We start from the raw sequence: 52,260 nt of genomic DNA on the forward strand, positions 1-52,260 counted from the left end.
TGATTACTTGCATCTTAACGGAGGACTTTTTTTGTGTAAATAGGTCAAAAGAAAACCCACAGGAATGCTCCTACGGAACAGAACGCGGTGAAGACTCTGTAGCGGCGGCGCTTTCCCCGCGGAAGAGGCTGAGGCCGTTCTTGTGGGTGCGAGGGCTTCTCCTGTAGCGGATGTATTGCTCTGTTCGTGTTTTTATATCCTTACAACTCTTCTATGTCACTCTTTCTTATCACGTATATTATCCTCATAACCGCACCATACTATTATTAGAAAATTACCAATTTAAACTGAGATACAATTGACAATGATTATCATCCTCTAGTATACTTACGCTAGAATGATACGGCGAAGGAGGAGCTTTCGTGAAAAAAGTAACCGTTCACGCTCTGAAGGATATTCACACAGTACTTACAAACAAGCGAAAAGTCGGTGGTGCTATTGAGGCTAATTCGATTCGTTTGCGTTCTGGAGAAGAATTTCAACACCCGGTATTTACCAGTATTGAACAGACGCGTGGTGTGTATCAATCCGTTGGTTTCATGACAAATGACGGTGAGCGACTTATCGTGAACATTGATGAAATTTCCATGATGAAGAACCTTGAGCATAAGCTAATCTGCCAATTAGAAAATACTCATGCTAAAAAATACTTACTAACAGATACGCTACAATACTTAGAACGACTGTGTGAAGTAAACGAAGGTTGTCTTACGTCTCCGTTTAAACGCGAGGTTGAAGGACTTGCTTGTGATATTGGTGCAAAGCACCTTGAAGAGAATGGCTACTCAGATTTCGTCATCTACGCTGAACCGGACCATAATATTATTTCCATTAATCAAAAAAGCATGCTGGCCTAAGCCGCATGCTTTTTCTTTTTGTTTCGTTATTCTTTTTCTTGGCTTTCTAACGTACAAATCGCAGATGGTCTCTTAATGCGAAGAGCCAATGTCTCATAGACACGGAACGGATGGTTCATTCCTTCTTCGCCAAGATATGCTGTTTCAAAATCCTCAGATACAGCAAGATCGAAGTTATGAGGGCCTGTATTAACAAGAACACCCGTCTTTCCTTTTAAAACAGGAGATTGAAATACGCCATCTGTTGCAATTTCACGTACATGCTCAATCTCAAGTACATTCGTTTCTTTATGAACACGGTGCAGGATCGCATAAAGCTCTGGTGATAGGACAAGTGCATATGGTCCATGATGTCCAAGCTCCATTAGTTTACTTCTAGCTTCAACGATGTCTTGGAACGCATGTCCAGATTCGTACCAGCTTTCGGTAACATGTGATAAGCGACCTTTCACGTTCATTAGACCCGGGATATCAAATTCCTTTGAACCATGGAAAATCATTTGGTCTTCCAAGTAAGCAACTTGGCGGGCTGCGTTGGCTGCACCTGAGAAGTCAATTGGAATGTTTAACGTTTTTGCTTGTTCAACATCTCTCCAATACAAGACAAAATCCTTATAGATAAGAGGAATTGTGTGACTCACACGCTTTGTTGATTCAGCAATCTCCTCATTTAAGCCTTGGTGATCCATAATCGCTTCATGATCATCTAGGTATACATCTGTGTGAATGGTCTGTACGCCTCGTCCAAGCGGACCATGCAAGCTAATAAATTTACGACCAACCAGCTGGCTTTTAGCCATATCTGCAACCACTTGATCTAGGTGATTAAATTCACTTTCGTTTAAAGGTGCATCTGGATATCTTGACGCTTTACTCATTACACTTCACTCTCCTTTTCTCCTCTTACAGCAAACTTCCTACTGAGAAAGTCGGTCTATCTAGATTCGATTGTACTTCTGTAGTTGTTGAAGATTCCACCCATTTGCTCTGGATGTCCTCTAAAATCGTTTGAAGCTTATCTAACCGGCCTTGTACATCTTCTTGCATCTTATCTAATTCGTTCTCTTCTGTTTCATAATCCAATACTCGTGCATCATCCACATGTTGACAAAATGCCTCAAGGGCAAAAACTTCAAGCCGGAGATCTGCATACAACTCAATGAGCTCATGCTGCGTAAGGTCCCTTTTGGTCTCCTCATCAAGCCACTCATTTAGCTTTCGTATCATCTGTTTAATTCGGTTTTTTCTAGCATATTCTATGCCTAGTGCTTTACGCACAAGCATACGTTCATAGTCGTTACTAGGGTTAGTGGTCTTTGGTTCAAGAATGTGAATATACCTTTTAACCTCTTTTTTCATTGCGGTAAAAAGATCATGAAGCACGTTCAGTGTCTTCTCCATGGGTCTCCACCTCGTTTCTTTAACTATTCCCATAGTATCATAATTCTCAATTAAAAAGAAACCCTTTTTATAATCATTATAAAGAAGGTTTCTCAATTACGATTATTTCTTAATCATTGGACAGCCGGCTTCACACCCACCTATCGCTTTATAGATAGAACACCACGAACGTTTTGCATAGCATACAGGTACATCCTGCTCCATGGCTTTTTTCTTTAAAACCGTCGTTAGATTATGATTAATAAAGTCTGTTAATACTAGAATCATATCAATGTCTGCAGGGATTTCACGTTTCACCATTTTTGTCTTTCTTCCGCTTATATGTAGAATGTTCGCAAATCCCATGTCTTCAAGCTTCTTTGGAATGGAACCTAGATGATCAGCTCCTACAATCATTAAAGACGTCATGTCACACCCTCACTTTCATTTGATAATAATTCTCACTATTATCTTAATTGAAATCGATTCTCATTGTCAACTAATTTTATAAGAATATTCTGTTTCAGGTTACATCTATTCATGAAAAGGGAAAGATGATAGGAGATAATATCCGGTTTACTTGCTGCGTTTTTTTCTGTAAAGTAATTAGGATGAGTATGGAGGTGCATAGAAATGATCGCTAACATGACAGAAGACCAACTTCTCGTTTTGGTTATTAAGTATATTCGAGAGGCTAAACGACACTCGTTACAGGAACTATTAGATGAACTACACCCCTATGATGTAGCGATAATCTACCGTTCCCTCCCGACAAAACATCATCATAAATTTTTAACTTTTTTGAATCCAGATCAAATTGCCGACTTAATTGAAGAGCTTGAGACAGAGTACCAAGTTGAAATTCTTCAAAAGCTTGGTGTTGAAGAATCATCTAAAGTAATGGATTTAATGGAAAATGATGAATTAGCCGATTTATTAAACGAGCTTTCTGTGGAACGTATTCAAGAATTTCTTGATGTCATGAAAAAAGAAGATTCCATTAAGATCCGCTCTCTAATGAGCTATCCAGCTGAAACAGCTGGGGGATTAATGACAAATGAATTCATATGGATTCACGCAAATCAAACCGTTAGACAAGCGGTTGACAAACTTAAAGACTACGCAAGCTTTTCGGAAAACATTTATTACTTATATGTCATTAATGAAGCAAAGAAATTAGTAGGTGTTGTCTCCTATCGAGATCTGTTAATTGCAGATATAGATGAAGTGATTGAAGAGATTATGTTTACTCGAACAGTTGCAGTAAAGGTGACCGATGATCAGGAGCAGGTTGCCAATATTATTGAACGCTATGACTTTATTGCGGTTCCAGTTGTAGACGATGAAGACACGTTACTTGGTATTATTACTGTTGATGATGCACTTGATGTTGTCATTCGCGAGGCAAACGAAGACATTGAAAAGCTTTCTGCATCAGGGAATATTGATTTCTCAACTAAAGCATGGACAGCCTCAATCAGACGACTTCCATGGCTGATTCTGCTCTTATTAATTGGACTTGTATCAGGTAGCATTATGAACTATTTTGAAGCCACGCTTGCTCAGGTTGTAGCCCTTGTGTTCTTCATGCCGATGATTGCCGGAATGACCGGAAATACCGGCACGCAATCACTTGCTGTGGTTGTAAGAGGAATTTCCCAAAACACCATCGATAAAAAAGTTGTGACGAATCTTATTCTGAGAGAATTCCGCGTAAGTTTAATTATTGGTGTCACGTGTGGAACCTTGATTACACTCATTGCATTCTTATGGATTGGAGATCCTTCCTTAGGCATGGTCGTCGGTGTTTCCCTTTTCTGTACGTTAATTATTGGAACACTTGCCGGGACAATCATTCCTCTGATTCTTCACCGATTTGGAGTAGACCCAGCCGTGGCTTCAGGCCCATTAATCACTACTCTGAATGATATCTTTTCATTACTGATTTATTTTGGCATTGCAACGGCGTTTTTAACGAATTTAACATAAAAAGTGAGGCTTGAACATCACATTAATCTGGTTATTGAAACACGAACATAGCACAATATCCGCTGCAGGAGAATCCCTCCCTTTCCACGGGAACGGCCTCAGCCCCTTTCGCGGGAAAGCGCCGCTACAGTGTCTTCACCGCGTTCTGTTCCGTAGGAGTGTCGGGTTCTCCTTCCGCTCGTCTCACAAAAATATTAAAGACACGAATGGCGAATGATTCGATCATAGAATCATTCGCCATTTTGTCATTCGTTTTTAGTAATGTCCCTGCTTCATTTTTTATGATCCGACTCATACTGCTTGGACCATCCGCATATAAGTGAAAGAGCTTGTCAATCGGATATCTCAAGTTGGGTGTGATGCGAAAATGATTCGTTATGTACTGACACTTTTGATTGGGTGTTTACTCATTAGTATCGGGATTAATTTCTTTTTTACGATGTATCATCTATTAGATGGTGGGATTATAGGAATTGGCTTAATTGCCCATTATCTTTGGAATACACCTGTTGGACTAACCATCCTGGTTGTAAGTATTCCCATCTACATCTTTGCATGGTTTTACTTCCGTCCATTCTTTTACAACAGCCTAGCAGGTGTGATTGTCTCTTCTTTCTTAATTGACTGGGTCTCTCTTTATTCTCCTGACCTTGCCATCCTAGGTCCCCTACCAAGTGCTATTACTGGTGGTCTTCTGCTCGGCATCGGGGCGGGAATCATGTTCCGGATGGATATTAGTACAGGTGGCTTTGATTTATTAGCTCAAATGATCGCGACAAAGGTTCCTTACAATGTAGGTCTCCTTATCATCTTCTTTGATATGCTAGCCGTTGTGGCGGGTCTTTACATCGTTACTATTGAAGAGATCGTCTTATCAACCATTGCTGTCATATCAACCGGTGTTGCAACAATTGTTGTCACAAGTTGTCCGATGCCTCAATTTCTCTATCCAGCCGACAAATTCCCCGGGAAATGAGCTGGTGAAACTAAGGAATCTGTCATTAGATCGTGGCTTTTCCTGTCACAAACCAGTATGAAATTCCATAGACAAACGCTACTGAAGCTATAATGATAAAAAGGGTTTTATTAGATAGTCGTTTTTTCATGTATTGAAGCCTCCCTTGTTTTTCTTTCTCTTATTATACGACCGTTTTTGGAAATAAACTAGAATAGAAAAAAGAACCTAGGAATATAAGAATTCCTAGGTTCTCTCTATTAGCTCGAAAGTTTTGCTGCAACGTTCGCTACTCTTTCTCCGAGTCTCTTCGCCATCGTTAATTCCCGTTCATCTAGTCCATTACTTCCGTCTGGACCAGCTACGGTTGATACTCCGTATGGACTGCCTCCGATTCCATCGGTAGTCAGCTGTTCTTGATTCTCCCCATAAGGTAGACCTACATAGATCATTCCAAAGTGTAATAATGGGATTAAGGAAGTTAAGATGGTTGTTTCCTGTCCTCCGTGGATAGAGCCCGTGCTTGTAAAAACGGATGTAACACGTCCTTCAAGCGAACCATTTGCCCATAGTCCTCCAGCAGAATCTAAGAATTGTTTTGCCTGTGCTGGCATATTCCCGTACCTAGTCGGGAAGCCCCAAATAATTCCGTCAGCCCACACAAGATCATCGTGTGTTGCTTCCTCTATACGATCTTGAGCTTTTTGTGCCTCTACATAAGCATCCTGAGCAGACATCGCTTCTTTTACTTCCTTAAATTCAGGAATCTTCACTAAACGAACTTCTGCTCCCTCTACTCTGCTTGCACCCTCTTCCACTGCCTTTGCAAGCTTAAAGACATGACCGTAAGATGAGTAATAAGGTATCAGTATTTTTGTCATTTAAACATTCCTCCTATTTTTAAGTAGCTTGTTTTCTATTCCTTCAAAAAGAATTTTCAAACCTCAAATGATAGATTTATAGGCAGTAAACGGATACAATGAAAAGTTAACAGCGTTTTTATCTTGCTTAATGATCCAAGACCGATCATTTTACGTATGCTTAATGAGTGAAGTCTAACAATTACGGTGTTGTATTTGATGCAGGTTACCTATGAAAAGACTTTCTAATACGAGGGAGCAGCGTACAAAGGAGTTATACATGCCACATCTTACCGACGAACAATTATATCAACAAATTGTTCAGCAAGATAAGAAGGCTCTTGAGGAGCTGTATGATCGGTATGAACGAATTCTATTTTCATTCATTTACCGTTTTACAAAAGACGAGGGATTAACTGAAGAAGTGATGCAGGATCTTTTTATGAAGCTTTGGCAAGGCAGAGCCAACTATCAGCTAGATAAAGGGAAGTTCTCCTCTTGGCTTTTGACCATCGCAAGAAACGCAGCCATTGATCAGATTCGAAAGAAAAAAGTAACAGAGGTTGAGTTCATGGACCATGATGCAGAGCCTGACCTAGAAATACCGGAGCAGGTCATTGTTCTTAAAGAAGAAAGTATAACGATCCAAAAAGCACTAGCTCATCTGCCAAAAGAACAACAACATGTGATTAAATTATTTTACTTTGATGGAGAACCACAAAAGAATATAGCAAAAATTTGCAAAATCCCCCTTGGTACTGTTAAAGGCAGGCTACGTTTAGCACTGAACCAACTGCGGAAGACTCTTAGTAGAAAGGGTGAAAGAGGCGATATCTATGAGTGATAACAAATGCATAAACTTACTTGATTATTTTAATGATCACCTTAATCCGAAAGAGAAAGAGGAATTTGAACTTCATGTATTAGAATGTGAAGAATGCCAGGAGCAGCTACAGGAGCTCTATGAATTCAATAGTGAAGTGGCGACTCATTCTAAACAAAGCACACCACCTAATGGCATGAAGCAACGTATACTTGATTCCATCCTTGAAGAAGAGAATCCATCTAAAGAAGAACAAAAAGTAGAGAATCGAGTTGTAACTCCAATTGACACACCGATAAAGAAGAAAAACGGATGGAAGCCTTGGGCTCAACTAATTGCGGCCGGGTTAATCGCTTCAATCGGAATAAACATCTATACGATAAATCAATTAAATGATTCGCAATCAGAACTTGCTAATACAGAACTAGAGCGCGACCTTTTAGCTAGCCAAATAAATGATGCAGAACAACCGCCTTCTTCCGGAACGGCGCAATTTGATCAAGTAATTACATCAACCTCTCTTCTTTCTGAGAGTGAAGAAAATGAGCATGTTGGCCAGGCCTCCATTGTTCAACAAGAAGATGGCTACAAATTAATTGTACAGGTAGAACAAATGCCAGAGCCTGTCGATTCAGAGGTCTATCAAATTTGGTTATTCCAAGATGAGACACCATTACCCTCCGGCTCCTTCACAACTAATGAACAAGGAGAAGGTGCCATCGTATATGACCTTGATTCGGACACAAATATTGAAGACTTATTTGAAGCGATTGCAATCACACTTGAACCTGAGCCAGATAATCTTTTACCAGAAGGACCGATTGTCACTCTTTCAGAGCTCTACTGATAAATAAAATGATATACAGTGAGGGTTAGACAAAACTAGAAATCAATGAAAAGATGGCGAATGATTCTACGATTGAATCATTCGCCATTCGTATCTTTAACAAAACGAGCGGAAGGAGAACCCGAGACTCCTGCGGTAAAATACGTGGTGAAGACACTGTAGCGGTGCTACCCGCAAAAGGGGCTGAGGCCGTATCCGCGGAAAGCGAGGGATTCTCCTGTAGTGGAAATTGTGCTATGTTCGTGTTTTGCTATCCAAATTAATGTTATGTCCCACGCTCATTTGGTTTACTGAAGTTTATATTTTTGAGCGGAAAGGTAAAGACTAGTAACAACTAGTTTAAAGGAGTGTTTTCATGTCCAGTCAAAAAGATATTCAACAAAAACAGGAACAAATGAAAAACAAGCCTGCGCAAACACAGTCTGTTCAACCAGGATTTGAAAGCGAAATGAAACCTGAGCCACTTTACGATGACCCGTCGTATACGGGAAGTTCCAAGTTAAAAGACAAGACGGCATTAATTACTGGCGGTGATAGTGGCATTGGTAGAGCTGTGGCTATCCTTTTTGCAAAAGAGGGCGCAAACGTCAGTATCATCTATTTAAATGAACATGAAGATGCGAATAAAACAAAGCAATTAGTGGAGGAATATGGTGTTTCTTGCCTCTTAGTAAGTGGAGATGTAGGAGAAGAATCGTTTTGCCATGATGCTGTTAAGAAAACGGTAGATGAATTTGGACAGCTCGATATTCTTGTAAATAACGCAGCCGAGCAACATTATCAAGAAAAGATTGAGGACATCTCTGCCTCTCAGCTTCAGCGCACATTCCAGACAAATATCTACTCATACTTTTACTTTATCCAGGCCGCTATGCCACATTTAAAAGAAGGCAGCACAATTATTAATTCTGCATCCATTGTCGCGTATAAAGGGAATCCTGTTCTCATGGATTACGCAGCAACAAAAGGAGCCATTGTCGCGCTTACACGCTCTCTTGCCACAAACTTAGTAGAAAAAGGCATTCGAGTAAACGGAGTGGCTCCAGGACCCATTTGGACACCACTGATCCCTGCTTCCTTCCCAGGAGAGGATGTAGCTCAGTTCGGCGATCAATCTCCAATGAAGCGCGCTGGACAACCAGCAGAGCTCGCACCAGCTTATGTGTACCTTGCTTCAAGTGACTCATCTTATGTTTCAGGACAAATGATTCATGTAAATGGCGGAAGTGTAATTAACGGATAGAGCGATTAGATCACACAAAAAACCACCACGATACTCATATCGTGGTGGTTTATTTTATGCTGCATCTTCTTCGTCTGGTTCTGTTTCGTCATCTTCTTGTGATTCAAAGAATCGGAATAGATCTCCATAAATAATGCGATCGGAATGTTCAAGGTCTTGTATCCCTTTTTCCACATATGGTTCGCATGCTTCAGCTTCAATCTCTTCTCCATCTTTGTTATAGCACGTATTACTTGTGTAGACGATATCGTCAGTAATCACACTTCCATTACGTAGTACAGACATTGATTCATTTTCAGGTGAGAAAAGGTCCGTTCCGAATTGAATGTCGTTTCTTGTACTGTGACCTAACAAATGCATCAGTGTAGGCTTCACATCAATTTGACCACCAACTGTGTCAATGGTTTCGTGCTTATCATGTCCAGGAATATGAACAATCATTGGTACGCGTTGAAGCTGAACCGTATCAAAAGGAGTGATTTCTTCCTTATCAAGATACGTACTCATCGCTTTATTGTGGTTCTCAGAAATACCATAATGGTCACCATATAAGATGAAGATTGTATCATCATAAAGGTCAGCTTCCTTCATTTCTTCAAAGAATCGCTCTACCGCATGGTCCATGTAACGAACAGTCGGAAAGAAGCGGTTCAGTGTTCCACTGTTTGAATCATACTCATCAACCATTTTGTCTTCTTCATCTAGTTCAAAAGGAAAATGATTGGTTAGCGTAATGAACTTCGTATAGAAAGGCTTTGGCTGAGATTGAAGGAGATCAATGGACTGTTCAAAGAAATCAACATCTTTCAGGCCCCATCCTACTGAATTTTCTTCATTTACATCATAACTGTTCACATCAAAGAATTGATCATACCCAAGTGATTGATACATAATGTCGCGATTCCAGAAGCTTTTGTTGTTTGCATGCATAACGGAACTGTACATTCCTTTATCACTTAAAATCTCTGGAAGTGCATGATATTCATTGCCACCGTGTGTGAAGAAAACAGAACCACTGTCTCGGCCAAACATAGAATTCTCTACAATAAACTCCGAATCGGATGTTTTCCCTTGTGCTGTTTGATGATAGAAATTCTCAAAATAATAACTTTCTTCAATTAAATCATTTAAGAATGGCGTAACTTCTTCTCCATTCACTGTGTTATTAATCACAAATGTTTGTAATGACTCAAGTGAAATCATGACAACGTTTTTGCCTTCAGCAATTCCAAAGAGTTCTGGATCCGGCTCTTTATGATTAGCTTGAGCATAATTCTTCACTTCTACAATATCCGAACTGTCAGCGAATACTCGCTGAGCACGAGATTGTGATTGGATATATCCATCATAGACATGATAGTTTAATAGTCCAATATTTTTAACAAGTAGCTCTCGGTCAAACGATCTAGACAACAGCTGTGGGCGTTCCGCTTGTGCAATCGATAAATTGGCTAGAAAAAGCACGACAGCCAAAGACATTAAAATAACCGGTTCACGCTTCAAGCGACGAACAGCTGGTACTCTTTTTGTCACAATAAGCAACGTCAGGATAAGAATATCTGCGACGATTAATAAATCACCTAGGTGCATTAATCCAGCAATACTCGTTCCAAGGTCATTTAGATTACTTGTCTGAAACAAGACCGGTAACGTTAGGAAATCTGTGAAAAATCGGTAGTATAACAAGTTAAAGTATAAAACTAAGCTAGCGATGATACTGAACGCAACGATCATAATGTTGCGAAGTCGGTGCTTAAACATCAGAGCAATTGCAAAAAATAGTACAGCAGAGCTTAAAGGATTAATAATCAGTATAAACTCCTGAAGCATGTTATCTGCTGAGATGTTGAACCCAACTTTATAAAGAATATATGATTTAATTGTTAACATGAATACAGCTAACCAATACAACTTTAATCGGCTTAGCGCAGATTTTACTTTTTCCATAATACTTGGTGCTCCTCTCTTTCATTTCAAGAAATTAGCGCGTTAATCGTTTGCACTTCCTCAGACATACTTGATTCTCTATTCCACCAAAAAAAGAGTTCAAACCACTTCATGTACATCAAAAGATGATTATATCAAATTCAGTGCTTAAACTAAACTACTTTTTTCGTAGAATAAAAGTAGATAACCAATCACCTGTGTAAATACACTGTTAAGAAGTATACGGTATAACCAGCTTAAAAGTTACGAATATGTAAAAATAAATAAGAATACGTTAAAATAAAAAAACCATCTGTTTTTTTCGACAGATGGTTCAGCAAAATCTTTATGTTTACGACAGAACTGGCGGGATAAATCCTATATTCTCTAAACCTTGAGCTAACGTTCCAAACGTTTGTACTTTCATAAAGTTCGTCTGTAATCGATTGATCTTCATAGCGAGATCTGGTCGAATCCCAGTAAAAATCGTTTTCACTCCTATCAGCTTAAGCATATGAGCTAGTCGTAAAAGTTGTTCACTCGTACTTTCATCTAAGCTGACAATTCCAGAAACATCAATAAGTAAATAATGTAGGTCCAATTTATTGCTAAGTGTCATCACCTTATCAACAATAGAGTCCATCCTCACCGTAGTCACGTTTCCGATAACAGGTAATACGCCAATCCCTTTAGCTACAGGTACAAGTGGAGCTGATAAGTCAGAAAGCTGCTGATGAGCATACTCTAGATCGAGAACATACGTTAACAATGATGCCATCGTTCGGAACAGCTCTATATCGTTTTCCGAAAGCCCCACCCTTTGATTATCCAAGCCACAGATGGTGCCATACACTTCCCCACATCCATCATAGATTGGAATTCCAATGAAACTTCCCGTACCTAATTGTTTCACTGGATCTAAGAGACAAGCCTCTTCATGATCACTTAAGCTTGGAATGACTAAAACCCTCTCCCCATAATCCACACTGAGCTTGCAAAGAGTTTGGTTATAATCTAATTCCTCTCCTACACGTAAGAGAACTTTATCTTTATTAATCGCATGCATGATGCGGTTTGTTTTCAGATCGTTTTTAGCTATAAACAGCGTATTAATGTGTATTTGATGACTTAATAAAAGCAATACCTGAGTCGCCACTTCCTCAAAGTCTTGAAAGTTCTTTATATTTAATGTGTTGTTTTGTTTAGAAAGTTGCAGAACCATGAGACTAACCCCCTTTTAAGTCGTTCTTTTTAAAGATAATATATTGAATTTATCTAGTAATCAAGTCCTACTATATTCTATTTTCATTAGGAAGGAAAGCCGGAGCCCATTAAAAATGGTTATCTGATGCGAAGAATGTTAAAGAGTGGTACGATGATGGCATTTCATATAGTAGGAGGAAACGCAGATGACGATTAAACTTGGTGTAATCGGAACGAACTTCATTACAGAACGACTACTTGATGCGATATCGGACCTGGACGAGTATGAGGTTATAGCTGTTTATTCACGAACCGAAGAACGAGCAACAGAATTTGCCCAGAAACACGGTGCACCATATACATATACTTCTCTTGGGGACTTGGCAGCAAGTACGCACATTAATGCTGTGTACGTGGCAAGCCCCACTTCTTTTCATGCTGATCAAGCGGTTCTCATGCTTTCACATGGAAAACATGTGCTGGTTGAAAAGCCGGCAGCTTCGAATTATGAGGAATGGGCCAAAATGACTGAGGCTGCGCGTGAAAACGAAGTGGTATTGATGGAAGCGATGAAAACAACACAGCTGCCAAACTTTCTAACGGCCAAAAAGCAATTAGATGCGCTTGGTACGATTCGATCAGGATTCGCGAATTTCTGTCAGTACTCTTCACGTTATGATGCCTATAAAGATGGAGACGTTCAAAATGCATTTAAGCCAGAGTACTCAAATGGCTCACTCATGGATATTGGTGTGTACGGCATCTATCCAATCATTGCGATGTTTGGCCGCCCGAACGAAGTAAGGGCTCAAGGTCATATGCTTGAATCTGGTGTTGATGGGGCTGGAAGCCTTTTATTAAAATATGATGAGTCTCAAATTATCATTAATCATTCGAAAATCACTCAATCTGTTGTTCCATCTGAAATTCAAGGTGAAAATGGAAGTATCGTTATTAAACATTGGAGTGACTTCCATTCCGTTGTCCATCATAACAGAATTGAAAAAACAGAAACGGTCATTTCAGAGGAACAGCATGAAAACCCTATGTATTATGAAGCTGTTGAATTTGCTAATCTTGTTTCCAGTCAAACAATGGAATCCATTGAAAACAGTCATAAGAATTCGGCGATTACACTTCAAGTAATCGATGAAGCACGTAGACAAATTGGCCTCGTCTTTCCTAGCGATCAATAAACGTGTAAATGTCTGAAATGTGGGTATAGCATGAACAACACACATTTCAGAAAGGAAGCGTGCCTATGTCCACCTTTAAACGTGAGTCTTACTACGTCACAGTAGATATGGCGATCATGTCCATAAATAAAGAGAAGATGCCGGATAACACGATCCAATATCAAATTTATGCGACAGATAAAGAAAAGGAACAGCTTGCAGAGTTACTAGAACGAGTGAAATCTGAGGACTTTGATCAAAATCAAGTGTTTAAAAATCCGTTTGATGAAAAAGCAGCGGATCAAGAGAAAGATCAAACTCAAAATGATCTAAGACAGGTGTACCAAATGGTCTACGATCTTGGCACACTCGAAACGAAGGAAATTGTAGCAGATATAATGCCTTAACATGAAACTAAGCTGGGGAATCTCAAGTATATGAGATTCCCCAGTTTTTCGTTTCTCTCATTTCATCAAAATGATGAACGATAAGCAACGACATAATGTAAGCGTTCACTTAAAGGGATAAACATGGTATAGTGGACATAACATCATAGTAAAAGTCTCATTAACTTACATGACTCAGATTTTTAAAATGCACCTGAAATTAATAGGGGGTTTGATAAATGGATATGCGTGGACCAATGGGCGGTTTACAAAAGATTGCTGAATGGATCACTCGAATGGCTTACCTCAATTTGCTTTGGCTTGGTTTCACTTTAGCAGGCTTAGTTTTGTTTACGATCTTCCCAGCGACCTTTGCGATGTTTGCCGTACTCAGAAAATGGATCATGGGTGAATCAGATCTTCCTGTTTTTAAAACGTTCTTTTCCTATCTTAAACAAGACTTCTTAAGGGCTAACCTCATTGGTTTGGTTTTAGTTGTTATTGGATTTATCTTATATGTAGATCTTCAGTTCCTGTTGACCTTCTCAGGTGAAGGAGTTGTCGCATACTTCTATTACCCTGTTCTGTTCGTAACGTTACTTGTTGCACTTGGAACGTTGTTCGTCTTTCCTGTTTACGTGCATTACGAACTAAACATCTGCCAAGTGTTCAAAACGGCCTTTTTCTTAATGGCTGTGAACCCATTGCTATCTATTGTAATGATTATTGCTCTGGGGACTACTTTCTACGCGATGTTGTCATTCCCAGCGACTGTGATCTTTTTTGGAGTAAGTGTTCCAGCGTATCTCATCATGAGAATCTCCTATGGAATTATTGAATTAGCAAGATTAAAGCAGCAAGCACGGGATGAAAAAGCTGCAGAAAAGAAGGAAACCTCTCATGCTTCTGGCATGTAAGGTTTCTTTTTTTTGTAAGTCCTATTAACTAGTAATTGGTAAATAAAGAATAATCGCTCTACTTTCTTCTTATTCTTTCCTAATTCTGAAACTTTTTCATCTCTTTTAGGGTATATACATACTAGATTGATACAACTTCAAAGGAGGAATTGATGATGAAAGAGATGAACAAAGACATTCAAGACAATAAGCTGGTTTCCATTGTTGCCTACTTGCCGATTTTATTTTTAATTCCAATGTTTGTTGCAAAAGAGTCCCCATTTGCCAGGTTCCATACCAATCAAGGTGTACTTGTAACGATTGTTTGGGCAGCAGGTGTGCTCCTTCTTACCATCCTGCCTGGCCTGCTTAGCAGCCTCTTAACTCCGCTCTTCGGAATCCTTATGCTTGTTCTATTTATTCTCGGAGTCGTGAATGTAGCCAATGGACAAACAAAACCTCTCCCTGTGATTGGTGAGACGCAGATTATTAAGTAATGAGAGATCTGTAAATAAACGAGCTCGAAACACTTTAGTAAACTAGATAATAAAACACGAACATAGCGGTACATCCGTTACAGGAGAACACCCGCTTTCCGCGGGTACGGCCTCAGCTCCTGTAGCGGAAAACCACCGCTCAAATGTCTTCATCACGTACTATTCCGCAGAAGTCTCAGGTTCTCCCTCCTCTTAACTCATTGATTTTCCATTTTTATCTCAGCCTCTCCAACTGAAAAGGTCATTCCAATAAACTATTAAGGGCACAACTCTTGTAATCTGTTTCTACATGTATTAATATCCGATTATACTTATTGGTTTTAAATACAATTCTTTTGGGTATACAACATATCGTCTTATAAATACTTATCCATTATTTTGAACGGAGGTTTTTTAGTATATGGCTCAGTCCTCATCATCAGATATTCCAAGCAATTGGGATCAGCGATCTACAACCGTTAAGGGCCCTCTTCAATCGATTCAAACACCGTATGTTATTCTCGGGGTACTTGGAATCATTGCTTTGTTTACAACAACGGTGCTTGTTGTTGATTGGGTGCAAGGTTTCTTATTTCTCATTGGTCTTGCTTTAGGGATGGCCTTATTGTATGCACGCTTCGGGTTTACTTCTGCCTTTCGTCGATTAGTTTCTGTTGGGAACGTGCAGGGTCTTCAAGCTCATATGTTAATGCTTGCCGTGGCAACAACTCTGTTTGCTCTTATCTTTTCATCCGGTTTTAGCTTTACAGGCGTAGAACCAACAGGCTATGTATCGCCAGTTGGTATCAGTTTATTAGTTGGAGCATTTATGTTTGGAATTGGGATGCAGCTGGGCAGTGGCTGTGCCTCTGGAACGCTTTATTCCGTTGGGGGAGGCTCTTCCTCGATGATCGTCACGCTATTATTCTTTATTGTGGGTTCTGTAATTGGTGCCTATCACATGGCTTATTGGCAAACGACTCCTCAGCTTGAACCGATCTCGCTTGCAGAGACAACAGGTTTTGGTTACTTTGGTGGCTGGGCTCTTCAGATGGCCCTCTTTGCACTCATTTATTTTGGAACGGTGCTGTTTGCTAAGTGGAAGAATCCTCCTAAGATGAAGCCCCTGACAACCACTACAGGCTTTAAGAAGATTCTCCGCGGCGCATGGCCTTTATTTTCTGCAGCGATCGTCCTTGCTGTATTAAACGCACTTGTGCTAGCTGTACGTGGGACCCCTTGGGGTATTACTTCTGCATTCGCACTTTGGGGAGGAAAAGTGTTAGATTTTGTAGGTATAGACGTCGCTTCATGGGATTATTTCACTGGTGCAAACGCAGAGGCATTATCAAGTACAGTCTTAGCGGATTCAACAAGTGTCTTAAACTTTGGTATTATGCTTGGTGCATTTGTTTCGGCGGCCCTACAGGGAACATTTCGCCCCAAACGCGTAAAGCCTGGAGTTGTAGGTGCATCTGTAATCGGTGGACTACTTATGGGCTACGGGGCACGACTCGCTTATGGCTGTAACATTGGTGCTTATTTTGGCGGAATTGCGTCATTTAGCCTGCATGGCTGGATCTGGGCCGTAATGGCTATTCTTGGTACAGGCCTCGCATTATATATTCGTCCAATATTTGGATTATCCAACCCGAAACCAAAGGATTCATTGTGCTAAAATAGATAGAAAAAAGGACTAGCTGGGAGCTAGTCCTTTTCATCTGTTACGCCGAAGCGTGAACGTTTCTTCTACGAGCAAAAAGCAACAAACTAAAACCGAGTGCCGTTATAAACCCACCTGCTAAAACAAACATAGAATTGTTTGTAGCTGTATCTGGTAGTGCGCCACCTTCGATTTCATCAAGCGGTTGTGCGTTGTCGCGTACGTCGGCTGGTACTTCAATTGAATCTACACCGTTAAAGTTATGGACATCCATCTCAATCTTTTGAGTCATGTTGGTTGTCTCGCCTTCAAGCTCCATATCCATATCAAGGTGCATCACTAGATTTGTCATATAGTGTGTATCCTTAGCAATCGTCATTTCATATTTTACGTCGTTATACGTGATGTCCGCCATCAATTCATCCATCATCATGTCTTCATCCTGCCCCATAGACATGTCCATCCATTCCTTCATCGCTTCTTCTAAATCTTGTCCGTCACCCTCATAAGTCAATATGTACGAATCTCCACTATCCTCTACACTCATGTCTTCTCCAAATAGTTCCGCTTGCTCAATTTGATCACTTGCCATGGCCCAATCCATTAACTCATCTAAACCGTCTGATAATTCCATAGGGAGTTTAACCCATTCTCCATCAGCCGTTTCTTGATAAAAACCTTCATCTGTCCAATATGTCTCTAATGTTTCTTCTTCACCTGCCATTGAAGTCGTAACAACTTGGTGCATCGCAAATGGTTCCAAGATCACATCTTCTTTTGAACTCATTTTAATGGTGACTTCTTCCCCCATGCCCATCATCGTCATTTCAATGTGCGTTTCACTTGAGTAGCTCTCAAGCTCTAGCATGGCTTCGTTCGATTTCTTAAGAATGGAAGTAGCACTTTCATCCTCATTCGCAAGGGCTTGATACGGAAGTGCAAGCGTGAATAGGGCAACAAGACAGATCGGTGTAGCTAACTTTTTTTGCATAAAAAAACTCCTTCTCAATTTGGGTTTGAGAGATTCGTATGCTGTATGTAGTTGGGGCAGGTATTTTCTATTTATTTGAATCGTTTACTAGTCCCTCCTGCTCTGTCTACCCTTGTCATATTTTAGTTAAACCGCTTTCTTTTATATGATAAGATAAAGAGAGTAAAGGAGAGGATATGGGTGATTCGACTAGATTCTATTAAAAATAGTAAGAGTCTTTCAGTGTTTCTTTCGCAGTGTCAACAGCACTCATCAAAGCATATTGGCTACATTGGAACAGAAGCAAAAGAAATCCAACAATCTCTTGAAAACGAATTCTCAGATCTAACGTTTGAGGACTCCACTCTGGGAATTTTCTTAGAGGATGAATTGATTGGTTTTCTTGGTTTTGATCTTGATAAAGACGAGCGCTCTGCGGAGGTTTGGGGACCATTCTTTAAAGATCATTGGAATGAGGAACAGGCGTTTCAACTCTGGAAAGGCTTAATCGACCACGTCCCTATGTCAATCGAAGGGTTCTCGTTTTTTATAAATGGTTCGAATAAAGACGCTGTCCATTTTGCTGAAAAGGTTGGTGTTACTTTTCAGGGAAATCACCTTATCCTTACATTAGATCGTTCATTTTACGATCCACAGAAGATCCCCTCTGAAATTGGGCCGTTCGGACATAATCATAAAGATGCCTTTACAGCTCTCCATCAAACTCACTTTCCAGAAGCTTACTTAACAGCCGACGAGATGATTGAATCCATTGATCCAACGCATCGCTTATTGCTCTATAAGCAAAACGAGAGAGTCATTGGCTATATTTATGCTGAGGTTAGTCCGCAATTTGGTGAGTCAGATATCCATTTCTTTGCGGTTGATGCCACTAGTCAAGGAAAAGGAGTTGGTACACAGTTACTACATGCAGTCATTGCATGGATCTTTTCCTTTCCTTCTATACACACTATTACTCTTTGTGTTTCTGTGGATTCAGTCGCAGCCATTCATCTATATAAACAAGCACAATTTAAAGAAACCTATACACTTTCCGCCTATGACTTACATTCATAAATAGAAAAAGCGAGCATCCCTAACAAATAGGTGCTCGCTTCTTCTGTTATTACTCTCCGACTGCAACTGATTCAAATTGCTGTTCAACCATTTCTCTGTACACATCATGCGTTTGAATCAACTCATCATGTGTACCAATTCCGGTGGCCCGTCCTTTTTCAAGTACAATTAACCGGTCCGCATGTCTAACGGTGGATAACCTGTGGGCAATGACTAATGTAGTTCTTCCTTTCATGAGTCCTTGAAGTGCTTCTTGGACCAGGCTTTCTGAAGTACTATCTAGGTGAGCGGTTGCCTCATCAAGAAGTAGGAGTTCCGGATCACGAATGATCGCACGTGCAATGGCAAGGCGTTGGCGCTGACCGCCAGATACCATAATTCCTCTCTCCCCAACCTGCGTATCATATCCATCGGGTAATCCCTCAATGAATTCACCCAAATTTGCTTGCTTAATCGCTACATCAATCTCATCATCGGTCACTCCATCAAGACCGTACGATAGATTATCACGAATGGTTCCCGCCATCATTGGACTTTCCTGTGAAACGTACGCAATCTTGCTACGCCACTCTCTTAACCCGAAATCCTGAAGCTTGTTACCTTCATACGTGATTGTACCAAGTTGAGATTGATAAAAGCGTTCAATCAATGAGAATACAGTGGTTTTACCTGCACCACTTGGGCCAACAAATGCTGTAACCTTTCCTTTTTCAACCGTGAAGGATAACTGATCAAGTATCTGTTTATCCTCCGTATAACCGAATGATACCTCTTCAAAGTTTAGACCTTCTCGTACTTTGATTGGCTCAGAGCTTTTTTGAGTGTGATCTGATTCCACTGCCTCATTCATGATATCCCGAATACGCTCTGTCGCCCCCATCGCTTTTTGCGATTGTGTAAAGAAGGTAGCCATCTGACTAAATGGAACGATGATTTGGAACATATAGAGAATGATGGCAACAAGTGATCCGGCACTTAATGTTCCTTCAGACACTCGGAAGCCACCATATCCAATTAAGAAAACAAGCATCACTAGGTTTACTGTCATCATAAGTGGAGACACAATCGCATTGATCTTCGCTTCTCTTAGCCCATACGTAAACAGCTTTGTAATTCTTGAGATTCCTTTTTCCTCTTCTTTTGGTTCAGCAAGTGATGACTTCACTAAACGGATGTCAGATAGTACTCGTCCGAGATCTCCTTGAAATTCAGCTGTTTCGTCTTGCGTTGCCTTAGATACGCGATACATTTTACGACCTAGTGGCATGAGGATAGCAAATGCAATCGGAATGATTACTAACATCATTAATGTGATCTTCCAATCGATAATTAATAGAAGAATCACAGAACCAATAATGGAGATGAGTCCTGAGAAAAACGGAATGATTTGCATCACTACAAATTCTTTCACTACGTTTGTATCATTTGTAATCCGACTCATTGTTTCTCCGGAATTACGTTTATCAAAAAACGGAATGGGCAGCTTCACTACATGCTTCCACAAATCCTCGCGCAGCTTCGCAATCATATGTTGGCCCACACGCGTCATCATATAAATGGAAAAACCCGACATGACTGCCTGAGCCAAAAATACGGCTACAAGCCCTGCTACAAGTCCCATAGATATCGTGGTAACAGATAAGATATCCACAAGCTGCATCGTTAATAGTGGAACAAGTAAGGAAAGAATCGTTTCTCCTAATCCAAGAACGATGGCACCCCCCATCAGCCAGTAGGAAGGGCGATAATTCATTAGTAGCTGCCAAAACTCTTTCCATTTAGGTCGCTGGCTTGTCGCTTGCTCTGTTTGCTTCATTTTTTTGCATCTCCTTTTGCATATCCATTAAATAGTGTTCGATCTCTTTACTTACCTGATCCATAAGAAAAGGTGGGGCATCTTTTATTTTTTCAGCATTCGTTTCAAGCTCATTCAGCATCTCCTTAGTAAATAAAGAGGAAATGGATGAAGAGAGCTCGAGTACCTTGCTTTGAGCTTGAACGCTTGTTGGGCTATCCGTTTTCACTATGTTAACCAACCCACTCAATAGCAACCAATACTGTTTTTGTGTTTCAAGTGAAAAGAGTACATCTACAAGATCTTGTGATAAGAACGTTGATAACCATTGCTTTCGCTCTTCTCCTTGTTGAAACGTGTGTATAAATGAAAGAATGACGTCTGCATCAACCTCAACTTCACTATTCACAACCTCTTCAACTGTCTCTAACGATTCAATAACCTTTTGTAAACTTTTTTGCTTCTCTACAAGTAGACGTTTTTGAAACGAAATGGTTTCAGTTAAATTCAAATCTTCATCATGTATAAAATCGGCAATTTGATCGAGCGTGTAATTTAAATACTTAAATGTAATGATCTTTTGAAAAATAAATAAATCTTCCTTCCCATACAAACGGTGCCCTTGCTCATTATATGAAGAAGGAACTAAGAGCTTTTTCTTATGGTAAAACCGTAACGTTCTTACAGTCGTTCCTGTTAACTTAGCAAACTCTCCTATTGTATAACATGTATCCATCGTAAGCTCCTCTCATCTAACTAGAGTATAGCCCTTGACGTTACGTCATGCGCAAGAAAAATCTAGAATTTACAAATTCCGATATTATAGAATGTTAAATTCTAAAAATATTGAATAAATAAATTCTCTCGTTTATACTGAATGTATCATGGAAGAAAAAGGAGATGTATGAATGAATATTCTTGATTACTCAAACCCAGTTAGAGAAAGTTATTCAGTTGAATTTAAGCACTCTCTTTTGTGGGAAGCTGCTCTTGGGATCGCTGCTATTACACACAACAAGATCAACCATTCCCTGACTGAACAAGATTTTTTCGACCCCGTTCATAAGGCCGTAATCTCTAAAGAACTTAAGGCAGAATTACATACGGTACAAACTCATAATACGTGGAAAGCATTATTACAATTGCTGCACTATCTAGATGACCATTCATTAGAAGCATTTCAATCCTTTGTCCTTTCTCTTGAAGAAAGTGAGCTTCGAAAATGTTGTCTCCCTTACTTAAATCAAGAACTAGAAGAGACTGTTAGAAAGGCTGTAAGCGGTGATTCAACTGCAATTCAAACCGTTGCAGAAGCCAATACACACATCGTATTTCTGCCAGACTATATCGTCTACCTTTGTACAACTGAAATAAATTCATTAAAGAAACACCTTGTTGCCGTGATGGAAGGATGGTTTGAGGAAATCATACGTACCAAGCAGCATTCATTACAGGACATGCTGAATCGAGATATTAAATCAAAAAAAGCTAAGCAGAATTCCTATTCTTCTTTGAATGATTTCGTTCAATATGTAACAGATGGAATGGAGTATTCTCCCGAGCCTTACGTGACAAAGGTCGTTCTCATTCCACATTTTTCATATAGACCTTGGACGATTGTTGCTGACCTTAAGGGCATTAAGGTGTTTTACTATCCAATTGCTAATGCAAGCATTAATCCTTTCGATCCACTTGTTCCAGATAAAAAGCTTGCCTTAACGTATAAAGCGTTAGGAGATGAAGCCCGCTTAAAAATGGTGAAACTCTTGTATTCTGGAGATAAGAGCTTACAGGAATTAGCCGTACTTTTGGATATGCCAAAATCGACACTTCATCATCATCTTACTCAATTACGATCAGCAAGACTTGTGTTAACCACTAAAAATAAATACAGCTTAAACAAAACAAAGCTCGCAGATATCGATCGAGGTCTCACTGATTATTTAAATGAAGGGTGGAATGAGAGTGAGTGAGGTTATACAATCGTTGCATAAAAATCGCTCGTTTTACTGGCTGATGGGGGGCAACCTCGCCTCTTTTGCCGGTGCACAAATATACATAATTGCTCTCCCACTTGTTGTTTTATCACTTACTGGGTCAGCCGTTGCTATGGGGACAGTTGCTGCCGTCGGACAAGCCACGGTTTGGTTTATGCCTGTGATCGGACCTTTTATTGATCGGTATCACAGACGAACCTTATTACTTTTAAGTGACTTAACGAGAGCCTTGATCCTTTTACTATTGAGTGTGCTTTATGTAATGGACATGCTTCATTTCATCACGTTAATCGTTGCTTCGATTGTCATCGGCTTATGCACGCAGATTTATAATACGGCACAATTTGCTGTGATTCCCTCTATTGTGAAGAAGGAAGACCTCCCGCTAGCAAACACAGTGGAGTCGAGCCTCTACCATACAACGATTTTAATTGGACCCACTCTTGGGGGACTACTTATTGCTTTTGTTCATCCTGGTATCGGATTAATGGCAAACAGCATTGGATTCTTTCTTGCCTTCCTGACATTATTCTTCATCAACGTTCCACCACCTACAAAACAATCTTCAACTCGTGGGTTCTTTCAAGACGTAAAAGAAGGCTTTCACTTTATTTATACCGAGAAGCTTCTATTATTAACAAACATCGGGAGCGCCCTCATTGGCTTTGGTGTGACATTTTCGCTCACGCTATTAGTCTTTCATCTTCAATCAACAGTTGGTTTGACTCCACTTCAAATCGGATGGATTCTCTCATTTGGAGGGGCTGCTGCCATTGCAGGTTCATTTTTATCTATTAGCATTAGAAGGATAGCTAGTCAGCGGACGATTCTTTTTTTAGGGTACTTCGGTGGAGGAGCTTCTCTAATCTGGCTGGGCTTTGCTGAGTCACTTGTCTCGTTACTGATTGCAAATGCCCTTGGAACCTTTTGTGCTGCATCGTTTAATCCTGTGGTAAAAACGATTCGGCAAAAATTAACACCATCCCATATGCTTGGTAGGGTTCAAGCGAGTAGCCGATTTATTACGATGGCTCTTCTTCCGTTAGCTGCTTTTATTGCTGGTATATTAGGTGATGCTTTAGACACACATCGCACCATTGCTATTGGAGGCATGATCGCAACTTGTTCAGTACTTATTTTCCTTCATCGAGATATGCTTAGATTACGAGCGGTACTTTAGTGAAAAAAGGCAAATGATTCGTATTGAACCATCTGCCTTTTCTTCATTCATTTATCTTGTTGTCCCGGCTTTAACCAAGAATCTCTTTCAAATTACGAATACTGATCTCTACGCTCTCGAGTGGAGGTCTTTGGCAAACATCTTGTTCGACAATGAGTCGTTTAGCACCTGCCTCTTCGACTGCTGCAACAATTCCTTTAATATCAAGTGTTCCCTCGCCCACTTCAGCAAACGTCCGGTCTGACGTATCCGCCATATCTTTAATATGAGCAAGTGGTAATCTTCCTTTGTATTTTGATGCATACTCTACGGCTGAAATACCAGCGTACTCTGCCCAGTACGTATCTAACTCTACTTGCACTAGCTCAGCGTCTGTTTGAGAGAAGATTAAATCCAGCGCGCATTCTCCATCATACTTTTCATATTCAAAATCATGATTATGATAACAAAGAGTCATGCCCGCTTCCTTGACCTTCTTCCCATAGTGATTCAACTGTTCAGCAAGCTTAACGTAGTCATCCTTACTCGTTCTACGTTCTGGGACAAGATATGGAATGACCATCGTTTCTACACCCAGCTCTTTGTGATAGGCGATGATCTCATCCGCATTATCTTCAAGAAGCTCGATACCAACGTGGCTTGAAAAAGGCTTTAGATCAAGCTCTTCTAAAAAAGCTCGCAATTCAGAGGCTTCATAACCACCAAATCCGGCAAATTCCACGCCATCATATCCGAGCTCCTTTACTTTTTTTAGTGTTCCTAGAAAATCCTCTTTTGTTTCATTTCTCAGTGTAAATAACTGCAAAGCGATTGGTAACTGTGCCATGTCCATCATCCTCTCAGAACTAGTTTACTTTCACAAACGCACGTGTTTTTGCAGATTCTAATGCGGCTAGTACCACATTCAACGATTTCATTCCTTCTTCGCCACTGATAACCGGCTCTGTCTCATTCTTAATCCCATCAAGGAACGCATCAATTACTCCACTTGAAGTCTGTCCGCCCTCTTCATTCGTTGCGATGGCCCCAACTGCGTATCGTTCAACGGTTCCATCTGTTAAACGAACCACGACCTGCTCATCTGCGTTATCTTTGATTTCAAGCACACCGTTCTCGCAGTAAACACTCGTTGTATTGTCCTCGCCTTTGTAATACGTCCAGCTGGCTGCCATTGTTCCAATCGCACCGCTTTCCATACGCAATAGGCAAGTTGCGTTGTCATCTACATCGCCTTGTTTATCGAGGGTTTCAACAAACGCAGCAACCTCTGAGACTTCCTCATCAAACAACCAGCGGATCAAATCAATTTTGTGTACACCTAAGTCACCCATCGCTCCGACAAATGCTTTGGACTTATCAAAGAACCAGCTTGTATCACCCTGTACACTCCACGCATCTGGCCCACCATGGCCAAACGTCGTTTTAAATGTCAGCGCTTTACCTAAACGACCAGACGCTAACACTTCTTTTGCCTTTACATGAGGTGGCATTAGTCGCTGATTATGTCCAATCATCAGTTGGACGTTGTTGTCAGCTGCGGCTTGAATCATCGCTTCGGCTTCTTCAAGGGACGTCGCCATTGGTTTTTCACAAAGAACGTGCGCTCCTGCTTTCGCTGCCGCAATTGATACTTTCGCATGATCCGCATTTTGTGTGCAGACACTTACTACATCAACCTCTTCATTTGCTAAAAGCTCCTCGTAGCTTGTATAGGCTTTTCCACCGTACTGTTCTACATTCGCCTCTGCTAGTTCGATTGTAAAATCACAAAAGGCTACAAATTCAACATCTTCTCTGCTTGCGTATTCTGGAATATGACGATATTTCGCAATACTCCCATTTCCAACTACAGCTACTTTTACTTTTTTCATGATTGTACCCCTTTCACCTTGGTTTAAATTCTATAGCCACCACATATCTGGTACTGGATCTTTAATTAATACTTGCTGCAGATTACTTACTGCTCGACTGAACCCTTCATCAATTGACATTAGCCCATCCTCGTGCTCGATGCTGACAGCTCCATCATATCCAACTGTGCGTAGTGCACTTATAATATCTGACCATACCTTCAGATCATGACCATAACCAACTGAGCGGAAGATCCAGGCACGATCCTGCATATTCGCATACGATTGCATATCAAGCAGTCCGTGCATATTCACATTGTCCTGGTCAATATACGTGTCTTTCGCATGGAAAAAGTGGATGGCATTACGTTTTCCAAGAATTTTAATTGCAGCTATGGGATCGATCCCTTGCCACCATAAATGACTAGGATCCACGTTTGCTCCGATTACCTCACCCACTGCATCACGGAGTTTCAACAAGGTTGCTGGGGTATGTACTAAAAACCCTCCGTGCAACTCAAGTGCAATCTTCACGTTGTGATCACTTGCAAACTTTCCTGCTTCCTTCCAATAAGGAATCAGTTTTTCTTCCCATTGCCATTTTAAAATTTCACCATGCTCGTTAGGCCATGGTGCTACCGGCCAGCTTGGTGCTTTTGCGCCTTCATACGCACCAGGTGTACCTGAGAACGTTGTCACAACCTCTACACCTAATTTATTTGCCAAACGAACGGTATCAAGGAAATCCTGATGGCACTGATCGGCAAACTCCTTATCAGGTGTAATCGGATTCCCGTGGCAGCTTAAGCTACTAATCGTCAGTCCTCTGCTCTCCACTGCGTGCTGGAAAGCCTTTAGCTTCGTTTCATCTGCTAAAAGCTCAGCAGGATTACAATGGGCATTTCCAGGGTAACCTCCTGTCCCAATTTCTACAGTTTCAAGTCCTAAGCTTTTAATATGATCAAGCATTTCCTCAAATGGTTTATCAGCAAATAATACGGCAAATACTCCTAATTTCATCGTATCTCCTCCTTAGTTTGATTCAACTGGTGCCGGTCGCTCACATTGACTTTGCATCGCATAATGTTGGTTCGTCGAGGAAGCCGTGTAGAAACCATGCATGGCTTCAAGTACGTGGTAACCCATCTCACCTGATGCTCTAGTTGGACTTCCTGTAACAACTGCACGTGCCATATCCTTTAAGCCAAGACCTCGTTCATTTTCAGTGTGTCCGTGGGTCAACGCAAGCTCAGTCCACTCGAGCTCTCCTGCTTTTTTAATATAGACCGGACCACCAAACGTGTTTGGATCTGGCACTCTGAGTGTTCCTTCTGTTCCATAGATCTCAATCCAAGGTAATGTAGCTCCCCAGACATCAAAGCTCATGATCAGTGTTCCAACAGCACCATTCTCAAAATCAATGACTCCAGTTACGTGTGTTGGCGTATTTACTGGAATGACTTCACCATTTCGCTCTGGACTTGTCGCAATTCGTTCTTTTAATGCAGACTGAGCTGAACCTGTCACTCTGCGGAATGGACCAATTAGATGAATTAATGCGGTTAAGTAATACGGCCCCATATCAAAAAGCGGACCTGCTCCTTCTTGGTAGTAGAAGTATGGGTTTGGATGCCAGCTTTCGGGTCCATGTGACATCATAAATGCTGTCGCTGCCACTGGTTTCCCAATGGAACCCTCATCAATAAACTTGCGGCAGGTCTGTAAGCCCCCACCCAAAAATGTATCTGGTGCCACACCAACCTGAAGACCTTTTTCTTTGGCAAGCTGCAGGATTTGATCAGCGTCCTGCAAAGAAATAGACAAAGGCTTCTCAAGAAACACATGCTTACCATGTTCTAATGCCTTTAGTGACACTTCGGCGTGCGCTGCTGGAATGGTTAAGTTTAAAACCATATCAATATCAGGATCTGCATAAAGCTCATCTGGCGTTAAGACTTTTTGAATATTGTAAGCTTTTGCTTTTTCTCTTGCTGCTTGTTCATTTAAATCACTAACAGCATCAATTTCAATAAACTCGTCTGAGACACAATTTTGCAAGTAAATATCACTGATTGTGCCGCAGCCAACAATTCCAATTCTAGCTTTTTGCATGAAACTCACTCTCCCTCAAAAAAGAATTAACCGCTTACAAGGTTCAAATCGATGTTTCGTGTATACGCTATCATTCTACCTGTTTTCGTTCTGAATGTATAATATTTTTATTGATTCATTGAAGGTTTCTTTTTAACTTTTGATTGCTCCCTCTGTGATACCTGCGATCACTTGCTTGCTGAATAGTAAAAAGATCACTAATAACGGTAGTGTTGCTAAGAATGTTCCATTTAAGACCATACTGTAGTCTTGCGCATACGTTCCATTTAACGTCTTTAATGCAACTTGAATGGTATGGACGCTTCGATCCTTAAGCACAACAAGCGGCCAAAGAAAATCATTCCAAACATTCATATAGGTAATTAAACCAAGAGTGGCCAGTGCCGGACGTAGGATGGGAAGAACAACCGTCCAATATAATCTGAAGTTCGAACAGCCGTCCATTCTTCCTGCATCAATTAATTCATTTGGCACAGCGGTCGAGATGTATTGTCTCATCCAAAAGACACCGAATGCATTCACCATCGCAGGAACAATTAGAGCCGTTAATGTGTTGATCCAGCCGAGCTGACTCACGATCATGTATGAGGGAATGAGACCAAGTTGAGCTGGAACCATCATCGTGGCAAGAACAAAGATAAACAAGCCATTTCGTCCTCTAAATTTCAGTTTTGCAAAAGCGAAGCCCGCTAACGAACAGAAAAACAGGACAGATAGCGTAATGAGGCTTGCTACAATAAAGGTATTGAATAATGCCTGTAAGAAATTAATATTCGTAAACACTTTCCCAGCATTTACGAAAAATTCTGTACCAGGCATGATGGCAGGTGGAAATTGACTAACCGCGGATGTATGATTCGAACCAATGACAAACATCCAATATAAAGGGAAGAGCGCACAGAGACTAAAGAAAACAAGTGCGCTGTATATCCCTATTTTACCAACACTAAATGGCTTGCTACCCACTTCTTTCATACGACTCACATCCTTAATCAGCAGATTTAATTTTGCGCGTCACAAATAGATTCAATAACGAGAACAGAACAATGATCAAGAATAACAGCCATGCAATGGCAGACGCATATCCAAACGAATTTCTGAGGAATGCTTCTTCATATAGATACAGAGTTAATGTAAGACCTTGATTCACAGCCCCTCCTCCCATGCCTGAGAAGGTCTGAGGTTCCGCAAAGATCTGCATCCCACCGATCGTTGATAGAATTACAGTAAAGATAATCATCGGTCGAATCATGGGAATGGTCACGAACAGAAATTGTTGAATTTTATTTGCTCCATCAATAGTTGCTGCTTCATAAAGATCCTTTGGAATACTTTGCAACGCAGCCAAATAAATAATGGAGTTATAACCGACCCATCGCCAGATTACCATGCTTGAAATCGCGACATGTGTTCCGAGAACAGACGCCTTCCAGTTAATCGGCTCAACACCAACAAGGGATAGAAGATAATTGATGATTCCATAATGTTGACCAAAGATCGCATCAAACACAATGGCCACTGCAACCACTGAGGTAATATTCGGAAGGAATACAGCTAGTCTGAAAAAATGTCGACCTTTGAGTAACGCCTGATTTAATACAAATGCCAGCACAAGTGCGAGTGTCAGCTGTGGAATGGTCGACATGACCCAGATACTCATGGTGTTCCCAAGAGCTTTCCAAAACAGCGGATCAGTGAGCAGCCATTGATAATTTGTTAACCCTACAAATTCTTTTGTGCCAAGAATGTCCCATTTATGAAACGAGATATAAGCCGTAAATAAAATTGGAAACACGCCAAAGACTGCAAACAATAGAAAAAAAGGTGAGATGTATAAATAAGCCGAGATATGATCCTTTTTACTTTGAGTTGATAGCTTCTTAGGTTTCTTTACAGAACTCTCCTTCATCACTTGCCCCCTTACTTTATATGAGGATGCCGCCTTTGTGCGGCACCCTATAAAGGTTGTGGTTACCTACCAATCTCTCGTTCTAAGCTTTTCATTGCTGCATCCCAACTTGATTCTGGAGTATCTTGACCATCCTGAACCCTCGTCACAGCATCTCCAAGAATCTTCTCAATTTGAATGGATTCTGGCCCTTCAAGGATTGGAGTTACCCGCTCTGCCGCTTCAGAATAAATCTTGCCTACTGGTGCATCATTAAAGTACTCACTCGTGTAATTTACTAGTTCCTCAGAGTCATAGACAGAAGGCGTAGATGGGAAGTTTCCAAGCTCTCTAAAGACTGTTAATTGTTGCTCTGGAGCCAAGACCCATTCAATTAAATCGTACGCTTCTTGTGGATGCTTCGATTCCTTTGGTACTGTCAGAAACGATCCACCCATATTCCCGGATCCTTCAGGAATTTGTGTAATATCCCAAAGCCCAGCTGCATCTGGTGCACTTTCTTGAATTTGTGTCATTCGCCAAGCCGGAGCGACAACCGTAGCAAAGTCCCCATTTACAAGTCCCGCGGACCATTCCGTGCTTCCATCTTCCATATTTGTTGTTAGACCCTTCTCGATCATTTCCATTGCATAGTCATATGCCCGCGTAATTGCTGGATTATCTTGAACAATGATGTTTCCATCCGCATCAAAGTACTTCGCGTCCCCTTGCCCTTCCATCACTGCATACATGTTTCCTGGATTCGGCAGAAACGCTTTGCCCGTTTTTTCTTTTACTAGTTCACCCGCCGCAATAAAATCATCCCAGGTTTGTAATTGCTCAGCTACTTCCTCTCTGTCAGTTGGGAGACCCGCTTCTTCAAATAAATCAACTCGATAAGCAAGTGCTTGAGGACCAATATCTGTCGGAATTCCTAGCAGATATTCTCCATCTATAGATAACGCCTGCTGCCATTTCCAATCTAAATAATCCCCTTCAGCCTCTGCTCCGCCATAGTCAAAGAGATTATGAAAATGATCTGGATTTGCCTTCATTTTATCGATTCCTTTTACTTCAATTGCTGAAATATCCGGTGCTCCGCTCCCTGCTGCAAGTGCTGTTGTTAAGTTTGTATGCACGTCGTTGAAATCAGCAACTTGGATGTTTACCTTGATGTCGTGTTCCTCAGCATATTGCTCAATCAAGCTTTCAAAGCCCATTGACTTCCACAACCAAATGGTTAATTCAACTTGTCCATCCTCTACCTTCTCTTCTCCCCCACCGCAGGCTGACATCATGAATACAGAAGCTGCACACGCTGAACCTATCATCCACTTACGCCACACTCTATCCATCTTGTTATCCCCCTTCAATAAAGTAAGCGCTTACATATTTTTAGTTTACGCTCAGAAGCTTAAAATATGATTACGTTCTACTTTTTAATTAGTGGGAAAAATTTGCGAGGATAAAACCGTGTTCTCCGCGAGCGATTATAGTAATTCAGAGTGTAAACAAAAAATTACTGTGATAAATAAAAGACTAACACTCCCATTAAAGAGAGACGTTAGCCTTCTACTATTCCTATTCACTTTGTTCTATCATCATATCTTTTCGCAGATTAAGAGGAACCGATGCTGCGCCACATCAATATACCCTTCTTTCTTCATGCGAAGATAGATTTGATACAGGTCATCCTCATAGTCTTCTTGCTTCCATCCTTCAAGCTGCCAGGGGATTGCCTTTAAATAGTAAAGAAGAGCCCCAAGATCATAAAAGCGTTGAGTTGGATATTCTTCTTTAGCCGTTACTACGCGGAAACCAGCTGCCTTTAACTCGGTCTCAGCTTTCTTCAGGTTCCACCCTTCATATGACACAGGCACATTAAACCATTCATTAATCTCCCGACAGTCGTCTCCTCCCACTTGCTGAGTAATAAAGGTTCCGCCTGATTTTAGAATACGATGCACTTCGTTTGCATCAAACGAATCATGCCTATTCATAATGAAATCAAATTCTTCATTCTCTAAAGGGAGGTCATGATCTTCTTCAAATGGAAGGACTGTTACCCCTAAAGGCTCTAATCTGCGCTTCGCTACACTAACATTTGGTTGATAGCCTTCGGTTGCTTTTATACGTGGTGGGTAAGGTCTTAGATAACTAAGTAATTCTCCTCCACCTGTGCCCATATCAAGCATGCCAGTGGCTGTAGCCATATAACTCTTCACAATACTCCCGTATGACCACGTAAGAGGAGAGGTCGCAATACGTCCCGTTTCGGACACGTAGGAAAAGTCCCAGCCTTCAAATGCTTCATCCATTGCCTTTAATTGATTAAGAAAATCCTGCTCCATTTGTATCCTCCTCTAATGCTTGTAAAAATCGTTCCATTTCCTTTTGTCCTGAAAGAACATAGACCTTGTGCTTGTCAGAGCCTTCTTCAAACTGTTTTAACTTAACCTTCATCTTCTTTTGTCTAGGATAATAGGTTTTAATAATAAACCAGATGAACCCTGGATCTATTTTCTCCTTACAGCCCTCTGTAAGGTCTGGCCTAGACCTTCCGTGAAACATAATCCTTCTCTTTACGACATGATACAAGCAACGCCAAAGAGGACAGTCGATAAACACGATTGTATCTGCTTTGCTTAAACGCACATTAAAAGTCGCATTGTAATTACCTTCTATAATCCATTGATTTGTTTGTGCTAACACTCTCTGCTTCTCAATAAAAATATCCTTGTCTTCCTCTATCCAGCCCGGCTTCCAGAACAGTGTGTCCAGATGATGTACTGGTAAACGAGTTACATGTGATAGCTTTCTTGCAAATGTCGATTTCCCCGCCCCAGCTGAAGAACCAACAACCATAATTTTGTTCACGGTGTCCATTCCCCTTTTACCATTACTTTTTCCTGTTACTATCTATTAAATCTGAAAAAGATAGGTAAAACAAGTTAAATCTGCATAAATCCCGTGATAAAATCAGTAAATTGTAAATTGACTTACAAATCAGCCGGTGATAAAGTGGTACGTATAAATTAACATTTTATCGGCTTCTAATAATCTATTTATACGAATAGGTTATAATGTTTCACTCTTTTGAAAGCGTTTACTTAAATGAGATTAGAAAGGAGATGTTCAGATGATTGGTCAAAGTAAAAGATGGTTACTGCTCTTAGGTTTCTCTCTCATTCTATTAACTGCTTGCAATCGTACCGAGCTCACAACCAGCGATGGTCGAATTCAACTTAATTATTGGGTTTTATTTGGTGGAGGAGACTTAAGTTATATGCAAGATATCGTTACATCGTTTAATGAATCTCAGGACGATATTTATGTAAATATCATTCTACAGGATTTTGACGACTACTACACAAAGCTTGTTACAAGTGTTGCGGCGAACCGTGGACCTGATGTTGCCGTATCACATGCCGCAGTTTTGCCTGAGCTTGTTAATCAAGGCTTAACCGTGCCACTGAATGATCTCTCCCAGGAGGTAGGGCTAGACTTTAATGATTTTTATGAGAATCTTCAGGATGCGATGGAGGTTGATGGAAGCTATCATGCCGTGCCTATTGATTCTCATCCATTCATCCTCTATATCAATACTGATCTTGCAGAAGAAGCGGGTCTTTTAGATGATGCAGGGCAGCCGATTATTGAAGAAACACCTGAGGGATTCCTGAACTTTTTCCAGGAGGCTAAAGAGGCATTACCTGACAAAACGGGTATCGCCATTCCAACTGGTGGACTCGATGTTTATCGTTGGTGGTGGATGACCTATTTTCAAATGGGTGGTACACCGATTTTCTCTGATGATTTAACCAATCCTGAGATTACGCTAGATGAGGAGATTGCCGTAGAAGCTGCCGACTATCTCTTACAATTTTTTGGTGACGTGATTCCAATGCATCTGAGCGATCCCTATGAAAACTTTCAATCTGGTAATGCCTTTAGCTTAATGACAGGGGTATGGGGCACTGGTATCTGGGAAGCTGCTGATTTGCCTTTTACAGCCATTCCATTTCCACAGCTTTTTGATGTTGATGCAGCACAGGGTGGTTCGCATACACTCATCATGCCAATACACTCTGAAACGACAGATGAGCGACAGCTGGCGAAAATGCAATTCATTCAATTCGTAAGTGATAGTGGACTCGATTGGGCTAAGGCTGGTCATATTCCGTCCAAGCCCGAGATTGTAGAGTCGCAGGAATATCAGGATATGCCGTATCGCTCTGATTACGCATCCATTTCTGCTGATGTTGTGTACACCGATCAAACGATCTATCAAAGTTCGGCTGAAACAGATATGACGCGAAGCTTAGATGAAATTATGGCAGGTAGACTTACGCCAGAAGAAGGCATCCAAAAGATGATTAATGATCTAGAGATTACGATTCGATAAAACACGTACGCATAAGGAGGTGTGCCCTTTGAACAAGAAATCATGGAAAAATGAGTTACGTCCGCTCCCCTTTATTCTTCCTTTCTTTATCGTCTATGTGGCCTTTACAGTCTTCCCTATTTTTAAAGGGATGCAGATGAGTTTCTTTAATTGGACACTCATCGAGCAACAAGATTTTATTGGACTCACACATTATCAAAACGTATTAACGGATCCGAACTTCTGGCAAGCATTCGGAAATACAACCCTGTTTGTTGTTTTATCTACACCAACGATGGTGATCTTAGCCTTGTTTCTAGCTTTACTTGCAAATTTAAATACACGGTTTCGTACGTTAATTCGCGGAGCCTTTTTTATCCCTAGTATTCTCTCAGTCTCTGTTATTTCGTATGTGGCCATCTTCATGCTCCAGCCTTATACAGGGGTGGTTAATAACTTAATTCAAGCATTTGGAATCAATCAGGAGCCCTTTTGGCTTGCAGAGCCCTCTCTTGCTTGGGTCAGTATTATTGGGGTGACATTATGGTGGACAGTTGGGTTCAATATGATCCTATTCTTAACATCCCTGCAGAACATTCCGGATGATCTATATGAAGCAGCTGAAGTGGATGGCGCTACTCGAATGATGATGTTTTGGAAAATTACGTTACCACAGCTACTTCCGATTACTCGAGTGATTTTACTTCTTCAGGTACTGGCATCCTTTAAGGTGTTCGGTCAAATCCTTTTGATTACTGGGGGTGGACCTGGTACGTCAACACGTCCAATTATTCTGTATATCTATGAAATGGGCTTTGAGAGATATGACCTTGGCTATGCGGCTGCCATGTCGTACCTGCTGTTTGTTGTCCTACTCCTTCTCTCATTAGTTCAACTACGTCTGGGTGGCAAAGGAGGTCGAATGATATGAGTACTCAGCAACAGTCGGCATTATCTCAAAAAAGAGACCCACTCCGGATTCCAAAGGTCATACTGGCCTTGTTCATGACGTTTTTGTTTTTGTTTCCAATCTTTTGGATGATTTTTGTCTCATTAAAACCTGAGAGTCAGCCTGCTGCCTCTCCGATTGGGTGGTTCCTCCCTCCCTACACCTTTGTGAATTATATTGATGTGATCGGTGGTAGCGATATTTTCTTATGGATTTGGAACAGCTTTTTTGTTGGGATCGTGACTACGGTGTTAACCCTGGTTCTTACTTCACTCGCTGCATTTGCACTATCCAAGATGAAATTCCGTTATCGTCGAGCGCTCTTTGTGTTCTTTATTGCGGGGTTAATGGTTCCTGGTGAGGCGATGATCATTCCTCTCTATGAGATTATTGGGGCCATGAATTTATTGGATACGTATAGCGGGTTAATTCTTCCAATGATTGCAGCGCCGCTTGGAGTGATTATTCTGAAGAGCTTCTTTGATGGCGTACCAAATGAAGTCATTGAAAGTGCCCAGATTGATGGTTGTTCAGACATTCGTCTGTTTTGGAATATCGTACTACCGCTTGCCAAGCCGGCGCTTGCTGCGATTGGGATTCTAACCTTTATTGGTTCATGGAATAACTTCCTATGGCCTTACTTAGCGATCATCTCTGAATCTCTTTATACACTTCCAGTAGGGATTCCGATGTTTAACTCGAACTATTCAGAGAGTTACATTCTTCCAATGACGGTGAATGCACTTGCATCCATCCCAGTCATCATCGCTTTCTTGCTCTTTGAGAAGCAAATTGTGAAAGGAATCAGTTTTACCGGAATAAAAGGGTAACTCATTAAAAGGGAGTGAGTTCATTGAACATGATTCGTACGGAATATCCAAGACCGCATTTCAAACGGCCAACGTGGACGAATTTAAATGGAGAATGGTTATTTGAATACGACGATCAAGATGTTGGGATTACTGAGAAATGGTACAAGGAGCATTCATTTTCTAAAACCATTCATGTACCCTTTGCCTACCAGGCTGCGTTAAGCGGGATTCATGATCAAACGTTTCATGATCGAGTCTGGTATAAGCGCCAATTCCGTTTACAAAAAGAGAATGGCTCTCTCTACCTTCTTCATTTTGGAGCGGTTGATTACGAGGCTATGATTTGGATCAATGGTGAATTAGCTGGGACTCATCAAGGTGGTCACACATCTTTTCAACTGGATGTGACCTCACTTATCCATTCTGGAGAAAATGAATTAGTTGTTCAGGCAGTAGACTCTTCTACAGACCTGGACCAACCACGTGGCAAGCAGTACTGGAAGGAAGAGTCAGAGAGCATCTTCTACACAAGAACAACAGGCATTTGGCAAACCGTTTGGCTAGAAAAAGTGAATCAAAGCCACCTATCTCATGTGTCGTTCACACCTGATATTGATGAAAAGCAAATAAAGCTAGACTATCACATTCTTGGAGTAGCCTCGAACCTGGAGCTTGAGGTCTCCATTTCTTTTAATGGTACACCCGTCGTGAATGATCGAATCTCTGTTCTTGGTGAAAAGGGCCAACGACAATACTCGATTGTTCATCCTGCAACGCAGCATGAAGAGTGGTTATGGAGCCCGGAGAATCCCTCTCTCTTTGATGTAACCTTTAAGCTACGCATTGGCACCCAGGTTGTTGATGAAATACAGAGTTATTTTGGAATGAGAAAGGTCTCCGTCTCAAATGGTGAAGTTTATTTAAACAACAAACCTTACTATATGAAGCTTGTTTTAGATCAAGGCTACTTTCCAGACGGTGTTCTAACAGCACCATCAGAAGAGAGCTTTATTCAAGACATCAAGCTGACAAAGCAATTAGGTTTTAACGGAGCAAGAAAGCATCAAAAGGTCGAGGATCCGCTCTATTATTATTGGGCTGACAGGCTTGGACTTCTTGTATGGGGTGAGATGGCAAACAGCTATATCTATAGCGAACGTGCGGTGGAGCGTTTAACTAAAGAATGGCTTGATGTAATTAAGCGTGATTACAATCATCCTTGCATCGTCGCCTGGGTTCCTTTAAATGAGAGCTGGGGTGTGCCCGATCTGTTAACAAGTGCCAAGCAGCGTCATCACAGTATAGCTATGTATCATTTGACTAAGTCGATTGATCAAACACGATTCGTTATGTCAAATGATGGGTGGGAGCACACACAATCAGATCTTTGCACCATTCACGACTATGAAGCTTCAAAAGCCATCCTTAAGGAGAGATATCAGACACTTGATGGTGTTCTTAGCTTTCTACCTTCTGGAAAAAAGCTCTACGCGTCAGGTTATCAATATTCAGGTGAGCCAATTCTAATCACAGAGTTTGGGAGGAATCTCCTTTAAACAAAGTAATTGGGATGGCTGGGGCTATTCTCATGCAACAAACGAGGAAGAGTTTCTCAAAGGGTACGCGGCTGTCATCGAAGCGTTATACGAATCTCCACTCATCAAAGGCTTTTGCTATACACAGCTTACAGACGTTGAACAAGAAATCAATGGGCTCCTCACCTATGATCGAGAACCTAAGGCAGCCATTGAAAAGATTCGCGCAATTACAGTAGGGAAAGATAGAGTCTGAACCATCCTTAAAATTAAACAAAAATGGCGAGTGATTCATCAATCGAATCACTCGCCATTTTTTTAGAAAGCATGTCTTTCACATCTCTTCCAGCAAAATAAGTGCACGCACCTCACTAAGCGGACAGCATGGGGGCCGACTCCTACGGGAGAAGAGGGCAGAGGTGAAATGAACCTGGCGTAGCCGGTTTAGTTCAGCGCCCGCCCATGGAAAGCGTGCCCCCATCACGGTAGCGATTGCCGAAGCTCCTACCCCACACACATCTTTTCCTGCAAAATGAATAGACGCACTGTACACAGCGGACGGGGTGGGTGGCCGACTCCTATGGGAGAAAAGGGCAGAGGTGAAATGAACCTGGCGTAGCCGGTTTAGTTCAACGCCCGCCCTAGGAAAGCGTGCCCCCATCACGGTAGCGATTGCCGAAGCTCCAATCTCTCCCAGAGCATTTTTTAATTAGACGAATCGTCAATAACCTGCTCCGCCCATTCCGTTAACACCGTTCTCGCTTCATCAGTCGCATACGCTTTGTTTTTATCATCATTCAGCTCTGCTTTAAATGCTTCCATACCTCTTATAATCTGTTTCTTTGATCCGCTCTCTGCATGAATTTTCGCCCGATCAATTTCTTTAAATAGCGTCTTGGACAATGGCTCCGTCACATCTCCTGCATCCACAAAAGCCATTAAAGAAGACTCTAGCTCCGAAAGTGGATCCACCTGCTGCTCTGCCTCTGACACAGGTACATACTCCCAGTCCATATCTGATGCATAATAGAAGCTAGGATAAGAAGGTTGATTGTAGGTTACATTCTGCCATGCAATCCCGGTCCGATACTGTGTATCGTGCATCAGAGTATACAACTTATGCTCAGTCACTTCTGTACTTGTATAGATTCGAATAGCTGAGCTATCTGTGGTGCGAACGAGTAACTCCTCTCTGAAATCACCAAAGATATCTGCTACAAGAGAAGGTGTCCCTTTTGTATAGTTGTTTGTGCGAGTTCCTTCTGCGGTTAGGAGTCTCCCTCTCTGCCAATCATCAATCGTTGGTGTCTGGTCAATCGACCCATTCACAATTTGAGTGGTAAGATCAGCAGACCATTTAATGTTAAAATTTGTGCCCGGTATTCTGTCGCTCAGCTTTTCCCCGTCAGCTGTCCACAAACCAACAGCCCACGTCTCAAGTCCTCTGGTGTTTGGATTCACATCTCCTACCATGCCTCGACCGGTATCTCTACCCGTATAGCCACCATAAATGACATCACCCGATTCAGCATCGCGCAATGCGTACCCGTAAGGAGCCCACTGGCCACCCTCAAACACCATAAAGCTTTCAAGACCTGGTCGATCTGGATTCACATCGGCTACATGGAGCGCATCTCCGTGTCCAAGTCTTGCTTCTGACCCTGGATTTCCACTTCCAGGAGGAAGAATATCAAACGAGCTGTAGAGAAGAGACCCATCATGATCAATGGTTGCTCCTCCATAAATGATCTCGTGTTTTCCATCCCCATCAACATCCGCAACACTTAACGAATGTGCCCCTTGTGTGGTAATTGTTCCAAATTCCTCATCCGTTCCATCTCTTCCGTGTGGTCCATCATTAAATGGATTTGACATTGGTGTCCAGCCACTGTCTACATACCATTTTTCTTCTATATTCTTACCATTCCAATCGTATGAAACAAGTGTTGTTCGCGTATAGTATCCTCTTGCAAACACAGCCGATGGTTTCTCTCCATCTAAATAAGCAACCCCCGCAAGAAACCGATCCACACGGTTTCCTGGCTCAATACGAGCCATCGCGTAATCTCCCCACATCAAGCCATCATCAGTTCTGCCTGGTTTGTAGTGAATGGTTTCTAACTCTTTACCTGACTCCCCTTCAAACACAGTTAAGTACTCAGGCCCATCAACTATAAAGCCTTCAAAATCACGTAGGTCATTTCGGCTGCTACGCGAGGGTGCATATTCATCTATAAAATGATCGACTAACGCTTCTGCGTCTTCCTTTGAAAGAGGATACTCGTATTCCGGCTCAATTCCAAAGCTCTCTTCAAGCGTCTCTGGCCAATTACCTGCAACAACCTCCTCATGCTCGTGCCATCCCATAAACATCTCAACCAAATGCTCGTAGTAGTCATCTGAACTCATTCGGTAATCATCTTCATGACTAAACCCTTCAGTCAGATCCTCTTCCGGCATCGTAATGTATTCTTCTGACTCTACCGAACCATCATCAGAGTACTTAATGATTTTTGTACCAGGAGCTGTCTTAAACATCATTTCAGCCTTGCCATCACCGTCAAAATCATATACCAGAAACTGCGTATAATGCGCACCAGATCGTACATTTACGCCTAAATCAATGCGATAAAGCAAGTCCCCATTAAAGGTATACGTATCAATATATGTGTTTCCTGTATAACCTTTTTGAGAAACATCCTTTGAATTAGATGGGTCCCATTTCACGATGAATTCGTATTGACCATCCCCATCTACATCACCGACACTCATATCATTCGCATGATATGTATAATTCTCACCAGCTGGTGTTACACCATCTTCAGGCTTTTGAAGAGGCAGATCATAATATCCATCAGCCCATGGACTGACGGGTTCACTTTCATCCATTTCAACGCCTGCTTCTACAGCTTTCACGGTATACCCAGATCCCTCCGTACCGCTTGCATCAAGATAGTTTGTGCTGTCCGTTACTTCAGCAATCTTACTTCCATCACGATACACATGAAAGTCTACTCCGGTTAGCCCCGTAACTGAATGTCCTGTCGCTTCTTCCTTTAGTAAACGCCAGCTAAGAAATACGCCTTCAGACGTCGCAACAGCAACAACTCCTCGATCTAATTCTTCAAGCTGTGGATTAAATTCTTTTTTTATACTTGATCGTACAGTATTTGAAGTCTCTTGTTCCGTTCCATTGATGACTGGAGCCACTTTAAAATAATGAGGAATATGAGTCGATCGTTCGTAGGTGTAAGTAGTATCAGTTACATTATCAAGTAAGCGGTACTCCATGTTTTCGGTGTCTTTATCGGCCCAGTATACATTATACGACTGTGCACCCTCTTCTTTTTCCCAAGACAATGTGACCCCAGTATCTGTCACTTCTGTTACGGATAATTCGTGCATCGTTTCTTCCCCTAACGCTTCTTGTACGGATATGTTTCCACATGCCAATACCCCAACCATAAGTCCGACTAAAACCTTCTTACTACGCCTTTTTTTCGACATAGAACTCCTCCTTATGTAATTGTTTAAAGCGCTTTCATTATACATGATTTTTCATATCAAAAGTGGGTTACATCAGATATACTGAAATTTTCCCAACCTCTCAGGTGTAAATGTCACGTGTTTCAAATTAGTTGAAAGCGGTTATATAGAGTACAAATAAATGATTCACGTGGAAAGGGAGAGTAGAATGTTTATTCAAGCAAAAACCTTAGAAAGCTTTTCTATGAATGCTACTGACGGCGAGCTAGGTTCAATCGCTGATCTCTACTTTGAATCCAATACATTCACCCTTCGTTATTTTGTTGGAGATACGCGTACTTGGTTTTTTGGTGGAAAAGTTTTACTAAGTCCTGAATCCGTTACCTCCATTGAACAGGAAAAGGAACGAATTGATGTTAACTTAACGAAAGAACAAATTAAAGATAGTCCTAAGCCTTCTGCACATGAACCCGTTTCACGTCAATATGAAGCTGAACTTCGTGATCACTATGGATGGCGCCATTATTGGGGAGCCCCAATCGGTGGAGCAAGCGCTGGTATGGGGTCACCAGGATCTTACCCTGCTGCACCTGGCATGATGATACCGCACCCAATTGCCAATCCCAATCTTAATCGTACGGAAGACGAGCAAGATGCGATGACCCAGCAAACAGAACAGAATACACTGCAAAGTATTAATGATCTGCGTGGATATAAGATTCACGTCAAAAACGGTGAGGTCGGAAAAGCATTGGACTTTATGTTAAATGAACATGACTGGACAATTAACTACATCATTGTTGATGTTGGTGGAACGTTCACACGAGAACCGGTACCACTCGCTGCTGAATGGATCACGGATATTTCATGGCAGGATAAAACCATTACAGTAAGTGTTGACAAAGAATTAATCGAAAGTGCACCAGATTATGAAATCCACGAGCCATTTACACGTGAAGATGAGACCAGGTTGTATGCTCATTATGATCGCTCCCCTTACTGGGAAGGGATCGAAAAATAATAATAAGAAAGCCGCCTGAAAGTTAATCAGGCGGCTTTCTTTATTCTTGATTAGATGATTCCTGTTTCTCACGCTTCTCTATATCTTCTTTTAACTGATCTTTAACACTCGTTTCTGTCATCGGTACACCTGAATGATAGGCGGCTCGACTGATCAAATGTCCAGCAACTGGTGCAGTTAAGAATACAAAGAAAATCCCAAGTAACAAACGAACACTTACATAATTATCTACCGTCCAAAAATAAACAAACGTTCCGACAAGCGTACATAAAACTCCGAGCGTTGCACTTTTGGTTCCCGCATGCGAACGGGTATAGACATCTGGCAACCGAATTAATCCATATGCACTAATGACGTTCATTAATGTACCTAAAAGGATAAGAATTGCTGCAATCACTTCACCGATCACGCTTACGTTCAATGACAACACCCCTCTCTAGAAATTTAGAAAAGGCAACTGTTGTAATGAAGGACAAGATTCCAAGAAGTAAGATAACTTCTAGAAAGGCTCTTGTCTGTAGCGTAATTGAAATGACAGCAATAGCAGAGATCAAGTTGATACCAATCGTATCAAGAGCGATCACTCGATCAGGCATTGACGGTCCTTTAATTACTCGATAAAGACCAATTAAGATCGAAATAGATAAAAAAATCAATGCAATGTAGCCAACAATTTCTAGCATTAACGAGTCACCTCCATAATCGCTCGCTCAAACGAACCCTTTGCTTTCAAGACCGTTTCCATCGATTCTGGAATATCCATCGCATGTATATAAAACGTATGATTCTCATCATCAATTTCAAGTACGACTGATCCTGGTGTTAGCGTCAATAAAAGGGCTAGAAATGTCATCTCCCAGTCCCCTCTTAGTTCGGTTTCAAAGCTAAAGATACCCGGAGTGATATTGATTTTTGGTCGTAATATTTGTTTGATCATTAAGATACTAGAAAGAATCAATTCCTTAATAAATAGGAAAATTAAATGTCCAATTGATACAATTTTCCTAAGATAAAACGGATCCGGGAAAAATCGTCTCATGACATAAATTAAACTCAGACCAACTAGAAAACCTGCAATAAAGGTTGTAAACCGAAATTCATCCTCGTCCTGCAAAAACACCCATAAGAACGCAATAAGAATATTTAATAGTAGTTGAATTGGCACGCTTGATCACCTTCTTCCAAAAAAAGTCTCATGATTACTCGTTATATAGTACTGCGTCAATGTAGATTGATGGATCCAACATCGTTTCTGCAGCCTGAGTAACGTATCCAGATATGCCTTCCACTCCTAATCCTAATCCCAGACTAACAAATGCTAAGAAGACACATGGAACAATGATACCCTTTTTTAAAGGGATCACGTCTTCCTCACTCATTACAGTCTCTCCCCAGAAGGATTGCTTGAATATTTTGAGTAAAGAGTAAAGCACTAAAATACTCGTACCAAGGGCTAACGCTGCAAGAAGATATGAACCAGCTGAAATGGCCCCTTGTACCACTAATACTTTACCAATAAATCCGCTCAATGGTGGAATCCCTGCAAGAGCAAGTACAACGATAAAGAATGTCCAACCCAGAATAGGGTAATGCCTGATCATACCCCCGAGGTTCTTAATGGAGGTGGTTCCCGTTAACATAATAATCGTTCCGCCCAGTAAGAAAAGGAGAGCTTTAGCTACCATATCATGCACAAGATAATAGATCGCTCCTTCTATGGAAGGACCATTAAATATAGCGAGTCCTGCAATGATAAAGCCCACGGCGACGACCACATTGTACGAAATAATTTGTTTAATATCCTGATAGGCAATCGCACCAATCGCTCCTAGGATCATTGTAATACCAGCCATGACTCCTAGAATCATATGTGTAACCTCAGGTTCGTGTGGAAAAATGATCGTAAAGGTACGGAAGAGTGCATAAATCCCTACTTTTGTCAGCAACGCACCAAACAATGCTGCAACCGCAGTCTTAGGAGCACCGTATGAACCAGGTAGCCAGAAGAAGAGAAAGAGACCTGATTTTAGTCCAAACACGATAATGAACATCACAGCGACTGTGGTAAGAATTCCGCCCTGTTCAACTAGAGCGACACGCTCAGCCAGCTGAGCAATGTTTAATGTTCCAAGTGTTCCGTAAAGATACCCCATGGAAATCAGGAACAATGCAGAAGATACCACGTTAATGAGTACATACTTGATCGATTCACGTAGCTGCCTCTTCCTTCCGCCTAATGCAATTAAGACATATGAAGCGAGTAGCATCACTTCAAAACAAACGAATAAGTTAAAAATGTCTCCTGTTAGAAAAGAACCAATAACACCGGCAATTAAGAACTGAACAAATGCATAAAAGTAAAATCGCTCATCCTCGGACCCAATGGTTGCAAATGCATAAAACAAAACGGCTATTGCGACAACCGCTGTTGTACAAACGAGAAGCAAAGAAAACATATCAGCGACAAATACAATTCCAAACGGTGGTTCCCATCCACCTATCGCAATCGTCACGATACCATTCGCTGAAACTTCATTCATTAAAATACCTGTAATCACCAAAACAGCTAAAATAGAAAGAATACTTAAGCCTTTATGAAGCTTAATCTGATTTCGACATATCACCATAATCAGTCCCGCAACGACGGGAATCATCATTGGGAATATAACAAGATTATTCATCTTTATTCCCCCTCAAATAGAAAAGATTCTCTGTACCCAGCTCTTCATATCCTCTATATGCAAGCACAAGGAAGAAGGCAGTTACACCGAAGTTAATAACAATAGCTGTGAGGATAAGAGCCTGAGGAAGCGAGTCAACAAAGACTTCGTTTCCCTGGTCAAGTAGCGGCGCTGCTCCTTCCTTTAATCCGCCCATTGTAATAAGCAGCAGATGCGCTCCATGAGAAAGCAAAGCTGTTCCTAATATAATCCGTACAATGGTACGTGACAGAATCATATACGTACCGGCCGTGAATAATAAACCAACTAGAAATGCCATAAGTGTTTCCATCAATCAACATCCTCACTTATGCTCAAAATAATAGTCATCGCTGTTCCGATAACAGCGAGTGAAACCCCAATTTCAAAAATGGTCACCGTTGTCAGCTCTGTCTTGCCGAACACCGGTAGATCAAAGTAAGCAAACTCTTGATTCAAAAACGGTTCTCCGTAAAAAAGGGCACTACCTCCCGCTAAGACTGCAATGAGAACACCAGCCCCAGCCATAACAGGGTATTTAATCGGAATCCCCTTTTCCACCGTTTCAATATCGAAAGCTAAATAAAGCAATACCAAAGCCGATGCGAGCACAAGTCCGCCAATAAATCCTCCGCCTGGTTCATGGTGACCTGCCAGGAACAGATAAACACCAAACGTAAGGATAATAAAGGTTGCTATCTTACTGACGGTCTGCAAAATAATATCATTTACCTTCATGCTTATCGATTCCCTCCTTGTCCTTTAGTTTAATTAATGTAAAGACCCCAAGTCCTGCTGTGCATAACACGAGAAGCTCAAGCATCGTGTCAAACGCACGGAAATCAGCCAGAATGGCATTAACGATGTTTCGTCCACCTGCAAGATTGTAGGAATCCTCGAAATAGCTAGAAATACTATCAAACCATTTGTTCCCCTGTATTGATAGCATTAGAAGGGTTACAACAGCTCCAATTCCTACTGACACAACAAGATTTATGATTTTCGATCCTTTTGGAACCTTCTCTTCCTTCCACTCCGGTAAGAAATAGAAGCATAACAAGAACAAAGCGGCTGAAACCGTCTCAATCACCAGCTGCGTCAAGGCCAGGTCAGGCGCGCGGAAAATAACAAAGAAGATCGCAACCATGTATCCAATCACACCATTTAAGATAATGGCAGTCATCCGGGATTTGGCAAAGATAATACATACCGCAGCCACTGCAATAATCGCAATTAAGATTAGCTCATAAATGTTTACTGGAGCATCATTTGATCGGTCAAAGACAAAGCCACCTGTTTGCCCTAACGCGAAGAGGACAACAAGAATGATAAAACCAAAAATGTAGAGAAGATAATGACGTAAATAACCTGTCATATATAAGCTTGTAAGCTTTTCTGACCCTTTTTCAGAACCAGATAAAATAAACTGATAGACCGTATTAAACGACCATTCTCTTGGGAATAATCGGTAGATCCCCTGCCATTTACGTAGGAATACAAAGAGAAGAGCTCCAAGAATGACAACAGCTATAGTCATCCATAATTCTGGTTCAGGTCCATGCCATGCTTTGATTTCTGAGTAGTAGATCGCATCCTCAACAGGTAATACCGCCGTTACTCCAGGAATAAGAATGTGGTCGGCAATAAACTGAGGAAAGAAGAACATAACAACCACTAAGGAGACTAAGATCCCAGGAGGAATCAGCATACCAAGCGGCGCCTCATGTGCGCTTTTCTCAAGTTTCTCTGGTTTGTAGTTTCCGGTAAACGTTCGGAAGACAAGAATCATACAATAAACAAACGTTAAGACACTAGCGACCCAAGCAATGATCGGGAACATCAAGCCCATTGTTTCCATATTAAAAATACCAAGCTCTGATGCTTTTAATACGGATGAGAAAAACATCTCTTTACTAAGGAAGCCGTTAAATGGCGGCAGTCCTGCCATCGCAAAGCTACCAATAGCCGCAAACGTAAATGTTATCGGCATAATCGTCATTAATCCACCTAGTTTACGAATATCACGTGTGCCTGTTTCGTGGTCGACAATTCCAACAACCATAAAAAGGGCTCCCTTAAACGTTGAATGGTTCATTAAATGAAAGAGCGCAGCAAGAACAGCGAGTGAAGAATATTCAAAGGCTTTGGAATCAGGGGCAAAATAGAGAGCCGCTGAACCCATACCGAGCATACTCATAATCATGCCAAGCTGACTGATCGTTGAATAAGCGAGTAATGCTTTTAAGTCCGTTTGTCTAACTGCTGTAAACGAACCCCAGAATAAGGTAATGAGACCGACCATGCTTACAACCCAAAACCATGTCGCTTCCCCACCAAACACGGGTGTGAATCTGGCAACCAAATAAATACCTGCCTTAACCATCGTTGCTGAATGGAGGTACGCACTAACAGGTGTTGGTGCTTCCATCGCGTCCGGTAACCAGATGTGAAATGGAAATTGGGCTGACTTCGTAAAGGCTCCAAGCAATATTAAAAGCATCGCAGGGATAAATAGACCAGAATCACTCAACGTGCTCGCTTGTCCGATGATTTCACGGATACTCCACGTCCCTGTCATAGACTGAAGCATGATAAAACCGGCAAGCATAGAAATACCGCCTGTCACAGTAATAAGCATTGATTTTTGCGCACCGTAACGTGATTTGTCACGTTGATACCAAAAAGCAATTAACAGAAAGGATGATACACTCGTTAATTCCCAGAACAGATACAACACCATTAGGTTATCTGAAAACACAACACCTAACATTGCACTCATAAACATTAGTAAGTAGATATAAAAGTTATGAAGTGCTTCTCTTTTCATGGAAAGATAAAAGATGGAATAGGCAATAACAAGTGTACCTACACCCGTTATTAGCAAGGCAAGAATTAAACTCAAGCCATCGAGATACGTGGTAAAGTTAATACCAAGTGATGGAATCCAAGAAACAGTGTTCTCAAATGTTTCTCCCTTCGAAGTTCCTGGAAGAAACGTTGTCAAATAAATAAACAACACAAGCGGAATCGGAAAGACAAACCAGCCTGTATGTACAGAAGGGATTTTCCTATAAAAGATAGGAATAAATATTGCGAACAAGATAGGTAGAAAAATGGCGAAGTTTAACCAGTTCAAAGTATGACCTCCTAGATTTCGACCAGGACACCTGAATGTTCAGATACTGACGTTATAATAAGTTGAACGAAGCGTAGCATGTCGCTACATGGAATTGTGGATTGATGCTTGAATTGATTGAACCTAACGTGTATGATGTAAGCAAATAATGGAATTTATTGAAGAGGTTCTAGTTTTACACACTCTAACAGGACTGTGCAGAACAAAGCGCAGCCTACAAGGTTAGTATGTGGTGGGAAGCGAGACAATATAGTGGTATCGAGGCAGTCACATACCCAATATCTCATTAAAGTATAATATAAAAAAACAATCAATGCACTTCATAGAGCCTTAAAATGACTTTTGCCTCTATTTCGTAACATTTCCCCCTAAAATTTAGAAGTGTCCATAACTGCTCATTTTTCTGAATTTGATCAAACCAGCTATTCATGTTTTCCACTAAAAAAGAGCAAAATAATAATTGATAATCAGATGATTTCATTATATACTGTATTGGTTTTAGAAAGCTGTAAAGAGTAAGTGATGTAAGTGATAACAACCATTAAATCGTATTTGAATAGATAATCTGGAAGTATAATGAGGTGAGTGAAGATGAAAAAAGGTAGAATGGATGAGAGCATTCTTGTATGTGTATATTATGGACCAAATGGAGAACGTTTAATTAAACGCGGATGTAAAATTGCCAGCATGTTGGACTGCCCCCTTTACATCCTAACAATAGATGCTCTTCCATATGATGAACTTGATGCCGAAAAGTCGGATTACATTGATCGTTGGAAACAACTAGCTGAGGAGCACAATGTTGAAGAGTTTATGATTCGCGATAATGAAAAGCGCCCTGCTGTAAAAGTAATCGCAGAAGTTGCTCGTGAAAAACATATTACGCAAATCATTATTGGTCAAACAGCTAAAAGCCGTTGGGAAGAAATCACTAAAGGTTCATTTATGAACGTACTCTTACGTGAGATCCCGTTTGTTGATTTTCACGTTGTTTCTGTTGACCGTGCACTGAAGACTGAAGAAGGTCATTATGAAAAAGGTTGCCGTGCATATTTAACGAAGGATACGGAAGGCGAATATCGCTTAAGCTTCTCCCACCGTAAGGATGCCCTGTTTGAAGGTATTTTCTTCAAAGAGCAAGGCACAGACTTTAACAATGGCGTGTTTAAATTCATGAATAACAATCAAATGATGCAGGTTCATGTAACTGACGATAGTGTCACTGAACCAGAAGTGGTTGAGTCCTGTACTGTGAAGTTTAAAGAAGAAATGCTTAAAAAGTAAGCACTCCAATTGGGGAGTGCTTTTTTATTCTTTAAAAAAAGCATCCCGCTAATAGTGGATGCTTTTTTCCTACCGATTTATTTGTAAAGCTTCACGCGTTCATCCAATGGTTTAAACTCTTTATCCCCTGGTTTTGAAGCCGGCTTGCCAAATGGCATCTGGGCTCTAAGTCTCCATGTAGTAGGAACATTCCATTCTTTTCTTACGTCTTCATCAATTAAGGGATTATAATGCTGCAAAGACGCACCAAATCCTTCAATTTCTAATCCAGTCCAAATCGCAAACTGATGCATACCAGACGTCTGTTCAGACCAGATTGGAAAATTATCTGCATAAAGCGCAAATTGCTCTTGAAGCCCTTTTACAATTTCCTCGTCTTCAAAAAATAAGATTGTTCCGTAAGCCTGACTGAATAAATCCATCTTTTCTTGGGTACCACTGAAATTCTCTTTAGGCACAACTTTACGTAGTGTGTCTGTTGTAAGTTTCCAAAGTTTATCATGCTGTTCACCAAGAAGAACAATTACACGCGTGGTTTGTGAGTTAAACGCTGAAGGTACGTATTTTACGGCATGTTCTACAATCTCCATGATCCGCTCATCGGATGCAACTTGCTCCTTGCTTAAGGCATAATACGAACGACGGTCCTCAATTGCTTGAAAAAATTCTTTATTCATCATTGTATCCTCCCATTTTTTTGAGTGTAACACGACTAGTATAAACAGATCTGAGTATAATTATTGTTCCAGTTTTGTCATGCTGTCTGTTGTATAAATTTTATTCGCATTCCAGATGGATCAGTGACCCATACAACATCTTCCTCATGCTTATACGAGTGGTCAGCACGTTCAAGTCGATTAATCAATGCGTGCATTTCCTCTGCACCCACCAGCTTAACAGTATAATACGTCATGCCAACTGCAGAATCTGGCGTTTTTGGAACACCACTTCCTGCCCAAATATTAAAGCCCAGATGGTGATGGTAACGGCCTGCTGCCATAAACTTAGCGGACATCCGACTGTAATCCCCTACTGTCTCAAATCCAATTACATCGCGATAAAAAGCCTCAGTATCTTCTAAATTAGCAACATGCATGTGCACGTGCCCTATGATCGTTCCTTGAGGAAGCCCTTTCCATGAGTGTTCCTCTGCCTCTTGAATTAAGCTTTCAATGTTAATCGGATCTGACGCCATCTTATAGTCGCCGTTTTGTTCGACTTCCCATTCAGAGCGATCACGGTCTCGGTAAATCTCCAATCCATTTCCATCAGGGTCGGCTAGATATAGGGCTTCACTTACTAAATGGTCCGCTTGCCCAATCTGAACACGTTTATCTGCAAAGTGATAGAGAATGCTTGCAAGTGAAGGACGATCCGGAAGCAAAATAGCTACATGATAAAGCCCTGCAGCTGATCGTTCTGGTAAGCGTGTTGCACATGGAATTTCTTCTAATTCAAGAAGGGTTTCCTCTCCTTCTACTTTTAAGTAAGCAAACTTACCTTCTACCTCTGCAATAGGAAATCCAATTACTTCCTTGTAGAATTGAATCGACTGTTCAAGATTTGATACTCGAAGTCTTACGTGCCCAAGCGATGTGTCTGGATGGATACTCATACTTAATCAACCTCCTTCGTTCTTTTCCGATACGTTTAGTATGCTTCATAAAACATTTTTATAGAAGTAGGCACTTAAAAGTAGTATAGTGTCATTATGGAAACTAAAGGAGGCTACACAATGGAAACGTGCAAAGTAGACACAGCCCTTGAGATTCTAATGGGTAAATGGAAACATAGAATTTTGTTTGAACTAACTAAAAATGATGTGATGCGTTTTAATGAATTAAAACGTGCGATTCCTGGAATTACTCAAAAGATGCTTACCGCTCAACTACGTGAGCTTGAGCACCATGATATCGTCATCCGTAAGGTCTATGCTCAAATTCCACCAAAAGTAGAGTACTCCATGACGGAATACGGCAAAAGCCTTCACCCCCTTTTAGATGCAATGCATGAATGGGGAAGCAGACATGCTCAGCACTTAAAAGATCTAGAAACAACCGATTCGTTACACGAACATAATGCATAACCGATAGAGTTGGGCTGTCTTCTTATAAAGGCAGTCTTTTTTATTTTTATGATTAAGAGTAATTTCACCAAATACGCAAGAAGATCTGATACACTATTAGCGAATGAAGCGTTTTCAATAATGTACGGAAACTAAAGGAGGACATTAAAATGGCTGAATCGTCACGTAAAATCAAATGGGGAATCCTTGGTACTGGTGGAATTGCTGAGAAGTTTGCAACAGACTTAGTTCATGCAGAAAACGGAGAGCTCTATGCAGCTGGCTCTCGCACAAAAGAGAAGGCCGCATCATTTGCTGAGAAATATTCCCTTCCGCACGCATACGGAAGCTATGATGAGTTGGTTCAAGATCCAGATGTTGAAGCAATTTATGTCGCGACACCTCATCCCTTTCACAAAGAAAATGTGCTTAGCGCCCTTCAAGCAGGGAAAGCAGTTCTTTGTGAAAAGCCGATGACTGTGAATGCAAAAGAGCTCGAGGAATTAGTGACAACCGCACGCGAGAAAAACCTATTCCTTATGGAAGCAATGTGGTCACGCTTTTTACCTGCTCTAATAAAGGTACGTGAGTGGATTGATGCTGGAAAAATCGGTGAGGTGAAAATCGTTAAAGCAGAGTTTGGCTTTCACATCGGCTGGGATCCAGAGGGTCGGTTATTGAATCCTGCCCTAGGCGGTGGAGCACTTCTTGATGCCGGAATTTACCCTGTTTCATTTGCCTCGATGATTTTTGGTCCAAATCCTGAACGTCTTTGGACAACGGCTCATATCGGTGAAACAGGTGTGGACGAACATTTCTCTATCCTGCTTGATTATGGTAATGGGAAAACAGCCTCACTTCATGGTGGCGTTCGCCTTCATTTACCAAACGATGCCTTTATTCATGGCACGAAGGGTTATATTCATATTCCACAATTCTTGTTTGCCGATCAGGCCACACTTCACGTAAATGGAGAAGAACCTGAGTCATTCAAGGATAACAGAGCAGATCAAGGCATCTCTGGGTATAAGTTTGAAGCAGAAGAAGTTGGACGTGCTCTTCTTGAAGGCAAAAAGGAAAGCTCAGTTATTACACTAGATGAGTCACTTGGTATTATGCGCCTGCTTGATCAGGTACGCGCCGAATGGGGTCTTACATACCCGTTTGAAGAGAAATAACTAAAAATCAACTAAAAATGGCGAATGATTCGATTACAGAATCATTCGCCATTCGTATTACTTGAACAAGCGAAAGGAGAACCCGAGACTCCCTCCGAAAAAGTTAATGTATCAATGGTTTTAAGGTTTTTAAAGAGATAAAAATATTTTTTATGAATCAATC

General features: G+C 41.1%; 52 protein-coding genes. 23 read left to right on the plus strand and 29 right to left on the minus strand.

Annotated features, from left to right (window positions below):
* Positions 1-362 precede the first annotated feature (362 nt).
* Positions 363-857, plus strand: coding sequence for a hypothetical protein (locus ACQKKO_RS18910; protein ID WP_498649947.1), 495 nt, complete (start codon positions 363-365; stop codon positions 855-857).
* A 26-nt stretch (positions 858-883) separates the two neighbouring features.
* Here ACQKKO_RS18910 and ACQKKO_RS18915 read toward each other — a convergent pair whose 3' ends face one another.
* From ACQKKO_RS18915 to ACQKKO_RS18925, 3 genes are all read right to left on the minus strand, one after another.
* A complete protein-coding gene (locus ACQKKO_RS18915) occupies positions 884-1,735 on the minus strand; it encodes a family 1 encapsulin nanocompartment shell protein (RefSeq protein WP_498649949.1) in 852 nt (283 codons plus the stop codon).
* A 25-nt stretch (positions 1,736-1,760) separates the two neighbouring features.
* A complete protein-coding gene (locus ACQKKO_RS18920) occupies positions 1,761-2,258 on the minus strand; it encodes a hypothetical protein (protein ID WP_498649951.1) in 498 nt (165 codons plus the stop codon).
* Between the two features lie 102 nt (positions 2,259-2,360).
* Positions 2,361-2,666 carry a DUF2325 domain-containing protein gene (locus tag ACQKKO_RS18925; RefSeq protein ID WP_498649953.1) on the minus strand — a complete coding sequence of 102 codons (306 nt, stop codon included), beginning with the start codon at positions 2,664-2,666 and terminating at the stop codon, positions 2,361-2,363.
* A 204-nt stretch (positions 2,667-2,870) separates the two neighbouring features.
* Between ACQKKO_RS18925 and mgtE the strand changes: the two genes are divergently transcribed.
* Positions 2,871-4,226, plus strand: a complete 1,356-nt coding sequence (gene mgtE, locus ACQKKO_RS18930; protein WP_498649955.1) for a magnesium transporter — start codon at positions 2,871-2,873, stop codon at positions 4,224-4,226.
* Positions 4,227-4,350: 124 nt separating this feature from the next.
* Here mgtE and ACQKKO_RS18935 read toward each other — a convergent pair whose 3' ends face one another.
* A complete protein-coding gene (locus ACQKKO_RS18935; protein WP_498649957.1) occupies positions 4,351-4,521 on the minus strand; it encodes a hypothetical protein in 171 nt (56 codons plus the stop codon).
* 72 nt (positions 4,522-4,593) lie between these two features.
* Between ACQKKO_RS18935 and ACQKKO_RS18940 the strand changes: the two genes are divergently transcribed.
* A complete protein-coding gene (locus tag ACQKKO_RS18940) occupies positions 4,594-5,202 on the plus strand; it encodes a YitT family protein (protein ID WP_498649958.1) in 609 nt (202 codons plus the stop codon).
* Positions 5,203-5,441: 239 nt separating this feature from the next.
* Here the strand turns inward: ACQKKO_RS18940 and wrbA are convergent, their stop codons facing one another.
* Positions 5,442-6,062 carry an NAD(P)H:quinone oxidoreductase gene (gene wrbA, locus ACQKKO_RS18945; protein ID WP_498649960.1) on the minus strand — a complete coding sequence of 207 codons (621 nt, stop codon included), beginning with the start codon at positions 6,060-6,062 and terminating at the stop codon, positions 5,442-5,444.
* A 259-nt stretch (positions 6,063-6,321) separates the two neighbouring features.
* On the opposite strand from wrbA, the gene ACQKKO_RS18950 reads away from it, so the two are divergent.
* The 3 genes from ACQKKO_RS18950 (at position 6,322) to ACQKKO_RS18960 (ending at position 8,954) form a co-directional block, all read left to right on the plus strand.
* Complete coding sequence (locus ACQKKO_RS18950; RefSeq protein ID WP_498649962.1) at positions 6,322-6,885, plus strand: RNA polymerase sigma factor; 564 nt, start codon at positions 6,322-6,324, stop codon at positions 6,883-6,885.
* Positions 6,878-7,711, plus strand: a complete 834-nt coding sequence (locus ACQKKO_RS18955; protein ID WP_498649964.1) for an anti-sigma factor — start codon at positions 6,878-6,880, stop codon at positions 7,709-7,711. The genes ACQKKO_RS18950 and ACQKKO_RS18955 overlap by 8 nt, the downstream gene beginning before the upstream one ends.
* Positions 7,712-8,066: 355 nt before the next feature.
* On the plus strand, positions 8,067-8,954 hold the full coding sequence (locus tag ACQKKO_RS18960) for an SDR family oxidoreductase (protein WP_498649966.1): 888 nt from the start codon (positions 8,067-8,069) through the stop codon (positions 8,952-8,954).
* A gap of 54 nt (positions 8,955-9,008) precedes the next feature.
* Here ACQKKO_RS18960 and ACQKKO_RS18965 read toward each other — a convergent pair whose 3' ends face one another.
* Positions 9,009-10,901, minus strand: coding sequence for an LTA synthase family protein (locus ACQKKO_RS18965; RefSeq protein WP_498649968.1), 1,893 nt, complete (start codon positions 10,899-10,901; stop codon positions 9,009-9,011).
* 331 nt (positions 10,902-11,232) lie between these two features.
* Entirely contained in the window at positions 11,233-12,102 is an 870-nt protein-coding gene (locus ACQKKO_RS18970; RefSeq protein ID WP_498649970.1) for an STAS domain-containing protein, read from the minus strand.
* Positions 12,103-12,289: 187 nt separating this feature from the next.
* On the opposite strand from ACQKKO_RS18970, the gene ACQKKO_RS18975 reads away from it, so the two are divergent.
* The 5 genes from ACQKKO_RS18975 to ACQKKO_RS18995 all read left to right on the plus strand — a co-directional run bounded on the left by ACQKKO_RS18975 (position 12,290) and on the right by ACQKKO_RS18995 (position 16,694).
* Complete coding sequence (locus tag ACQKKO_RS18975) at positions 12,290-13,279, plus strand: Gfo/Idh/MocA family protein (protein WP_498649972.1); 990 nt, start codon at positions 12,290-12,292, stop codon at positions 13,277-13,279.
* A gap of 65 nt (positions 13,280-13,344) precedes the next feature.
* The gene (locus ACQKKO_RS18980; protein WP_498649974.1) at positions 13,345-13,665 is read left to right on the plus strand and encodes a hypothetical protein; all 321 of its coding nucleotides are present in this window, start codon (positions 13,345-13,347) and stop codon (positions 13,663-13,665) included.
* Positions 13,666-13,883: 218 nt separating this feature from the next.
* Positions 13,884-14,561 carry a YesL family protein gene (locus tag ACQKKO_RS18985; RefSeq protein WP_498649976.1) on the plus strand — a complete coding sequence of 226 codons (678 nt, stop codon included), beginning with the start codon at positions 13,884-13,886 and terminating at the stop codon, positions 14,559-14,561.
* A gap of 155 nt (positions 14,562-14,716) precedes the next feature.
* Positions 14,717-15,037, plus strand: coding sequence for a magnetosome magnetite crystal formation protein family (locus ACQKKO_RS18990; RefSeq protein ID WP_498649978.1), 321 nt, complete (start codon positions 14,717-14,719; stop codon positions 15,035-15,037).
* 400 nt (positions 15,038-15,437) lie between these two features.
* The gene (locus ACQKKO_RS18995; RefSeq protein ID WP_498649980.1) at positions 15,438-16,694 is read left to right on the plus strand and encodes a YeeE/YedE family protein; all 1,257 of its coding nucleotides are present in this window, start codon (positions 15,438-15,440) and stop codon (positions 16,692-16,694) included.
* A 46-nt stretch (positions 16,695-16,740) separates the two neighbouring features.
* Here ACQKKO_RS18995 and ACQKKO_RS19000 read toward each other — a convergent pair whose 3' ends face one another.
* Complete coding sequence (locus tag ACQKKO_RS19000) at positions 16,741-17,670, minus strand: DUF6612 family protein (RefSeq protein ID WP_498649982.1); 930 nt, start codon at positions 17,668-17,670, stop codon at positions 16,741-16,743.
* 180 nt (positions 17,671-17,850) lie between these two features.
* On the opposite strand from ACQKKO_RS19000, the gene ACQKKO_RS19005 reads away from it, so the two are divergent.
* Positions 17,851-18,726 carry a GNAT family N-acetyltransferase gene (locus ACQKKO_RS19005; protein WP_498649984.1) on the plus strand — a complete coding sequence of 292 codons (876 nt, stop codon included), beginning with the start codon at positions 17,851-17,853 and terminating at the stop codon, positions 18,724-18,726.
* Between the two features lie 49 nt (positions 18,727-18,775).
* On the opposite strand, the gene ACQKKO_RS19010 is transcribed toward ACQKKO_RS19005, so the two are convergent.
* Positions 18,776-20,542, minus strand: a complete 1,767-nt coding sequence (locus ACQKKO_RS19010) for an ABC transporter ATP-binding protein (RefSeq protein WP_498649986.1) — start codon at positions 20,540-20,542, stop codon at positions 18,776-18,778.
* The gene (locus tag ACQKKO_RS19015; protein ID WP_498649988.1) at positions 20,505-21,257 is read right to left on the minus strand and encodes a MerR family transcriptional regulator; all 753 of its coding nucleotides are present in this window, start codon (positions 21,255-21,257) and stop codon (positions 20,505-20,507) included. The genes ACQKKO_RS19010 and ACQKKO_RS19015 overlap by 38 nt, the downstream gene beginning before the upstream one ends.
* Before the next feature lie 172 nt (positions 21,258-21,429).
* On the opposite strand from ACQKKO_RS19015, the gene ACQKKO_RS19020 reads away from it, so the two are divergent.
* The gene (locus tag ACQKKO_RS19020; protein ID WP_498649990.1) at positions 21,430-22,494 is read left to right on the plus strand and encodes an ArsR/SmtB family transcription factor; all 1,065 of its coding nucleotides are present in this window, start codon (positions 21,430-21,432) and stop codon (positions 22,492-22,494) included.
* On the plus strand, positions 22,487-23,698 hold the full coding sequence (locus tag ACQKKO_RS19025) for an MFS transporter (protein ID WP_498649992.1): 1,212 nt from the start codon (positions 22,487-22,489) through the stop codon (positions 23,696-23,698). The genes ACQKKO_RS19020 and ACQKKO_RS19025 overlap by 8 nt, the downstream gene beginning before the upstream one ends.
* Before the next feature lie 70 nt (positions 23,699-23,768).
* Here the strand turns inward: ACQKKO_RS19025 and ACQKKO_RS19030 are convergent, their stop codons facing one another.
* The 9 genes from ACQKKO_RS19030 to ACQKKO_RS19070 all read right to left on the minus strand — a co-directional run bounded on the left by ACQKKO_RS19030 (position 23,769) and on the right by ACQKKO_RS19070 (position 32,425).
* Positions 23,769-24,524 carry a sugar phosphate isomerase/epimerase family protein gene (locus ACQKKO_RS19030; RefSeq protein WP_498649994.1) on the minus strand — a complete coding sequence of 252 codons (756 nt, stop codon included), beginning with the start codon at positions 24,522-24,524 and terminating at the stop codon, positions 23,769-23,771.
* A gap of 19 nt (positions 24,525-24,543) precedes the next feature.
* A complete protein-coding gene (locus ACQKKO_RS19035) occupies positions 24,544-25,569 on the minus strand; it encodes a Gfo/Idh/MocA family protein (RefSeq protein ID WP_498649995.1) in 1,026 nt (341 codons plus the stop codon).
* A gap of 30 nt (positions 25,570-25,599) precedes the next feature.
* Entirely contained in the window at positions 25,600-26,568 is a 969-nt protein-coding gene (locus ACQKKO_RS19040) for a sugar phosphate isomerase/epimerase family protein (protein WP_498649997.1), read from the minus strand.
* A gap of 12 nt (positions 26,569-26,580) precedes the next feature.
* Positions 26,581-27,660, minus strand: a complete 1,080-nt coding sequence (locus ACQKKO_RS19045) for a Gfo/Idh/MocA family protein (RefSeq protein ID WP_498649999.1) — start codon at positions 27,658-27,660, stop codon at positions 26,581-26,583.
* A gap of 132 nt (positions 27,661-27,792) precedes the next feature.
* Positions 27,793-28,635 carry a carbohydrate ABC transporter permease gene (locus ACQKKO_RS19050; protein ID WP_498650001.1) on the minus strand — a complete coding sequence of 281 codons (843 nt, stop codon included), beginning with the start codon at positions 28,633-28,635 and terminating at the stop codon, positions 27,793-27,795.
* A gap of 13 nt (positions 28,636-28,648) precedes the next feature.
* A complete protein-coding gene (locus ACQKKO_RS19055; RefSeq protein WP_498650003.1) occupies positions 28,649-29,569 on the minus strand; it encodes a carbohydrate ABC transporter permease in 921 nt (306 codons plus the stop codon).
* Positions 29,570-29,631: 62 nt separating this feature from the next.
* On the minus strand, positions 29,632-30,903 hold the full coding sequence (locus ACQKKO_RS19060) for an ABC transporter substrate-binding protein (RefSeq protein WP_498650004.1): 1,272 nt from the start codon (positions 30,901-30,903) through the stop codon (positions 29,632-29,634).
* Between the two features lie 246 nt (positions 30,904-31,149).
* Positions 31,150-31,899, minus strand: coding sequence for a class I SAM-dependent methyltransferase (locus ACQKKO_RS19065; protein WP_498650006.1), 750 nt, complete (start codon positions 31,897-31,899; stop codon positions 31,150-31,152).
* On the minus strand, positions 31,880-32,425 hold the full coding sequence (locus ACQKKO_RS19070; RefSeq protein WP_498650008.1) for a P-loop NTPase family protein: 546 nt from the start codon (positions 32,423-32,425) through the stop codon (positions 31,880-31,882). The genes ACQKKO_RS19065 and ACQKKO_RS19070 overlap by 20 nt, the downstream gene beginning before the upstream one ends.
* A 262-nt stretch (positions 32,426-32,687) precedes the next feature.
* Between ACQKKO_RS19070 and ACQKKO_RS19075 the strand changes: the two genes are divergently transcribed.
* The 5 genes from ACQKKO_RS19075 to ACQKKO_RS19095 are packed head-to-tail and all read left to right on the plus strand — an operon-like array spanning position 32,688 to position 37,484.
* On the plus strand, positions 32,688-33,953 hold the full coding sequence (locus ACQKKO_RS19075) for an extracellular solute-binding protein (protein WP_498650010.1): 1,266 nt from the start codon (positions 32,688-32,690) through the stop codon (positions 33,951-33,953).
* A 28-nt stretch (positions 33,954-33,981) separates the two neighbouring features.
* Entirely contained in the window at positions 33,982-34,863 is an 882-nt protein-coding gene (locus tag ACQKKO_RS19080) for a carbohydrate ABC transporter permease (RefSeq protein WP_498650012.1), read from the plus strand.
* Positions 34,860-35,711 carry a carbohydrate ABC transporter permease gene (locus ACQKKO_RS19085; RefSeq protein ID WP_498650014.1) on the plus strand — a complete coding sequence of 284 codons (852 nt, stop codon included), beginning with the start codon at positions 34,860-34,862 and terminating at the stop codon, positions 35,709-35,711. The genes ACQKKO_RS19080 and ACQKKO_RS19085 overlap by 4 nt, the downstream gene beginning before the upstream one ends.
* Positions 35,712-35,740: 29 nt before the next feature.
* Positions 35,741-37,249, plus strand: coding sequence for a glycoside hydrolase family 2 protein (locus ACQKKO_RS19090; protein ID WP_498650042.1), 1,509 nt, complete (start codon positions 35,741-35,743; stop codon positions 37,247-37,249).
* A complete protein-coding gene (locus tag ACQKKO_RS19095) occupies positions 37,230-37,484 on the plus strand; it encodes a hypothetical protein (RefSeq protein WP_498650016.1) in 255 nt (84 codons plus the stop codon). The genes ACQKKO_RS19090 and ACQKKO_RS19095 overlap by 20 nt, the downstream gene beginning before the upstream one ends.
* 449 nt (positions 37,485-37,933) lie before the next feature.
* On the opposite strand, the gene ACQKKO_RS19100 is transcribed toward ACQKKO_RS19095, so the two are convergent.
* Entirely contained in the window at positions 37,934-40,735 is a 2,802-nt protein-coding gene (locus ACQKKO_RS19100; protein WP_498650018.1) for a rhamnogalacturonan lyase family protein, read from the minus strand.
* A gap of 187 nt (positions 40,736-40,922) precedes the next feature.
* Between ACQKKO_RS19100 and ACQKKO_RS19105 the strand changes: the two genes are divergently transcribed.
* Positions 40,923-41,735 (plus strand): PRC-barrel domain-containing protein, encoded by an 813-nt coding sequence (locus tag ACQKKO_RS19105; RefSeq protein ID WP_498650021.1) that lies wholly within the window; start codon positions 40,923-40,925, stop codon positions 41,733-41,735.
* Positions 41,736-41,775: 40 nt separating this feature from the next.
* On the opposite strand, the gene ACQKKO_RS19110 is transcribed toward ACQKKO_RS19105, so the two are convergent.
* The 7 genes from ACQKKO_RS19110 to ACQKKO_RS19140 are packed head-to-tail and all read right to left on the minus strand — an operon-like array spanning position 41,776 to position 47,570.
* The gene (locus tag ACQKKO_RS19110; RefSeq protein ID WP_498650022.1) at positions 41,776-42,156 is read right to left on the minus strand and encodes a Na+/H+ antiporter subunit G; all 381 of its coding nucleotides are present in this window, start codon (positions 42,154-42,156) and stop codon (positions 41,776-41,778) included.
* Positions 42,134-42,418: a Na(+)/H(+) antiporter subunit F1 gene (locus ACQKKO_RS19115; RefSeq protein WP_498650024.1), complete on the minus strand. Its 285-nt coding sequence runs from the start codon at positions 42,416-42,418 to the stop codon at positions 42,134-42,136. Before ACQKKO_RS19115 ends, ACQKKO_RS19110 begins: the two co-directional genes overlap by 23 nt.
* Positions 42,418-42,900, minus strand: a complete 483-nt coding sequence (locus ACQKKO_RS19120; RefSeq protein WP_479823693.1) for a Na+/H+ antiporter subunit E — start codon at positions 42,898-42,900, stop codon at positions 42,418-42,420. The genes ACQKKO_RS19115 and ACQKKO_RS19120 overlap by 1 nt, the downstream gene beginning before the upstream one ends.
* Positions 42,901-42,934: 34 nt before the next feature.
* Entirely contained in the window at positions 42,935-44,416 is a 1,482-nt protein-coding gene (locus ACQKKO_RS19125; protein WP_479823691.1) for a Na+/H+ antiporter subunit D, read from the minus strand.
* The gene (locus ACQKKO_RS19130) at positions 44,409-44,747 is read right to left on the minus strand and encodes a Na(+)/H(+) antiporter subunit C (protein WP_498650026.1); all 339 of its coding nucleotides are present in this window, start codon (positions 44,745-44,747) and stop codon (positions 44,409-44,411) included. Before ACQKKO_RS19130 ends, ACQKKO_RS19125 begins: the two co-directional genes overlap by 8 nt.
* Positions 44,747-45,172 (minus strand): Na(+)/H(+) antiporter subunit B, encoded by a 426-nt coding sequence (locus ACQKKO_RS19135; protein ID WP_498650028.1) that lies wholly within the window; start codon positions 45,170-45,172, stop codon positions 44,747-44,749. The genes ACQKKO_RS19130 and ACQKKO_RS19135 overlap by 1 nt, the downstream gene beginning before the upstream one ends.
* The gene (locus ACQKKO_RS19140) at positions 45,159-47,570 is read right to left on the minus strand and encodes a Na+/H+ antiporter subunit A (RefSeq protein ID WP_498650030.1); all 2,412 of its coding nucleotides are present in this window, start codon (positions 47,568-47,570) and stop codon (positions 45,159-45,161) included. The genes ACQKKO_RS19135 and ACQKKO_RS19140 overlap by 14 nt, the downstream gene beginning before the upstream one ends.
* 585 nt (positions 47,571-48,155) lie before the next feature.
* On the opposite strand from ACQKKO_RS19140, the gene ACQKKO_RS19145 reads away from it, so the two are divergent.
* Positions 48,156-48,854 (plus strand): universal stress protein, encoded by a 699-nt coding sequence (locus ACQKKO_RS19145; protein ID WP_498650032.1) that lies wholly within the window; start codon positions 48,156-48,158, stop codon positions 48,852-48,854.
* 77 nt (positions 48,855-48,931) lie between these two features.
* Here ACQKKO_RS19145 and ACQKKO_RS19150 read toward each other — a convergent pair whose 3' ends face one another.
* A complete protein-coding gene (locus ACQKKO_RS19150; RefSeq protein ID WP_498650034.1) occupies positions 48,932-49,534 on the minus strand; it encodes a nitroreductase family protein in 603 nt (200 codons plus the stop codon).
* A gap of 74 nt (positions 49,535-49,608) precedes the next feature.
* Positions 49,609-50,469 (minus strand): VOC family protein, encoded by an 861-nt coding sequence (locus ACQKKO_RS19155; protein WP_498650036.1) that lies wholly within the window; start codon positions 50,467-50,469, stop codon positions 49,609-49,611.
* Positions 50,470-50,589: 120 nt separating this feature from the next.
* On the opposite strand from ACQKKO_RS19155, the gene ACQKKO_RS19160 reads away from it, so the two are divergent.
* Entirely contained in the window at positions 50,590-50,940 is a 351-nt protein-coding gene (locus ACQKKO_RS19160; RefSeq protein ID WP_498650038.1) for a winged helix-turn-helix transcriptional regulator, read from the plus strand.
* Positions 50,941-51,089: 149 nt separating this feature from the next.
* Positions 51,090-52,097, plus strand: coding sequence for a Gfo/Idh/MocA family protein (locus ACQKKO_RS19165; protein WP_498650040.1), 1,008 nt, complete (start codon positions 51,090-51,092; stop codon positions 52,095-52,097).
* Positions 52,098-52,260 lie beyond the last annotated feature (163 nt).

Source organism: Alkalihalobacillus sp. NPDC127517, from assembly GCF_050276055.1.
Classification (GTDB): domain Bacteria; phylum Bacillota; class Bacilli; order Bacillales; family Bacillaceae_D; genus Alkalicoccobacillus.

What these genes read in the sequence shown, in the direction of transcription:
- ACQKKO_RS19100 (WP_498650018.1), bottom strand. Translation starts at nt 40,735, where the DNA reads ATGTCGAAAAAAAGGCGTAGTAAGAAGGTTTTAGTCGGACTTATGGTT.
- ACQKKO_RS19105 (WP_498650021.1), top strand. Translation starts at nt 40,923, where the DNA reads ATGTTTATTCAAGCAAAAACCTTAGAAAGCTTTTCTATGAATGCTACT.
- ACQKKO_RS19115 (WP_498650024.1), bottom strand. Translation starts at nt 42,418, where the DNA reads ATGCTAGAAATTGTTGGCTACATTGCATTGATTTTTTTATCTATTTCG.
- ACQKKO_RS18980 (WP_498649974.1), top strand. Translation starts at nt 13,345, where the DNA reads ATGTCCACCTTTAAACGTGAGTCTTACTACGTCACAGTAGATATGGCG.
- mgtE (WP_498649955.1), top strand. Translation starts at nt 2,871, where the DNA reads ATGATCGCTAACATGACAGAAGACCAACTTCTCGTTTTGGTTATTAAG.
- ACQKKO_RS19000 (WP_498649982.1), bottom strand. Translation starts at nt 17,670, where the DNA reads ATGCAAAAAAAGTTAGCTACACCGATCTGTCTTGTTGCCCTATTCACG.
- ACQKKO_RS18950 (WP_498649962.1), top strand. Translation starts at nt 6,322, where the DNA reads ATGCCACATCTTACCGACGAACAATTATATCAACAAATTGTTCAGCAA.
- ACQKKO_RS19090 (WP_498650042.1), top strand. Translation starts at nt 35,741, where the DNA reads ATGATTCGTACGGAATATCCAAGACCGCATTTCAAACGGCCAACGTGG.
- ACQKKO_RS18995 (WP_498649980.1), top strand. Translation starts at nt 15,438, where the DNA reads ATGGCTCAGTCCTCATCATCAGATATTCCAAGCAATTGGGATCAGCGA.
- ACQKKO_RS19010 (WP_498649986.1), bottom strand. Translation starts at nt 20,542, where the DNA reads ATGAAGCAAACAGAGCAAGCGACAAGCCAGCGACCTAAATGGAAAGAG.
- ACQKKO_RS19165 (WP_498650040.1), top strand. Translation starts at nt 51,090, where the DNA reads ATGGCTGAATCGTCACGTAAAATCAAATGGGGAATCCTTGGTACTGGT.
- ACQKKO_RS19015 (WP_498649988.1), bottom strand. Translation starts at nt 21,257, where the DNA reads ATGGATACATGTTATACAATAGGAGAGTTTGCTAAGTTAACAGGAACG.
- ACQKKO_RS18920 (WP_498649951.1), bottom strand. Translation starts at nt 2,258, where the DNA reads ATGGAGAAGACACTGAACGTGCTTCATGATCTTTTTACCGCAATGAAA.
- ACQKKO_RS18915 (WP_498649949.1), bottom strand. Translation starts at nt 1,735, where the DNA reads ATGAGTAAAGCGTCAAGATATCCAGATGCACCTTTAAACGAAAGTGAA.
- ACQKKO_RS18955 (WP_498649964.1), top strand. Translation starts at nt 6,878, where the DNA reads ATGAGTGATAACAAATGCATAAACTTACTTGATTATTTTAATGATCAC.
- ACQKKO_RS19125 (WP_479823691.1), bottom strand. Translation starts at nt 44,416, where the DNA reads ATGAATAATCTTGTTATATTCCCAATGATGATTCCCGTCGTTGCGGGA.
- ACQKKO_RS19045 (WP_498649999.1), bottom strand. Translation starts at nt 27,660, where the DNA reads ATGCAAAAAGCTAGAATTGGAATTGTTGGCTGCGGCACAATCAGTGAT.
- ACQKKO_RS19035 (WP_498649995.1), bottom strand. Translation starts at nt 25,569, where the DNA reads ATGAAAAAAGTAAAAGTAGCTGTAGTTGGAAATGGGAGTATTGCGAAA.
- ACQKKO_RS19155 (WP_498650036.1), bottom strand. Translation starts at nt 50,469, where the DNA reads ATGAGTATCCATCCAGACACATCGCTTGGGCACGTAAGACTTCGAGTA.
- ACQKKO_RS18940 (WP_498649958.1), top strand. Translation starts at nt 4,594, where the DNA reads ATGATTCGTTATGTACTGACACTTTTGATTGGGTGTTTACTCATTAGT.
- ACQKKO_RS18925 (WP_498649953.1), bottom strand. Translation starts at nt 2,666, where the DNA reads ATGACGTCTTTAATGATTGTAGGAGCTGATCATCTAGGTTCCATTCCA.
- ACQKKO_RS19060 (WP_498650004.1), bottom strand. Translation starts at nt 30,903, where the DNA reads ATGGATAGAGTGTGGCGTAAGTGGATGATAGGTTCAGCGTGTGCAGCT.
- ACQKKO_RS18990 (WP_498649978.1), top strand. Translation starts at nt 14,717, where the DNA reads ATGAAAGAGATGAACAAAGACATTCAAGACAATAAGCTGGTTTCCATT.
- ACQKKO_RS19040 (WP_498649997.1), bottom strand. Translation starts at nt 26,568, where the DNA reads ATGAAATTAGGAGTATTTGCCGTATTATTTGCTGATAAACCATTTGAG.
- ACQKKO_RS19130 (WP_498650026.1), bottom strand. Translation starts at nt 44,747, where the DNA reads ATGGAAACACTTATGGCATTTCTAGTTGGTTTATTATTCACGGCCGGT.
- ACQKKO_RS19150 (WP_498650034.1), bottom strand. Translation starts at nt 49,534, where the DNA reads ATGATGAATAAAGAATTTTTTCAAGCAATTGAGGACCGTCGTTCGTAT.
- ACQKKO_RS18985 (WP_498649976.1), top strand. Translation starts at nt 13,884, where the DNA reads ATGGATATGCGTGGACCAATGGGCGGTTTACAAAAGATTGCTGAATGG.
- ACQKKO_RS19065 (WP_498650006.1), bottom strand. Translation starts at nt 31,899, where the DNA reads ATGGAGCAGGATTTTCTTAATCAATTAAAGGCAATGGATGAAGCATTT.
- ACQKKO_RS19075 (WP_498650010.1), top strand. Translation starts at nt 32,688, where the DNA reads ATGATTGGTCAAAGTAAAAGATGGTTACTGCTCTTAGGTTTCTCTCTC.
- ACQKKO_RS18975 (WP_498649972.1), top strand. Translation starts at nt 12,290, where the DNA reads ATGACGATTAAACTTGGTGTAATCGGAACGAACTTCATTACAGAACGA.
- ACQKKO_RS18965 (WP_498649968.1), bottom strand. Translation starts at nt 10,901, where the DNA reads ATGGAAAAAGTAAAATCTGCGCTAAGCCGATTAAAGTTGTATTGGTTA.
- ACQKKO_RS19050 (WP_498650001.1), bottom strand. Translation starts at nt 28,635, where the DNA reads ATGAAAGAAGTGGGTAGCAAGCCATTTAGTGTTGGTAAAATAGGGATA.
- wrbA (WP_498649960.1), bottom strand. Translation starts at nt 6,062, where the DNA reads ATGACAAAAATACTGATACCTTATTACTCATCTTACGGTCATGTCTTT.
- ACQKKO_RS19085 (WP_498650014.1), top strand. Translation starts at nt 34,860, where the DNA reads ATGAGTACTCAGCAACAGTCGGCATTATCTCAAAAAAGAGACCCACTC.
- ACQKKO_RS19030 (WP_498649994.1), bottom strand. Translation starts at nt 24,524, where the DNA reads ATGGCACAGTTACCAATCGCTTTGCAGTTATTTACACTGAGAAATGAA.
- ACQKKO_RS18970 (WP_498649970.1), bottom strand. Translation starts at nt 12,102, where the DNA reads ATGGTTCTGCAACTTTCTAAACAAAACAACACATTAAATATAAAGAAC.
- ACQKKO_RS19055 (WP_498650003.1), bottom strand. Translation starts at nt 29,569, where the DNA reads ATGAAGGAGAGTTCTGTAAAGAAACCTAAGAAGCTATCAACTCAAAGT.
- ACQKKO_RS19160 (WP_498650038.1), top strand. Translation starts at nt 50,590, where the DNA reads ATGGAAACGTGCAAAGTAGACACAGCCCTTGAGATTCTAATGGGTAAA.
- ACQKKO_RS18935 (WP_498649957.1), bottom strand. Translation starts at nt 4,521, where the DNA reads ATGAGTCGGATCATAAAAAATGAAGCAGGGACATTACTAAAAACGAAT.
- ACQKKO_RS19135 (WP_498650028.1), bottom strand. Translation starts at nt 45,172, where the DNA reads ATGAAGGTAAATGATATTATTTTGCAGACCGTCAGTAAGATAGCAACC.
- ACQKKO_RS18960 (WP_498649966.1), top strand. Translation starts at nt 8,067, where the DNA reads ATGTCCAGTCAAAAAGATATTCAACAAAAACAGGAACAAATGAAAAAC.
- ACQKKO_RS19020 (WP_498649990.1), top strand. Translation starts at nt 21,430, where the DNA reads ATGAATATTCTTGATTACTCAAACCCAGTTAGAGAAAGTTATTCAGTT.